The organism is Marivirga sp., assembly GCF_024636815.1.
In the GTDB taxonomy this organism is placed as follows: domain Bacteria; phylum Bacteroidota; class Bacteroidia; order Cytophagales; family Cyclobacteriaceae; genus Marivirga.
In genome coordinates, this window is the sequence record NZ_JAGXGF010000227.1 from 1 (window position 1) to 43220 (window position 43220).

At 34.4% G+C, this 43220-nt stretch carries 42 protein-coding genes and 1 pseudogene; 30 read left to right on the forward strand and 13 right to left on the reverse strand.

Annotated features, from left to right (window positions below; genetic code table 11):
* The 4 genes and pseudogenes from Q0L29_RS15955 to Q0L29_RS15970 form a co-directional block, all read left to right on the forward strand.
* On the forward strand, nucleotides 1-785 hold a 785-nt coding region (locus tag Q0L29_RS15955), incomplete at its 5' end, for a thiamine pyrophosphate-dependent enzyme (protein ID WP_296623256.1).
* Between the two features lie 259 nt (nucleotides 786-1044).
* Nucleotides 1045-1743, forward strand: a complete 699-nt coding sequence (locus Q0L29_RS15960) for a tetratricopeptide repeat protein (RefSeq protein WP_296623258.1) — start codon at nucleotides 1045-1047, stop codon at nucleotides 1741-1743.
* Nucleotides 1744-2193: 450 nt separating this feature from the next.
* Complete coding sequence (gene ribH / locus Q0L29_RS15965) at nucleotides 2194-2682, forward strand: 6,7-dimethyl-8-ribityllumazine synthase (protein WP_296623260.1); 489 nt, start codon at nucleotides 2194-2196, stop codon at nucleotides 2680-2682.
* Nucleotides 2679-3998, forward strand: a pseudogene (locus Q0L29_RS15970) (aspartate kinase). Before ribH ends, Q0L29_RS15970 begins: the two are co-directional and overlap by 4 nt.
* A gap of 37 nt (nucleotides 3999-4035) precedes the next feature.
* Here the strand turns inward: Q0L29_RS15970 and Q0L29_RS15975 are convergent.
* From Q0L29_RS15975 to Q0L29_RS15985, 3 genes are all read right to left on the reverse strand, one after another.
* Entirely contained in the window at nucleotides 4036-4863 is an 828-nt protein-coding gene (locus Q0L29_RS15975) for an ABC transporter permease (protein ID WP_296623262.1), read from the reverse strand.
* Nucleotides 4864-5041: 178 nt separating this feature from the next.
* Entirely contained in the window at nucleotides 5042-5323 is a 282-nt protein-coding gene (locus Q0L29_RS15980) for a DUF427 domain-containing protein (protein WP_296623264.1), read from the reverse strand.
* 115 nt (nucleotides 5324-5438) lie between these two features.
* Complete coding sequence (locus Q0L29_RS15985) at nucleotides 5439-5675, reverse strand: hypothetical protein (protein ID WP_296623266.1); 237 nt, start codon at nucleotides 5673-5675, stop codon at nucleotides 5439-5441.
* Between Q0L29_RS15985 and Q0L29_RS15990 the strand changes: the two genes are divergently transcribed.
* The 8 genes from Q0L29_RS15990 to Q0L29_RS16025 all read left to right on the forward strand — a co-directional run bounded on the left by Q0L29_RS15990 (nucleotide 5674) and on the right by Q0L29_RS16025 (nucleotide 14706).
* Nucleotides 5674-6021, forward strand: coding sequence for a hypothetical protein (locus Q0L29_RS15990; RefSeq protein WP_296623268.1), 348 nt, complete (start codon nucleotides 5674-5676; stop codon nucleotides 6019-6021). The two genes, Q0L29_RS15985 and Q0L29_RS15990, sit on opposite strands and share 2 nt — an antisense overlap.
* A 39-nt stretch (nucleotides 6022-6060) precedes the next feature.
* Nucleotides 6061-7230 carry a DUF4221 family protein gene (locus Q0L29_RS15995; RefSeq protein WP_296623270.1) on the forward strand — a complete coding sequence of 390 codons (1170 nt, stop codon included), beginning with the start codon at nucleotides 6061-6063 and terminating at the stop codon, nucleotides 7228-7230.
* Nucleotides 7227-7628 carry a hypothetical protein gene (locus Q0L29_RS16000; protein WP_296623271.1) on the forward strand — a complete coding sequence of 134 codons (402 nt, stop codon included), beginning with the start codon at nucleotides 7227-7229 and terminating at the stop codon, nucleotides 7626-7628. Before Q0L29_RS15995 ends, Q0L29_RS16000 begins: the two co-directional genes overlap by 4 nt.
* 226 nt (nucleotides 7629-7854) lie before the next feature.
* On the forward strand, nucleotides 7855-9894 hold the full coding sequence (locus tag Q0L29_RS16005; protein WP_296623273.1) for a thioredoxin family protein: 2040 nt from the start codon (nucleotides 7855-7857) through the stop codon (nucleotides 9892-9894).
* Nucleotides 9895-10225: 331 nt separating this feature from the next.
* Nucleotides 10226-12022, forward strand: coding sequence for an ABC transporter transmembrane domain-containing protein (locus Q0L29_RS16010; protein ID WP_296623275.1), 1797 nt, complete (start codon nucleotides 10226-10228; stop codon nucleotides 12020-12022).
* A complete protein-coding gene (locus Q0L29_RS16015; protein WP_296623276.1) occupies nucleotides 12023-12937 on the forward strand; it encodes a lysophospholipid acyltransferase family protein in 915 nt (304 codons plus the stop codon).
* A 77-nt stretch (nucleotides 12938-13014) separates the two neighbouring features.
* Entirely contained in the window at nucleotides 13015-13746 is a 732-nt protein-coding gene (locus Q0L29_RS16020) for a TIGR00730 family Rossman fold protein (RefSeq protein ID WP_296623278.1), read from the forward strand.
* Nucleotides 13747-13770: 24 nt separating this feature from the next.
* Nucleotides 13771-14706 (forward strand): lytic transglycosylase domain-containing protein, encoded by a 936-nt coding sequence (locus Q0L29_RS16025; protein ID WP_296623280.1) that lies wholly within the window; start codon nucleotides 13771-13773, stop codon nucleotides 14704-14706.
* 15 nt (nucleotides 14707-14721) lie between these two features.
* Here the strand turns inward: Q0L29_RS16025 and Q0L29_RS16030 are convergent, their stop codons facing one another.
* Nucleotides 14722-15351 (reverse strand): porin family protein, encoded by a 630-nt coding sequence (locus Q0L29_RS16030; RefSeq protein WP_296623281.1) that lies wholly within the window; start codon nucleotides 15349-15351, stop codon nucleotides 14722-14724.
* A 43-nt stretch (nucleotides 15352-15394) separates the two neighbouring features.
* Here Q0L29_RS16030 and Q0L29_RS16035 point away from each other — a divergent pair, with 43 nt between their 5' ends.
* A complete protein-coding gene (locus Q0L29_RS16035) occupies nucleotides 15395-16408 on the forward strand; it encodes a gliding motility lipoprotein GldB (RefSeq protein ID WP_296623283.1) in 1014 nt (337 codons plus the stop codon).
* 111 nt (nucleotides 16409-16519) lie between these two features.
* Complete coding sequence (locus tag Q0L29_RS16040; RefSeq protein WP_296623286.1) at nucleotides 16520-17773, forward strand: LETM1 domain-containing protein; 1254 nt, start codon at nucleotides 16520-16522, stop codon at nucleotides 17771-17773.
* Between the two features lie 38 nt (nucleotides 17774-17811).
* On the opposite strand, the gene Q0L29_RS16045 is transcribed toward Q0L29_RS16040, so the two are convergent.
* From Q0L29_RS16045 to Q0L29_RS16055, 3 genes are all read right to left on the reverse strand, one after another.
* A complete protein-coding gene (locus Q0L29_RS16045) occupies nucleotides 17812-18777 on the reverse strand; it encodes a TerC/Alx family metal homeostasis membrane protein (protein WP_296623287.1) in 966 nt (321 codons plus the stop codon).
* Between the two features lie 277 nt (nucleotides 18778-19054).
* A complete protein-coding gene (locus tag Q0L29_RS16050; protein ID WP_296623289.1) occupies nucleotides 19055-19609 on the reverse strand; it encodes a collagen-like protein in 555 nt (184 codons plus the stop codon).
* A gap of 474 nt (nucleotides 19610-20083) precedes the next feature.
* A complete protein-coding gene (locus Q0L29_RS16055; protein WP_296623291.1) occupies nucleotides 20084-21832 on the reverse strand; it encodes an ABC transporter ATP-binding protein in 1749 nt (582 codons plus the stop codon).
* A 147-nt stretch (nucleotides 21833-21979) separates the two neighbouring features.
* Here Q0L29_RS16055 and Q0L29_RS16060 point away from each other — a divergent pair, with 147 nt between their 5' ends.
* The 4 genes from Q0L29_RS16060 (at nucleotide 21980) to Q0L29_RS16075 (ending at nucleotide 26004) form a co-directional block, all read left to right on the forward strand.
* Nucleotides 21980-23137 carry a formimidoylglutamase gene (locus Q0L29_RS16060; RefSeq protein ID WP_296623292.1) on the forward strand — a complete coding sequence of 386 codons (1158 nt, stop codon included), beginning with the start codon at nucleotides 21980-21982 and terminating at the stop codon, nucleotides 23135-23137.
* 22 nt (nucleotides 23138-23159) lie between these two features.
* Nucleotides 23160-23894, forward strand: coding sequence for a DUF6503 family protein (locus Q0L29_RS16065; protein ID WP_296623294.1), 735 nt, complete (start codon nucleotides 23160-23162; stop codon nucleotides 23892-23894).
* The gene (locus tag Q0L29_RS16070) at nucleotides 23891-24334 is read left to right on the forward strand and encodes a hypothetical protein (RefSeq protein ID WP_296623295.1); all 444 of its coding nucleotides are present in this window, start codon (nucleotides 23891-23893) and stop codon (nucleotides 24332-24334) included. Before Q0L29_RS16065 ends, Q0L29_RS16070 begins: the two co-directional genes overlap by 4 nt.
* A gap of 167 nt (nucleotides 24335-24501) precedes the next feature.
* Entirely contained in the window at nucleotides 24502-26004 is a 1503-nt protein-coding gene (locus Q0L29_RS16075) for a sodium-dependent transporter (protein ID WP_296623297.1), read from the forward strand.
* Between the two features lie 145 nt (nucleotides 26005-26149).
* Here Q0L29_RS16075 and Q0L29_RS16080 read toward each other — a convergent pair whose 3' ends face one another.
* On the reverse strand, nucleotides 26150-26710 hold the full coding sequence (locus tag Q0L29_RS16080) for a DUF1543 domain-containing protein (protein ID WP_296623298.1): 561 nt from the start codon (nucleotides 26708-26710) through the stop codon (nucleotides 26150-26152).
* 83 nt (nucleotides 26711-26793) lie between these two features.
* Between Q0L29_RS16080 and tpx the strand changes: the two genes are divergently transcribed.
* The gene (tpx, locus tag Q0L29_RS16085; RefSeq protein WP_296623300.1) at nucleotides 26794-27294 is read left to right on the forward strand and encodes a thiol peroxidase; all 501 of its coding nucleotides are present in this window, start codon (nucleotides 26794-26796) and stop codon (nucleotides 27292-27294) included.
* A 63-nt stretch (nucleotides 27295-27357) separates the two neighbouring features.
* Here the strand turns inward: tpx and Q0L29_RS16090 are convergent, their stop codons facing one another.
* Nucleotides 27358-28335 carry a hypothetical protein gene (locus Q0L29_RS16090; protein WP_296623302.1) on the reverse strand — a complete coding sequence of 326 codons (978 nt, stop codon included), beginning with the start codon at nucleotides 28333-28335 and terminating at the stop codon, nucleotides 27358-27360.
* A 412-nt stretch (nucleotides 28336-28747) separates the two neighbouring features.
* Between Q0L29_RS16090 and Q0L29_RS16095 the strand changes: the two genes are divergently transcribed.
* A complete protein-coding gene (locus tag Q0L29_RS16095; protein ID WP_296623303.1) occupies nucleotides 28748-29515 on the forward strand; it encodes a hypothetical protein in 768 nt (255 codons plus the stop codon).
* Nucleotides 29516-29578: 63 nt separating this feature from the next.
* Here the strand turns inward: Q0L29_RS16095 and Q0L29_RS16100 are convergent, their stop codons facing one another.
* On the reverse strand, nucleotides 29579-31018 hold the full coding sequence (locus Q0L29_RS16100; RefSeq protein ID WP_296623305.1) for an aldehyde dehydrogenase: 1440 nt from the start codon (nucleotides 31016-31018) through the stop codon (nucleotides 29579-29581).
* Between the two features lies 1 nt (nucleotide 31019).
* On the reverse strand, nucleotides 31020-31802 hold the full coding sequence (locus Q0L29_RS16105; RefSeq protein WP_296623307.1) for an SDR family oxidoreductase: 783 nt from the start codon (nucleotides 31800-31802) through the stop codon (nucleotides 31020-31022).
* 145 nt (nucleotides 31803-31947) lie between these two features.
* Here Q0L29_RS16105 and Q0L29_RS16110 point away from each other — a divergent pair, with 145 nt between their 5' ends.
* The 7 genes from Q0L29_RS16110 (at nucleotide 31948) to Q0L29_RS16140 (ending at nucleotide 38376) form a co-directional block, all read left to right on the forward strand.
* The gene (locus Q0L29_RS16110; protein ID WP_296623308.1) at nucleotides 31948-32478 is read left to right on the forward strand and encodes a 3-hydroxyanthranilate 3,4-dioxygenase; all 531 of its coding nucleotides are present in this window, start codon (nucleotides 31948-31950) and stop codon (nucleotides 32476-32478) included.
* On the forward strand, nucleotides 32479-33528 hold the full coding sequence (locus Q0L29_RS16115; RefSeq protein ID WP_296623309.1) for an amidohydrolase family protein: 1050 nt from the start codon (nucleotides 32479-32481) through the stop codon (nucleotides 33526-33528).
* A complete protein-coding gene (locus Q0L29_RS16120; RefSeq protein WP_296623311.1) occupies nucleotides 33515-33997 on the forward strand; it encodes a methylated-DNA--[protein]-cysteine S-methyltransferase in 483 nt (160 codons plus the stop codon). The genes Q0L29_RS16115 and Q0L29_RS16120 overlap by 14 nt, the downstream gene beginning before the upstream one ends.
* A gap of 84 nt (nucleotides 33998-34081) precedes the next feature.
* On the forward strand, nucleotides 34082-35392 hold the full coding sequence (gene kynU / locus Q0L29_RS16125; RefSeq protein WP_296623313.1) for a kynureninase: 1311 nt from the start codon (nucleotides 34082-34084) through the stop codon (nucleotides 35390-35392).
* A 7-nt stretch (nucleotides 35393-35399) separates the two neighbouring features.
* Complete coding sequence (locus tag Q0L29_RS16130; protein ID WP_296623314.1) at nucleotides 35400-36731, forward strand: NAD(P)/FAD-dependent oxidoreductase; 1332 nt, start codon at nucleotides 35400-35402, stop codon at nucleotides 36729-36731.
* A gap of 71 nt (nucleotides 36732-36802) precedes the next feature.
* Nucleotides 36803-37468: an FAD-binding oxidoreductase gene (locus Q0L29_RS16135; RefSeq protein ID WP_296623315.1), complete on the forward strand. Its 666-nt coding sequence runs from the start codon at nucleotides 36803-36805 to the stop codon at nucleotides 37466-37468.
* A 239-nt stretch (nucleotides 37469-37707) separates the two neighbouring features.
* Nucleotides 37708-38376: an SDR family NAD(P)-dependent oxidoreductase gene (locus Q0L29_RS16140; protein WP_296623319.1), complete on the forward strand. Its 669-nt coding sequence runs from the start codon at nucleotides 37708-37710 to the stop codon at nucleotides 38374-38376.
* A gap of 53 nt (nucleotides 38377-38429) precedes the next feature.
* Here Q0L29_RS16140 and Q0L29_RS16145 read toward each other — a convergent pair whose 3' ends face one another.
* The gene (locus Q0L29_RS16145) at nucleotides 38430-38648 is read right to left on the reverse strand and encodes a hypothetical protein (RefSeq protein WP_296623321.1); all 219 of its coding nucleotides are present in this window, start codon (nucleotides 38646-38648) and stop codon (nucleotides 38430-38432) included.
* 152 nt (nucleotides 38649-38800) lie between these two features.
* Between Q0L29_RS16145 and Q0L29_RS16150 the strand changes: the two genes are divergently transcribed.
* From Q0L29_RS16150 to Q0L29_RS16160, 3 genes are all read left to right on the forward strand, one after another.
* A complete protein-coding gene (locus Q0L29_RS16150; protein ID WP_296623324.1) occupies nucleotides 38801-39514 on the forward strand; it encodes a Crp/Fnr family transcriptional regulator in 714 nt (237 codons plus the stop codon).
* 78 nt (nucleotides 39515-39592) lie between these two features.
* Nucleotides 39593-40675, forward strand: a complete 1083-nt coding sequence (rlmN, locus tag Q0L29_RS16155; protein WP_296623327.1) for a 23S rRNA (adenine(2503)-C(2))-methyltransferase RlmN — start codon at nucleotides 39593-39595, stop codon at nucleotides 40673-40675.
* A gap of 348 nt (nucleotides 40676-41023) precedes the next feature.
* Nucleotides 41024-42325 (forward strand): ammonium transporter, encoded by a 1302-nt coding sequence (locus Q0L29_RS16160; protein WP_296623329.1) that lies wholly within the window; start codon nucleotides 41024-41026, stop codon nucleotides 42323-42325.
* 43 nt (nucleotides 42326-42368) lie between these two features.
* Here Q0L29_RS16160 and Q0L29_RS16165 read toward each other — a convergent pair whose 3' ends face one another.
* Nucleotides 42369-42893 (reverse strand): hypothetical protein, encoded by a 525-nt coding sequence (locus Q0L29_RS16165; RefSeq protein WP_296623331.1) that lies wholly within the window; start codon nucleotides 42891-42893, stop codon nucleotides 42369-42371.
* Between the last annotated feature and the right edge of the window lie 327 nt (nucleotides 42894-43220).

Below are 43220 nucleotides of genomic sequence, written 5' to 3' on the forward strand. Positions count from 1 at the left end.
ATGCTCACCCAATTGGTTTAGGTACAGACCCGAAAGGGGTAATGGCGGAGTTATTCGGTAAAGAAACGGGTGTTTCCAAAGGAAAAGGAGGCTCTATGCACATGTTCGATAAAGAAAATCATTTCTTTGGAGGTCATGGAATTGTAGGTGGTCAAATTCCATTAGGAGCTGGAATTGCTTTTTCTGAGCAATATAAAGGAACTGATAATATTTGCATTACTTATATGGGAGATGGTGCTGTTCGTCAAGGTGCCTTCCACGAAGCATTAAACATGGCGATGAGCATGAAATTACCTGTGATTTTCGCTATTGAAAATAATGGTTATGCCATGGGTACTTCAGTTCAAAGGACTTCAAATGTAACGGAATTGCATACTTTGGGTGAGGCATATGATATGCCATCCAAAGGCGTGGACGCCATGAATGTGGAGAACGTTCACAATGCAGTGGCAGAAGCAGCAGAAAGAGCAAGAAAAGGTGATGGGCCAACTTTATTAGAGTTTAGAACTTATCGATATAAAGGACACTCTATGTCTGACCCTGCTAAGTACAGAACTAAAGAGGAATTAGAAGAATACAAAGGCAAAGACCCTATTGAGCAGGCTAGAGAAGCTATTTTGAAAAATAAATATGCTACAGAGGATGAGTTGAAAGAAATTGATAATGAAGCAAAAGAGCAAGTGAAAGAATGTGTGAAATTTGCTGAAGAATCAGACTTTCCACATGTTGATGAGGTTTACAGAGATGTTTATGCTCAAGAAGATTATCCTTTTATAGTGGACTAATAATACTTATTACTAATAAACCTGTCAGGTTTCAATTTGAAATACCATCTAAGCTATTACATCTGATGAAATATTTAGAAGGAGAAAACCTGACAGGTTTAACTTTTATAAAAACATAAAGATTGGAAGTAAGCTATATTATTAAAATCTGACACTTTTCGCTTTAATGGATTAAATCACAAAGCTTTAAACTATTAAATGATTGAATTGGGTATTAATAAATAAATTTTTATAGCTTTGCGGTCTTAAAATAGTGGCAATGGCAAAAACAAAATCTAAAGAGAAACAAGGATCTGAGTTTTATGAAAACCCTGAGGTATTAGCTCAGCAACTTTCTAAAACGGAGGAATTCATTGAAAACAATAAAAAAATAGTATTTGGCTTAGGGGGAGTAATCGCCTTAATTATTGTAGCCTTTTTTGGTTACCGATACTATATGAACAATCTTAACCAAGAAGCTCAAAAGGAAATGTTCCAAGCAGTTTATTGGTATGAAAACGGAGAATATGACCTTGCCTTGGATGGTGATGGAAATAACTTCGGATTCTTAGCTATTGTTGAAGACTATGGTGCTACTGAAGCCGGAAACTTAGCAAGCTTCTATTTAGGAAATATTTATCTTCAACAAGGTCAATTCGAAACTGCAATTGATTATTTAGAAGATTTTAGCAGTGATGATTTGTTGGTGCAAGCCAGAGCTTATGCCTTAATCGGAGATGCTTATATGGAATTAGGAAACTATTCCACAGCAGCAGATCAATATGGAAAGGCAGCTGACTATAAAAGCAATAAAGAATTCAGCCCTGTTTATTTGATGAAGCAAGGACTAGCTTATGAGAAAGCAAACGATTTAGAAGCGGCCATCGGAAGCTACGGAAAGGTGGTTGAGGATTTCAGTGATTCCAAACAGAAGACGGAAGCAGAAAAATACCTATCCCGATTAGAAGCTCAAAAATAATTAAATAGAAAAAATTAATTTATAAAAGGGATAGGTTTTAAAAGCCTGTCCCTTTTTTGTTGGATAATATTAAATAAAGTATTCTTACGGCTTTTCCAGTCATAGGCTGGTCAGAATCTAGCTGAGAACTAAACTTTACAGGAGATTACAAGAATACACCCCCCTTCCCCCCTAAAGGGGGGAGACGCACAGATTGAGGAAAAAGTGATTTAGATTGAAATATTCTACAAATTTAAATCTGTGAGGCTGTCCCCTTGAGGACTTTAGGGGTGTTGGGTGGAGATGTGATATCTAGTTATATATAGCAAAAAGGAAAAAAGAAGCTAGAAAATAAAATTTAAAAATAGTGGTTTTACTGTCTGAAGATGTTTGGACAATTTTAAGGGACCGTTAAAAAGAAATATTTACTTGAAACTACATACTTTGTAAGATTTATAATTAATAAAAAATATGGCATCAAATCTTAAAAATCTAAGCGAGCATTCAGGAAAAAACATGAAAGGATTGCAGAAAAAAAAGTTTGCAATCCTAGTTTCAGAATGGAATGAAGAAGTAACTGAGTCATTATACAATGGCGCTTATGAAACATTGCTGGAAAACGGAATCCCAAAAGAAAATATCCAAAAGCATTATGTGCCAGGCAGTTTTGAATTAAGCTTAGGAGCACAATGGATGGCAGAAAGAAAAGAAATTGATGCTGTGATTTGCCTGGGTTGCGTAATTCAAGGAGAAACAAAACATTTTGATTTTATCTGTGATGCAGTGGCTCACGGCATTACCAACGTCAGCCTAAAATATAACAAACCCGTTATTTTTGGTGTTCTGACTCCCAATACACAACAACAAGCTTTAGATAGAGCCGGAGGCAAGCATGGCAACAAAGGAGATGAAGCTGCATTTACCGCATTAAAAATGTTAGGATTAGCAAAAGGATTATGATTGTATTAAAATTTGGCGGGACTTCCGTAGGCACACCTCAAGGAATGAATCAGATTCGTGAAATCATCACGAAAGATAATAATAAGAAATTAGTAGTCCTTTCCGCTCTCAGTGGAGTGACCAATACTTTGGTGGAAATAGGCGAAAGACTGCGTAAAAAGGAGTATGAGCTTGCTCTTAAAGTCATCAAGAAGCTACAAAAGCGATATGATGAGTTTTTAGAAGAACTCTTTGAATCAGAATCTTTCAAAAATAAAGCATCAGCTATTATTTCTGAAAGCATGAACTTCATCAAATCATGTTTGGAAAAACCTTTTACCAATTTGATTGATAAGGAGCTATTGGCTCAAGGGGAATTGATGTCCACCAATATTTTTAATTTGCATTTGCAAGAGCACGAATTAAATAGCGCCTTGATCAATGCCTTGGATTTTGTAAGAACGGATGCTTTTTCAGAGCCAGATGAAGCTTTCATCAATAAAGAATTATCCGATATTTTAGTAAAGCAACCAGCTGAAACTAATTTAATCATCACTCAAGGCTATATTTGCCGCAATGCGGAAGGCAATATTGACAATTTAAAAAGAGGAGGTAGTGATTATACAGCTTCTTTAGTTGGTGCGGCTCTAAATGCAGATGAAATCCAGATTTGGACGGATATTGATGGTATGCACAATAATGATCCAAGAGTGGTCGATAAAACTTTTAGCATTCCGCAGTTGTCATTTGAGGAAGCAGCCGAGTTGGCTTATTTTGGGGCAAAAATATTGCATCCTTCTTGTATCAGACCTGCACAGAAAAAAACCATTCCGGTACGTCTGAAAAACACCATGAAACCAGAAGCACCTGGCACTTTGATTCATACCAAAGAGGGTAGCGGGGAAGGCATCAAAGCCATTGCAGCCAAAGATGGTATAGTTGCTATCAAAATTAAATCTTTGCGAATGCTAATGGCTTATGGTTTCTTGAGATGAGTGTTTGAAATTTTTGAGAAATATAAAACACCAATAGATGTAATTACCACTTCTGAAGTTGCTATTTCTGTGACCATCGATAACATTTATTACTTGGACAGCATTTTAAGTGAATTACGCCCTTTCGGTGAAGTGGAAGTAGATCAGGAGCAAAGTATCATCTGTTTAGTGGGCAATATGGTGGCTGAAAGACCAGGTTTGGTAAGCAAGATTTTTGCTTCACTGCAAGACGTTCCAGTGCGTATGATTTCCTATGGTGGTAGCCGACATAATATCTCTATAGTAGTCGATACTCAGTACAAATCTGAGGCTTTGAAGAAGTTGAATGATGGGGTTTTTTGAGGGGGTAGTAAGTAGTAGGTTTTAAGTTATAAGTTACTCAAACAATATCAGCCATCACTTTTTCTACTCTTTTGAAATATAAAAGACCTGTTATAAAAAGTAGGATCACTATACTAAAAGAAAAGTAGGCAAATATACTAGGAGGATCACCACCTAAGAGGCTCCATCTAAAACCTTCTACTATTCCTGCCATAGGATTGACATAATAAAGAAGAGAAGCCCAATCTGGCAACCTTTGGATAACATCTTTAGCTTGGTACCCAACGGGTGTGGCATAAAGTCCGAACTGCACTAAGAAAGGAACCACATGCTGAAAATCACGATATCGGATGGTCAAAGCACTTAACCAAATTCCAACCGCTAAGGCTGAAATAATAGTCAAAAGGATAAATATCGGTAAGTAAATAATATTCGCGGATGGAATGAATCCATAATAAATCATCAAAATCACCACAAACAACATGGCTATGGCAAAATCCACAAATCCTACCAATGCTTTTGAAAGCGGAATAACCAATCGAGGGAAATAGATTTTTTTGACCATTTCCTGAGCTCCAATAATGGAATTTCCAGATTGGTTCAAAACAAAAGAAAAATACGACCATGATGCCATACCACAAACCGCAAAAAGTGGATAAGGTACTCCACTTGTATCTACTACTGCTACCTTTCCAAAAACCACTGTGAATATCAATAAAGTTGCTAAGGGCTGAATAAATGCCCATAATAATCCGAGGAAAGTTTGAGCATATCTAACTCTCAAATCTCGGTAAGCCAATATGTAAAACAAATCCTTATAAGCCCATAATTCTTTCAAATTGATGTGCCATTTTGGTTTGGATGCGTCTACAACTAATTTTTCCATAATATGGGTATTGAGATCTCAGATAAACTCAACTTTTTTCAATACAAATATAATAGAAAGAGTTGGAAGTGGAATGCCTCAATTGAAAGTGAGCCATTCTCGATAATTTCATAGCTGTAAATTCATCATTATAAGCGAGAATTGCTATTTGATTTTCTATTTGTGAAAAACAAGGGCTCTATTCAGTCACCTCCACACCCTTCCAAAATGCTACATAATTTTCAAACTTTTTAGCCATCTCTTTAGTGTCAGGATAGTACCAGGCAGCATCTTTGTTTTCTTTGCCATTCACTTTTAGGCTGTAATAAGAAGCAGTTCCCTTCCAAGGACAAACAGTATGATAATCCGTCTTTTCAAAATATTCGTCTTTTATTGATTCAGGCGGGAAATAGTGATTGCCTTCTATTACGATGGTGTTATCACTTTCTGCTAGGACTTGATCGTTCCAAATTGCTTTCATAATTAAGAAGTTTATCGTTTATTAACTGCTTTAAACCTGTCAGGTTTTAAAATATTAAAATCAAATATTTAAATATGAATATTGCTGCTTGAATCTGGCGAAACCTGACAGGTTTTTAAGAACCATCACTCAGCAATTTTTCTAACTTCACTTTATAAATAACCCCTTGCTCAAAACAGCAAATTCCAGAATTAAATACTACCAAGGCAAAAGTTCCATAGTAAATCCAATTCCAGCCATCAGGATTTTGCATACGGTAAAAACCCGCATCTATTGTCAGGCTTAAACCTGCACCTATTAAAATTAAACCTAAAATTGAGAAAAATAACCATTTTTGCTTTATCGCCTGCATGAGAAATATATTTTTTAAGGAGTTTAAATTTATTCCGTTTAAAAAAAATAAAAATACTTGGTTTAAAAAAAAAAAAAACAACTACTTTAATATTCATACCAAAAATTTAAACGTTATGAAATTTAAAATCAAAAAAATTACTGTTCAATTTGTGATGTTAATCGCATGTATGTTTAGCTTTTACTACGCATATTCTTCTACCTCTATTTGTGTTGTGAGTTCTAATTCTGATAATAATGTTGGTCATTGTCGGGAGCGGGCAGATGGAACAGGCGATGGTTGTTTCACAAGTGGTAGTGGTCCTGCTTGTGCTTACACTCAAATAATTAAAACAATAGGTGGTTAATTACAGGGTGTTACTTACAGAGTAACACCTTTTATTCTTATGAAATATATTATTATTACTTTGATAATTCTAGCCTCGTGCGATAGCAAAAAATCCGAAATATACTTTCAAGAGGTAAACGGACTGCAGTTTAAAGATAGCATTTTTTTAGAAGAAACAGGACTTATTTCACTTCATTTAGATAAGGAGACTAGCTTTAAACATGAATCAATTAAAAGTGTGGAAATTGACAATACGTCTTATTTATCCTTTATAAATGGATACAATCAACATTTTTATTTATATAACTTAGAGACGCGGGAACTTCATAAAAAATTAAAATTAGAAAGAGAGGGACCCAATGGAATTGGAAATTTTACCTATGGCGACCACTTGTATTTAAATAGCGATAGCCTATTAATATATAATGGCTGGGAAGCAAGTCTGTATATTTTAAACAGTAAAGGAAATTTACTTTCGAAAAGCGAAATAGTAGATTTTTCAAAAAATCATAATTTGGTTTCTCCAGAGCCTTCGACAATGAAACCCATCAGAAAAGTTGGTGATTATGTGTTCATTCCATGTGGTATTGAGAAGTATTTGACAGACTATTCAAATCAAAATTCTGTAATACGATATAACTTAAATACTAAAGAGATGGATTATATCATAAGTTTTCCAGATAACTATAACCAGGGCTATTGGGGAGTGGCATTTAAATATAAAATGGGATTTGACTTCTATGACACAGATATAATTTCAAGTTTTCCTATTGAGAATTATATCTATCGCCATGATTCAGCTGGTAACTACCTTAACAAATATTATGTAGGTTCAAAGTACATTACACAATTTGAACCCTTCAAAGAAGATATAGATTATGGTGTAGAAAAAGACCATTCAGTTCCAAATCCGCAACAAAGAGATCACGGCTTTTCAAATTCAGATTATACTACTATATTTTATGATGAATGGAGAGATTTGTTCTATCGAATTGCTTACATCAGACCAAAGCAAGCTGAACTAGAAACGGAAGGAACGATCCCTGATTTTTCAGTGATTATTCTAAATTCCAATTTCGAAAAAGTGGGGGAGCAACTTTTTGATGGATTAAAATATCACCCCTCTATGATATTAGTTTCAAAGCAAGGCTTGTTGTTGGGAAGAAGTGATTTATATAAAGAAAACGAGGAACTTCTAAGTTTTTCTGTACTTAAAATCACAAAATGAAAATAGTTAAACTGTTATTTATTTTTATTCCAGTACTATTATTCAATTGTACGAATGAATTCAAATCCTTGGAAAATGAATTACTCAGTATTGATGAAGATATTTTAGACAGGGATTTAATCATTATTCCAAAAGAAGGCTGTACTGGATGTATCTTAAATGTTACGTATTACGCAGAACAAAATATTGATAGTATAAATAAAAATGTATTATTTACTGTGATTCAAGATTTAAAATTATTCAGATTAAAAGTGGATTCAGCACTTTTAAATCATAAACAGGTGTATATAGACGAAAAAAACGTAATCAAAAGCAGAAATATTGGAATTTATCCTGTTTTGATTGAAGCAAATAATGGAAAAATCATTTCTGTTAGTGAATTTTCAGTTCCTAATTAACCATAAGTACAATTTATAGTAACCAGTTGAGCTGAATGTAAAAACCTATGTTAATTATACAATTGGTTTTTATACAATAATAATCAAGTTCAAATCAACCCCAGAATTGAGATAATTAACCACTTTTGCTTTATCGCCTGCATGACATATGTAACATTTGTTCCAACAAAATTTAACTATCTTCGTGTTTTAGTTTTGTAAGACGAACAGGCCTTATTAAAAGTTTATGAGATATTTAGTTTACAGCCTACTTTTAGTGGGTTTATTTTTGCAAAACACTTTTGCCCAAGTGATTAAACCCATCAGTTGGGAAAGCTCCATTTTAGAAGAAAACTTAGAAGTAGGTGATACAGCTACGTTATCCTTCCGAGCTGAAATTGATGAAAATTGGTATTTATACTCATCAGATTTTGATCCAGATTTGGGGCCTATGCTTACTGAATTCGAATTTGAAGAGGAGGATTCATACCAATTAGTGGATAGTCTCATTCCCATCAACCCCTCTAAAGGTTATGACGAGATTTGGGAAGGGAATTATACTTACTTTAAGAAGAAAGGGGAGTTCCAACAAAAAGTAATCATTAAAGAGATTCCTTTTAAGATAGAAACCAGCAATAGTTATCAAGTCTGTTCTGATGTAGACGGGAAATGTATTCCTTTCAGTGATGATTTCTCATTTGGAGATAAAACGAAATCTGCTAATAGCGGAGCTGGACAAGATAAAAAAGAAAAAGCATCAGCAGATAAATCAGAAAAAGGAGGCAAAAAAATAATTGACCTTCAGCAGCAGGATTCCAACTCTCCGTATTCACTTTTAGGCTTTATGGTGGTGGCTTTTTTGGCTGGCTTAGCTGCTTTATTGACACCTTGTGTTTTCCCTATGATTCCGATGACGGTTACCTTCTTTACTGGAAAAGCGAAATCGAGGGCTGGCGCCATTCGTCAAGCCGTGATTTACGGAATTTCAATTATTGTGATTTATGTGATAGCGGGAACCATTATAGCCGTTATCAATGGTCCTGAATTTGCCAATTGGCTGAGTACCCACTGGATTCCCAATGTCTTTTTCTTTTTAGTATTCTTTATTTTTGCCTTATCATTTCTGGGGCTGTTTGAAATCAATTTGCCTTCAAGCTTTGTCAATAAAGTAGATGCCAAAGCCGACAAAGGCGGCTTAGGCGGTGTTTTCTTTATGGCTTTCACTTTGGTTTTAGTTTCTTTTAGCTGTACTGGCCCAATCGTAGGAAGTATTTTGGTAGAATCAGCTGGAGGCATGGTGATCAAACCGCTTTTGGGCATGTTTGCTTTTAGTTTAGCTTTTGCTATTCCATTTACGCTCTTTGCCATTTTCCCTGAGTGGTTGAATAATTTGCCAAAATCAGGTGGCTGGTTGAATTCTGTAAAAGTAGTTTTAGGATTCCTAGAATTGGCACTAGGATTGAAATTCTTGAGCATAGCCGACCAGGTTTATCATTGGGGAATATTAGACAGAGACATATATTTAGTGCTTTGGATTGTGATTTTCGCTTTCTTAGGATTATATCTTTTAGGAAAGCTCAGATTACCGGGTGACAGCCCAATAGAGAAATTATCAGTGGGAAGATTGATGCTCAGCATTATTACATTTAGCTTCGTTTTATATATGATTCCAGGCTTATTTGGAGCCCCATTAAAAGCGCTCTCTGGTTACCTTCCGCCAATGAGTTCTCACGATTTTGATTTACCAACTCTTATTCGAGAAAATAGTGGAGGCTCAGGAGCAATAAGTGACGAAGACCAAATTTGCGAAGAGCCTAAATATGGAGATATGCTGCATTTTCCACACGGAATAAGAGGCTATTTCGATTATGAACAAGCCTTAGCCTGTGCAAAAGAACAAGGTAAACCTATTTTCGTGGATTTCACGGGTCATGGTTGTGTAAACTGCCGTGAAATGGAAGCTAGAGTTTGGTCTGATCCCAAAGTGCTAAGTCGTTTAAAAAATGATTATGTGATGCTAGCCTTATATGTAGATGAAAAAACTGAATTGCCCGAAAAGGATTGGTACACTAGCGAATATGATGGAAAGGTAAAAAAATCGATTGGTAAGCAAAATGCTGATTTTCAGATTACTCGATTCAATAATAATGCACAGCCCTATTATGTTCTCCTGGATACAAATGGTGAACTATTGGTAGAACCAATTGCATATGAAAGAAGCATTAGCAAATTTGTTGATTTTCTAGAAGAAGGAAAAGAAAAGTTCGAAGCTAAAAACAAGCCTTAAATTAGGGCTTGCTTAAAAAGTCTCAAGTGCCTCATATACAATCGGGCTAAGTGAAGGAGTATTGGTATACTTCGAGCTTTAGCCCGGGAAGTAGATGAGGTGCTTGAGGCAAGAGTACTAGAAAATCAAAATTTGATTTTCTAGTACAAACAATATTAGTTATTTCCTTAAAAAGACTTACACTAATTGAAAAACTATTATTCAATAATCACTACCAAAATATGTATAAAGTTCATTTTTGTTAAATAATCTGTTTTTAAGCAAGCCCTAATTAAAGAACTATCGTATCTTTGCGGGGTTTTAATCATTTCAATAGACATAGTAATTAAGAATGGCAAAAAGAAGAAAAAGCGAACCGCTTAAAGAGGAAGAGAAAAAGCCACTCAACAAAGAAAATTTTAAAAAGCTTACGGGAGTATTCCAATTCATAAAACCCTATAAAGGCTATTTCATAGCGGGGTTATTTTTCTTGTTAATTTCCAGTACTACCCTTCTGGGGTTTCCTTATGTAATGGGAAAACTGGTGGATGTGGCACAGGGGAAAACATCTGGTATTTTTACAGAACTCAATACAGTAGCATTTATCCTGATTGGAATATTAGCTGTTCAAAGCTTCTTTTCATTTTTCAGAGTTTATCTCTTTGCTCAAGTAAGTGAAAGAGCGATGGCCGATATGCGTGCCAAGCTTTATACTAAACTGATGAGCTTACCCATGACCTTTTACGATAAAAGTAGAGTGGGCGAATTGGTAAGTCGAATCACATCTGATGTTTCGCTATTGCAAGATACTTTTTCAGTAACATTAGCAGAATTTATCAGGCAAGTATCTACTTTGATCATAGGAGCCGCTATAATCTTTTATTTCACTCCCAAGTTGGCATTGTTCATGATTGCTACCTTTCCAATACTGGTTATTGCTGCTATGATTTTCGGAAAGTTTATCCGTAAGCTTTCCAAAAAAACACAATCGGAATTAGCTTCAGCAAACGTCATAGTGGAAGAAACTTTACAATCCATAAATATTGTTAAATCTTTTACAAGTGAGCTAATTGAAGTAATGCGTTATCGTAAATCCCTCGATAAAGTAGTAAAAGTAGCTTTGAAATCAGCCACCTATAGAGGTGCATTTATCTCCTTCATTATTTTCGCTATGTTTGGTGGAATAGTGGCCGTTTTATGGTATGGTGCCAGCTTAGTGCAAGAAGGAAGCATGAGTGTGGGTGATTTATTAAGCTTTGTTCTTTATACTACTTTTATTGGTGGTTCAATTGCAGGTTTGGGTGATTTATATGGTCAAATTCAAAAAGCTATTGGTGCTTCTGAGAGAGTGATGGAAATATTACAGGAAGAGGAAGAGTTTAAGATAGAAGAGAAAGAGAAAATACATTTACAAGGAGCAATACGCTTTGAAGATGTTAACTTCTCTTATCCGACACGGAAGGATGTGCAAGTATTAAAAGGTTTGAATTTAACAGTTGGAGCTGGAGAAAAAGTTGCCTTAGTAGGTCATAGTGGTGCAGGGAAATCAACGATAATTCAGTTGTTAATGCGTTTTTATCCTTTAGCTTCTGGTAAAATTAAAGTGGATGATCAAAATATCGATTCTTTATCAATCACGGGCTACAGACAAAATATTGGAATAGTCCCTCAGGAAATCATACTGTTTGGGGGGTCAATCCGTGAAAATATAGCTTATGGAAAACCTGAAGCAACGGATGAAGAAATAATAGAGGCTGCTGTAAAGGCTAATGCCTGGTTATTTATTAAAGATTTTCCGGAAGGATTGGAAACCTTAGTGGGTGAAAGAGGCGTTAAATTATCTGGAGGTCAAAGGCAAAGAATAGCAATAGCAAGGGCCATACTGAAAGATCCAAAAATTTTAATTTTGGATGAAGCAACCTCCTCTTTGGATGCAGAATCGGAGAACCTGGTGCAACAAGCACTGGATGCGCTTATGAAAGACAGAACAACCATTATTATTGCACATCGTTTGGCAACTATCCGTAAAGTGGACAAGATTTTTGTGCTAAAGGAAGGACGAATTTCTGAGGAGGGCTCACATCAAGAACTTTTAGAATCAGAAAATGGAACATACAGTAACTTGGTAAAATTGCAATTACAAGACTAAATGATGAAGGTTAAATACTATTTTTTAAAGGCTCTTTTTTGGCTTTTGAGTAAAATTCCATTTTGGTTTTATCACGGACTTTCAACGCTGATTGGATTTTTATTTATAAAAACTAAAATCTATCGATATAATGTGGTAATGGACAATTTGAGGAAATCTTTCCCTGATAAATCAGAAAAGGAAATCCAGAAAATTGCAAATCAATTTTATTATCATTTTGTAGATTTATTGATCGAAAGCATCAAGGCTTTTGGCTTTTCAAAAAAGACCATCAAAAAGCGATACAAAATCAATACTAATCCTGAAGTTCAAAAACTATTAGAAGAAAAACGGAATCTTGCTATAATACTTCCACACTATGGCAATTGGGAATGGTCGGCACAAGGCTTTAATTTTATGACGGAACGAAACCAACCTTTTGGTTTGGCAATTTATAGACCTCTAACAAATAAGCTGATGGATAAGCTTATGAAAGAGAATAGGACTCGCTTTGCAGGGAGTAAGATGATTGCAAAAAATGATGCCTTTAAAGAAATCACAAGGCATAAGGATAAACATATTATAGTAGGCTTTGCTGCTGATCAATCTCCTGGTAATGCATATAATTCATATTGGATGGAATTTCTTGGCAGAGAAACAGGAGTGTTTTATGGAGTTGAAAAATTTAGCCAGCAATTTAATTTAGCGCCTGTATATGCTCATGTTAAGAAAGTGGCCCGTTCCCGATATGAAATTGATTTTGAATTGATAACTGAGGAACCGAATGAAACACCCTATGGCTATATCACTGAAAAACACATGCGACTTTTAGAAGCTGATATCTATAAAAAACCGCATCTGTGGCTTTGGACTCATAAAAGATGGAAGCGTAGTAAACCTGCTGACTATGAGCAAAAAAGACCTCTAGCTCAGTAAAAAAAACCTTAATAAAAAAACCGAAACCAGCATTTTCACTAAATAAAATGCTAAATTAACCTTAAACATAAAGTAAAATGAGTGAATCAAACAACGAAGATAAATTAGAATTAAATAAAATCAGAAAAGCTTTTAAAGACAGAGATTGGAACGAAATTAAAAGTTCCGACTCATGGGCAATTTTCAAAATCATGTCAGAATTTGTAGAGGGTTTTGAGAAGCTCTCAAAAATTGGCCCTTGCGTTTCTGTTTTTGGATCTGCTCGAGTGAAGCAAGATCATCCTTATTATAAAATGGCAGAAGAAGTAGCTGCAAAGCTTGTGCGACATGGATATGGCGTTATTACCGGTGGAGGTCCTGGTATTATGGAAGCAGGAAATAAAGGAGCTAAAAGTGAAAACGGTAAGTCTGTGGGGTTGAATATTGTCCTTCCATTTGAACAATTCAATAATATTTATATTGATCCTGATAAATTAATCACTTTTGATTACTTCTTCGTAAGGAAAGTGATGTTTATAAAATATGCACAAGGATTTGTAGTGATGCCTGGTGGTTTTGGTACTATGGACGAACTTTTTGAAGCTTTAACCCTTATTCAAACTCATAAAATTGGCCGTTTCCCAATTGTTTTGGTAGGTAAAAAATTCTGGTCGGGATTAATTGACTGGATTAAAGACACATTAATTGAGGCGGAAAATAATGTAAGTCCTGAAGATTTAGAATTATTCACGGTTGTGGATACACCAACAGAGGCAGTAAAGGTGATTGATAATTTCTATTCTCAATTCATGCTTTCTCCAAACTTCTAAAGTTAATAGTAGTTAACAGTTTATATGACAGACAGTAAATTTGCATTATATATTTCAATAGCATCCTTAGTTACTTTTTTAATAGTAGCATTTTTTGGGAATCAAAACCGTATAGAAAATAATCAGAAGCCGGTAATGAAAACGGAATTGGCTACTGAACCTATAGCTTTTAAAAATGCTAAAACAATCCCCCTTCCTGAAAAAATTGATTTAGCAGGAGAGGAAGTTCCACTTGAAATTGCGGATGTGAGAGAACGGCTGGATAAGGAATTGCATATAAATTCTTACTGGCATAATAATACCATATTTCTTTTTAAACGAGCTAGTCGCTGGTTTCCTATTATTGAACCTATTCTCGAGAAGAATGGAATTCCAGATGATTTTAAATATTTAGCATTAATTGAAAGTGGGCTAGAAAATGTAGATAGCTATGCAGGTGCAGCAGGTTTTTGGCAAATTTTAAAAAGTACTGGCAGAGAATATGGTTTAGAAATTAATAGAGACGTAGATGAAAGATATCATCCAATATTATCCACAGAGGCAGCTTGTAAATATTTTAAAAGGTCCTATGAGAAATTTGGTGATTGGACGTTGGTGGCGGCATCCTACAATAGAGGTATGCGAGGCATGCAAAATGCACTTGATCATCAGAAAGTAGATAATTTTTATGACTTATTGTTGAATGATGAGACTTCCCGTTATGTATTTAGAATTTTGGCTATTAAACAAATCTTTGAAAGCCCGGAAGATTATGGACTGAATATTATTAAAGAGCATTTATACGAACCATATGTCTATCGCTATGATACAATTCGTAATTCCACTGATTGGGTAGATTATGCTAAAGAACAAAAAACTACGTATAAGACCTTAAGAATTTATAACCCCTGGATCCAGGATAAAGATATTTCAATTGGAAGAAATGAATATTATATAGTGAGTTTGCCGGTAGGAAATTAACCCGCATTATTCAAATTAAAAAATCACCCCGATTTCCAAAGCAATGAAATCATTTCTTAAATTAAAATCATCACCATAAATATTTTCTTTAATAACGTTTAATAATCCTCTTTGATAAACCAGGCCGCCAAAAACTTTGGTGTTTATTCCAATTCCATATTCCAATCCTATTCCTAGTAAAGAGTTTAGATCCATGAATCTGAAGCTTTGAACGATGTTTTCTTCTTCGCCTTCATTATTGGTTCTAAAATCTACTGTTCCACCAAATTGAAAATAAATTTTCTTGTCCAATCCTATTTCTTCAGTAAAGAGTTTCAAGGTAAGTGGAATTTGTAAATATTGAGGGCTATAGTCTTCATTATAACTTGGAGGAGTTGCCCCTACTGAATCTGCAGAAAAAGCAGATCTTTTAGAAGTAAATATTAATCCAGTGCTGAAATAATGGTTTTCTTTAAATTCGATGTCAAAAATTGGCCCTAGTTGAAAACGCAGGCCTGCTCCATCTTTATTGAAATTAGTGTTTTCGGCTTCTGCATTTATTCTATTAAATGATATTGTAGGTGCAGTTTTAAAACCAAATCTTACTTGCGCCTCAGCTATGCTAATTGAAAACAGTAATAAGGCAGAAAAGAGCAATTTTTTCATTTATTTTGGGTTTGATATTCAGAACAAATATAATCAACGACTTATGCAAAGTAATAAATATTACATACTTACTTCTTTTATCTTCACGATTGTTTTATCAGCATGTTCTAATAAAGATCAATTTTGTGAAGAAGCACCAAATATTAGCAATATTGAGGTCGAGATTCCATTAAATAATTTAGCAGATGAAATGGTGAATTTAAATACTCAAGACAAAGCACTTGAGTTTATTCAAGATAACCCATTTGTGGCAGATTATTTTTTTGAAAGAGGTAGATATGGTGAAGATTCAATAGTAGCTAATAATATGGTCAATATTTTCTCTAACCCGGCCTATAAAGACACGCTTTATCAGCAGGTAGAAAAAACTTTTGGAGATTTCACTAAATTACAAGCAGATTTTAAGGAGGCTTTTAAATACTATAAATATTATTACCCTGAAGTAACAATTCCAGAATTAGAAATTGTTTTGGCAGGTTTACAGAAAGACCTTTTTGTATCAGACAGCGTAATAAGTATAGCCGCAGATTATTTTTTAGGGCCTGATGCAGCTTATGTGCCTAATGGAGTTCCTGATTATATTCTGATGCGCTATGAAAAAGAATATATTGTTCCAATGACTATGTTATTGCTTACCCAAAAGCAGAACCAAACTGATCAAAGTGATCAAACGCTTTTAGCAGACATGATTTTTTATGGAAAATCCTATTACCTGACTAAAATGACAATTCCCTGTACTCCCGATTCTTTATTAATAGGATATACCACTAAAGAAATGGAGGATATTAATGAAAATGAACATATCATTTGGGCGAATTTTCTAGAAAATGACTTACTCTATGAAACGAGCCATTTTATGAAAAATAAATTTATAGGAGAAAGACCTAAGACGTTTGAGATAAGTCAACAGTGCCCTGGCAGAATAGGTATTTGGGTGGGTTGGCAAATTGTAAAATCTTATATGGAGAATAATCCTGAAGTAAGTGTTCAGAAGCTGATGGAAAACACTGATGTTCAACAGATTTTCAGCCAATCGAGATATAAGCCAAAAGGCTAGATTTTCATCTTACGAAGTAAGCAAATAATCGAAAAATGCAATTTCTTAATTTCTATTGTAGAAATAATTAGCTAATTTATAAGCAATTAAAAAAAGCTAAATATCTTCAATATGAATCCTGCGGAAAAAGGTTGGCTAAGAGAGTATATTAGATATAGGAGTCCCTTTCCTATTGATTTGGATCAATACCATATTAAAGATCAAGATAGTTTATTGTACAAAATAGTTCAGCCTACAGGTTTGATTTATGGGCACCCAATTCATGCTCCCGGAATTAGACATCCAAAAGAGCAAAGATGGAATAGCTTAGGTAAGATGAAGATTGTGTTGTTGGAAAGTTTTTTACACAGTGCAAGTCTGAAAGAGAATAATTTGCCAGTATCTGATAAAGATTGGCAAGACTTTTATCTAGAGACCAGTCAATCAATAGGAGATTTTTATTCTGTTTTGGATCCACAAAAAGATAAAAAGAAATTTTTCTTTTTCAATAGGTCAAAGAAGGATGAATTTCTGCTTGCAGAGCAAATTCTTCATAAACGATTATTTCTTAAATCACGATGGGATCATTTCTGGGCTAGTTTATTTCAGAATAGTCTACTTTTTTTAGATACTTATTATTTTGGAGAGTGGCGAGCTGGGAAGTTTCATAATATGAAATGGCATAAAGATGCTATGAAAATGTTATTATTAAAAGTTATTGCATCTGCAGCTCATGCAAATCAGATTATTGAAAGGGAAGAAAAAAATATGTTCTTTACTTTTTTGAGCTCTTCCAATCTTTCAAAATCGCAAAGTAAATTAGCAAAAGAAGCATTTAGAGATGGAATCACCCTAGATCAGATAGATTTAAGACAAGCAGACACATGGTTGTTAAAAAAATATATACTGGAGCTAGCTATTTTAATGATATGGGCGGACAAGGTTGTTAGTGTAGAAGAAAGAGCTTTTTTAAGTACGCTAGCAAAGCGTTTAGGATTCTCTGAAGAAGAGCTTGATATTAGTCTGATTGCCATCGAGTCATTCGTAATTGAAAATTGGAAAGAAGTATATTTCCTTCAAAGTAAACATTCATATCAGGTCATTAGTCAAACTATTATGCAAAGAATATCTTTTGTGCTTAAAAAACATAAAGACAGTATTGCTCAAGAAATAAAAGAAAGTAAGGAATTGTGGTATTTATTTGAGAAATCTAAGACAGAGGTTTTAAGTGATGAAGAAAAAGAGAAGATGAGGATTCAATTAATTGACATCCTTAAGTCAATCCCTGCTTTTGTTATAATCGCATTGCCTGGATCATTTTTAACCTTACCATTATTACTGAAAGTCCTTCCTAAGAGCTCTTTCCCTTCAGGATTTCAAGACTAAACAAATTTATTATTTCAGTATAGAGCTTAATTAAAGTCTTAAATCAAATCTTTTGAGCTTTTCCGTTGAGGGATTAATAGTGATAGAAGAATAGAAAGAAGTAAAGTGGAAAAGATTACAGTGAATGAAACTAGAGTGTTGATGTGAACATGAACAAACTCTAACAACATTTTGGCGCCAATGAAAATCAAAATAAAAGAAAGCCCTTTTTGTAATAAATAAAACTTATCTATAACACCTGCTAACAAGAAAAACTTTGCTCTCAATCCTAGAATTGCAAATATATTTGAAGTGTACAGGATAAATTCATTTTGAGTAATAGCAAACACAGCTGGTATTGAATCCACTGCAAATATTAAATCTGTAGATTCCACTAAGAGAATTACTAGAAACAGTGGGGTAAAAAGAATCATCTTCCCTCTCCTAATAATAAATTTGCCTTTGAAATCACCCTTAGTAATTTTAAGATGTTTTCTGGCAAACTGAATAATTACATTTTTTTCAGGATCTAAATCATCCTCTTCTTTTTGGAAAAATATTTTTATACCACTATAAACCAAAAAGGCTCCAAAGATATAGAGTATCCAATGAAACTGGTCAACAAGATAAGCACCAAGGAATATGAAAATTGCCCGAAAAACTATAGCTCCTAATACGCCCCAAAATAAAATTTTATGGTAAAGGGTTTCTTCAACTTTGAAATATCTTAAGATTAATAAAATCACAAAAATATTATCAACAGATAATGCATATTCGGCTATGTAAGCTGAAAAATATTCCAGCATTATTACTTTTCCACCATAAAATTCATATATCAAATAACCAAATGCAATAGATATTACTATCCAGAAAATGGATTGGTAGGTGGCGGACTTAAGGGAGACTTTTTTCGCATCTTTATTAAAGAATCCCAAATCAAAAATGAGGAACACAATGATAACTGCCCCGAAAACACTATATAGTACGTGCTCAGTGTTATCAAAAAAATCTAATATATTATTCATATTGTAATTTTCCCCATTATGTCCGAAAGATAATTTATTTGTAACTTTTAATTAAATTTTACAGAGAAAATTAGAAAAAATATATTGAAAACTTCTTTATAATCAGGTAAATGCAGTTGTAGTAAAGTGGTGTGTATGTAGTATTATGGCAAAAAGACAACTGAATAGGATTGATGTTTTAGATGAGGTATAATTGGGAATGGATAAGGTTGGTGTTTTTAAAGACAAAAGACAAGCCAAAGTATGGCTTGTCTTACAGAAATAATTAAAAATTACATTATTTTACGGGTACTATATTCTCTTCAGATAAATTATAATATTCCATTACAGCTTTATAATCTTTATAATCAACAGGATCAGCTGTTCTTCCATTAGTAATTTGACCTGGAACCACCACTACTCTTGCAATCCAATTGTCGGTATATCTTGCCCCTAATAAATTAAGGTCAAAATTGGCATCCATGAAAAGATTGACATCAAATAGAGTAAAGTCAAAATTGTATATTAATGTTCCAAAATCAGTAAATTCGGTTTGAGGCAGCGCTCTCCATAAATCTAGATCTTCATTTTCAAAATAATCATAAAGAAAATACACTAATACCATATCAGATTCCAACATTTGAAAATCAGTGGGAAGCTCCAAAAGTAAGCTGTATTCATTTGATGCAGAAAATGTTAAATCGATATACTCAAAAACATAGGCTTCCTGACCGTCTTGTCCAGCAGGGCCTTGAGGACCTCTAGGACCTGGGGCCCCGTCCTGACCGTTGAAAGTACAGCTACCTAATGATATTACAATTATTGCTAGTAGTAAGTTGAAAAGATTTTTCATGGCTATATTTTTTTGATTAAACAAAAGTAACCAAAAAATATGCCAAAACAGATAATATTACTTTGAGTGGGGTGCTCTTTGTAAAGCTAATTTGAGTTATTAGCTACTTAAAAATGACTTGATTAGCATTCCTATAAATAAAAGAATAAAAATAGCACCCTTAATGATATTGTCATTAAGTCGCGAGTTTTTCAATGATTTGAAAATATTAAAAAGCATGTAACAAATATAATCTGCTGGAGATAAATAAACTAAAGTGCCATTTCAACGAAGCGTAATGTTTTAATTGGTTTCTATTTTTGTTTCAAGATTGTTTGATTTTATATGTAAACAATACAGTTCATTTTTCAAACATTTGAATATTAATATTTTAGAATCCTTAATAATTTACTTTAGGGCTTATTTTTATTAAAAAAATATAATAGAAGAGTGGTTTTTTAATACATAGGTAAAAAAGAAATGTTATTCCTTAAATCAAATTCTTGCTTGATAAGTATATAGATCAAAATACCTTCCTTTTTTATCTATTAGCTCATCATGTTTGCCTCTTTCGGATATTTCGCCTTCTTCAATTACTAAAATTTGATCGGCTTGCCTGATGGTACTTAATCTGTGAGCAATCACAAAGGTAGTTTTTCCTTTCATTAATTCTTTTAAACTTGATTGAATATAATGTTCACTTTCAGTATCCAAGTTTGAAGTCGCTTCATCCAATATTAATATTTTAGGGTCTGCTAAAATGGCTCTTGCAATTGCAATTCTTTGCTGCTGACCACCCGATAATTTAACACCTCTTTCTCCAATTTGCGTATCCAAGCCTTTATCAAACTTATCGGTAAATTGATTCACATAAGCCGAATTAACTGCACTTAATAATTCAGCTTCTGTTGCATTAGGGCGGGGGAATAAAATGTTTTCGCGTATGCTTCCTTCAAAAAGGAAATCTTCTTGTAAAACAACTCCCAATTTGCTTCGGTAACTGTCTAAAGTAATTTTTTGTAAATCATGTCCATCCACTAAAATCTGCCCATCATCAGGATTTAAAAAAGAAGAGACCAGACCCGATATCGTACTTTTACCTGAACCAGAAGTTCCTACAAAAGCAGTTACTGAACCGGGGAATGCCTCAAAGCTGATGTTTTTAACTACATCTTTATTTTCCTCATAAGCAAAAGATACATTTTGAAACTTAATATGACCTTTAACATCTTTCAAGTCAATTGTTCTATTTGGATTGTCTGTTTCAACAGGAGTATTCATAATCTCTTCTGTCCTGTCCAGTCCGGCAAATGCTTCTGTTAATTGGCTTCCAATATTGCTCATTTGAACTATTGGGGCAATCATAAAGCCTAAATAAAGTGTAAAGGCAAGAAAATCACCAAAAGTGAGTTGTTCCTTCATGATCATCCATCCACCTATACCCATTATTCCTGCTGATGCTAGCCCTAATAATAAAGTGGCAGAACTGGTGATTAAGCTAGTAGCTGTTAAGCTTGATTTGATATTTTTAAATAATCGATCTACTCCTTCTGCAAAAACTCGAATTTCTTGAAGTTCTGCATTAAAACCTTTTATAACTCTTATCCCTCCCAAAGTTTCAGTTAATCGACCCGTAACATCTGCGTTAATTTTTCCTCTTTCCCTAAAAATAGGACGGATTTTGCCGAAAGCCTTTAATGATATAAATCCAAAGATGGCTACTGGTACTAATACATATAGCGTCATCATAGGACTAATAGTAATAAGAATTATTAAGCACACCACAGAAGTTAAAATTCCGCCAACCATTTGAGCCAAACCCGTCCCTACTAGATTTCTTACGCCTTCCACATCAGTCATTATTCTGGAAACTAGCTCACCCGTTTTAGCATTGTCAAAATACCTAATGGGGAGCTTTAAAATATGGGATTGAACTTTTGAGCGAAGCTGGGCTATGAGATTTTGAGCTTCCACACTCAAGATCTGAGTTAATGCAAAAGAAGTAACTGCTTGTACTATAATAGCTCCAACTACTGCCAAGATTAACCACTTTAACATCTCTAAATCGCCATTTGGCACTATATCATCGACTAAAATTTTGCTGGATCCTGGCAAAACTAAAGAAGCAGCCCTACTGATGATAATTAAAATTAAGCCAACAAAAATGTATTTTCTTCTTGGCCAAATGATGGTTTTAAATGCAGTAGCTAAGGTTGTTTTAGAAGATTGATTTTGCTTTGTCATAAGTTTTAGGAAAGCTAATGTTTACGTTTAGTCTTTTTAAAAGTTTATTTAATTATTTGATTGTATGAGGTAGAAAGGAAAGTTAAGTTTTATTCCTTTTTTCTCTAAAATTCATGTCCATCAAATTATTGTTATTAAATTCATGCCATGGATTTAAGACTTTTCTTTAGCCCCGTTCCCGAGGAGATTTTTTCCGATATCAAAAAACAGGGAAGCTTTTACAAAAATATACAAGTCTATCAGGAGAAATTTCCTGATTATAAAAGTGCGGATATTGCCTTGATTGGAATTTCTGATAAAGGAAATAAAGATGAAAATGTTGGCACAGCAGGGGGAGCGGATGCCTTAAGAAAAAAACTCTACCGTTTATCAAAAGGCTCAGGTGCTTATAATATTGTGGATTTAGGAAATATTTCTGAAGCTATTGACACTGAGCAGACATTCGGGAGGGTTCAAGAGGTTTGCCATGCTTGTATCGAGAATAATGTATTGCCCATTTTAATTGGAGGGTCCCAAGATATGGGTTTTGCGCAATATTTGGCTTATGAGGAAATGGAAAAGCTTATCAGTGTTTTAAATGTGGATGCATTTTTGGATATGGAGGATAAAGATTCGCCTGCCAACCAACAGCACGTTCAAAAAATGTTGATGCATCAACCCAATTATTTATTTAATTACAGTCACTTGGCTTATCAAACTTATCTGGTAAATCCACAAGCTATAACTACGCTAGAAAAATTATATTTTGAAGCACATAGAATAGGAGCCTTACGCCATGATATAAAGGAAATGGAACCTGTTATCCGTCAAGCGGATATGATGAGCTTCGATTTATCAGCTATAAAATCCTCTGATTTTCCTGCTTCTGCTCAAGCTCAGCCTTTTGGACTTACGGGTGAAGAGGCTTGTCAATTATGCTGGTATGCAGGGATCAATGAAAAATTAAGTGCTGTCGGATTTTATGAATTTGATGTCACTAAGGATGATAAATCCAGTAAATCAGCAGCTGTATTGGCGACTATGATCTGGTATTTTATAGAAGGATTTTATCACAGAAAGGAATCAAGAGACTTCCGCTCCAATGATTATATGAAATACGTAGTTTCTATGCCAATGGAGCCGGAATTGTTAACTTTCTATAAAAGTAATTTCATAGAAAAATGGTGGATGGAAGTACCAAACCCTTCTGGAAATAACCGTTTTAATAGAAATTCCATAGTTCCGTGCAGTTATTCAGATTATCAACAAGCTTTAAAAGGCGAATTACCTGAAAGATGGATCGTGATGCATTCTAAACTATTTTAATGATAAAGCGTACTTTTGTTCTATGAGAAATATTTTTGGAATTTTAATTGTTACAATTTTTACAACTGCCTGCAGTCCTAGCGAGCAGTCAGCAGATAAAATTATTCAAAATGCAATTGAATATCATGGAGGTGACGCATACGAAACCTTAAACCTAAAATTTCAATTCAGGGATAAACTTTATGCGCTTAGGCATGCGGGTGGAAGTTTTCGGTATGAAAGGAATTTTAAAGATTCTACCGGTCGTGAAATCAATGATATTTTAGATAATAATGGTTTTAAAAGATTAATTGATGGCGAAAAAGTGGAGTTATCAGCTAAAGATTCTGCTGCCTATGCTAATTCAGTTAATTCCGTTCATTATTTTGCATTGCTTCCTTATAATTTGAAAGATGAAGCTGTATTGGCACATAATAAAGAGGATGTACTTATAAAAGGAAAGCCCTATAAAACGATAGAAGTGAAATTTAGGCAAGAAGGTGGAGGCACTGATTATGAAGATGTTTTCATGTTTTGGTTTAATGCCAACACTTATGAAATGGATTACTTTTCTTATTCCTATGAGACAGAAGGAGGAGGTGTTCGCTTCAGAGAATCTATAAATAAAGAGAAAGTTGAGGGTGTTATATTTCAGGATTATAACAATTATAAAGCTGAAAAAGGTACTGATTTAGTGAATTTACCGGCAATGTTTGAGAAAGATGAATTGGAATTACTTTCTAAAATTGATTTGGAATTTGATGTTGAGGCTTTATGATTGTATCAAAACCTAGAGTTAATACTGTATTTGCATTAAGCATTTTTCTAGTCCTTGTATTTGGTTCTTTTTTTCTGTTGTTAGACAGCCTTTTAAAAGGTGAGTCCTTCTTTATTGTTAAACTCATATTAACTCCCATCACTTTAGTAATAGCTTTATTGGTATTAGGGAAATTGCTGGCAGCTATTAAAATTGTAAAAGCTGGAAATAATAGATTAAATATATTTTTTCCTATCAGTCGCAGCAGAATAGATTTGCCATTAGATGAAATAAGAGGTTGGAGAGAAGATGTAGTCAAAACCAAACAAGGTGAATTCAAAGAAACTAAAATTCTCTATGGGAAGAAGAAAGTTATTAAACTCTCCAATAAAGAGAATACAGAATATGATCAATTAGTAAAATACCTTAATCAAAAAGCCAAAAAACAAAAGGCTGGTTAAGAATTGATCACACATTCTACCCGTATTAGAATCGCTTAATTTAATCACCAAAGATTTTAAGAATATGGGCTATTTCCCGCATAACTCCCAAATGAATCTGCCTATAAATTTGACAAAGTAATATGTTTAACTAAATTCGGCTTGTTTTAAAACCAAATAAGACATTTATGGCTGAAAAAGTTGAAGAATTTAGTAGTAGGTGGAGTATAATCCTGGCTTCTTTAGGAATGGCAATTGGTGCTGGAAATCTGTGGCGTTTCCCACGAATAGCTGGAGAATATGGAGGCACATTTATTATACTCTGGATGTTATTTCTTTTAGTTTGGTCTATTCCTTTATTAATGGCTGAATTAGCATTAGGTAAACATTATCAAAAAGGGACGTTAGGCTCCTTAGGTAATTTAGCCGGTAAGAAATTTAATTGGATGGGAGTGTTTATCACCATCGTAACTTTAGGAATTGCATTTTACTATTCTGTAGTTACAGGCTGGTCACTCCGATATTTCATCTTGAATACTGAAGTTCTTATCGGGTATCTTTTTGGCGCGGGTGAGTTAAACCAACAAATTGGTGAGACTGATTTCATGAACACCTTTTGGTTTAATCTGTCCAATTCCAGCTGGGTGGCTGTTGTATGTTATATGGTGACCATCCTGGCGGCTATTTGGGTATTAAGCAAAGGAATCAAAAATGGATTAGAAAAAGTTAATAAACTCCTTATCCCAACATTATTTATTTTATTGATGGTGGTTTCTGCTTTTGCTTTAAATATGGAAGGAGGCTATCAAGGTCTAGAATATTTATTCACCATAGATGTGGAGAAATTCTCAAATCCCACCATTTGGATTGAAGCCATTACCGATTCAGCCTGGAGTACTGGTGCAGGTTGGGGATTGATGATTACCATTGGTTCTTTCTCTAATAAAAGAGAAGATGTTACTTTAAACACATTTTTAGGAGCTTTTGGTAATAATACTGCTGCATTATTAGCCGCGATGGCTATTTTACCCGCAGTATTTGCCATGTCAGCAACTCCTGAAGGTGCTATGGACTATCTGCATTCTGGTAGTCAGGCGCTAACTTTCACCGTTATTCCACAACTTTTTGCGCAAATGCCAGGGGGACCAATATTGTCTTTCATATTTTTCGGTGCATTTTTAATGGCAGCCTTTAGTTCTTTATTGCCTATGATGCAATTATTGATCAAAAACTTAACAGATTATACCTTAACAAGAAAACAAGCTGCATTTGTAGCAGGTGCTTGTTGTTTTATTATTGGTTTCCCATCAGCTTATTCATTGGATGTTTTCAAAAACCAAGACTGGGTTTGGGGCTTAGGTTTGTTAGTAAGTGGGATCTTCATCGCTTTCTTGGTTATCAGATATGGTCCTGTTAAATATAAAAGGGATTTTATAGATGAAAGCTCCGATTTCACAGTAGCCAATTGGTACTTCAAACTCATGGTCTATGCTATTTTCTTCTTCGGATTATTTTTAGTGTACTGGTGGATGAGTCAAGGTTATAGTGAATATCCTTGGTTCGATGCTGAAGGCAACTGGAATGTTATGGATGTTTACAGTAATGCCAGCATAGTGACACAGTGGGGAATTGCATTAGTTATTGCAATAGTATTTAATGGATGGTTTTACAAAAAATTTGTTAGAAAATGATGAGTACTGAAGCAATAATCGGAATGGTGGTTTGTTTAACTATCACCTTGGGAGGATTTATCGGATTAGTGATAAAAGCACTTTCAATGGATAAGAAAAAGGAAGAAGAATAAATAGAATTGATATTCAAATATAAAAAGGGGGGTCAGTCGGTTCCCCTTTTGTTTTTTTGGTCTATAAATTCTTTCACTACTTTTTTGGGTAAAACGTGATAGCCATTAATAGGCTTTAAATTTTCAGCTTTTTCTGTAGGCTTAAGATGAACATGATATCCTTCTATTTCTTCTATAGCTATCATATCATCCACTTCATATAAATCATCTTTATGGATTTCATCATAGCCATTTAATAATTTCTCCTTTGCCCTTTTTTTAATTTCTGTGGCTAATCTGCCTACTAAAAAAGTATTGGCATGATGCTCCATGAAATCTCCCTTTTTGTAAGCGCCTAAGTTGATAAAGAATAATTTCTTATCCTTTTCTTTACTCTTTTCTTTGGTTACGATAATTTCAAAACCATCTATCACGTTCAATTCCATATAGGAATCAATGTGCATTTTTTCTGGAAGTCCAAACCATTTATCTAACAACTGGAAATAACAATCTTCAATTTTTTTGCCTACTGCAAAAACGACATCATGCAATTCAGTATTGGACTTTTCTGCAGCACCGCCCAAGACAACAGCATATAATTTTAATGGATTCATTTTTTTCAATTCTTTATGGAAAATTAATAACTATTCAAAGCAATTCAAGTTTAGCAAATGTAAACTAAATTAAAAATATAATTATGGCAGAAGTAACATTAGGCGGAAACCCGTCAAACACAATAGCAGATTTACCATCAAAAGGACAAAAGGCACCTGATTTCAAATTGATTAAAACCGATATGTCAGAAGTCTCTCTTTCAGATTATAAAGGAAAGAATGTGGTTTTAAATATTTTTCCTAGCGTTGATACAAAAGTTTGTGCCATGTCTGTAAGGGAATTTAATGAAAAGGCTGCTTCATTAGATAATACAGTGGTTTTATGTATTTCAAAAGATTTGCCTTTTGCACAAGCAAGATTTTGTGGTGCAGAAGGAATTGAAAATGCTATTCCAGTTTCTAATTTCAGAAATGATAGTTTTGGTAAAGATTACGGAGTAGAGTTGGTCGATGGTGGATTTAAAGGTCTAAATGCTAGAGCAGTGGTAGTTGTAAGCCCAAATGGAGAAGTTATTTATAATCAATTAGTGCCAGAGATTGGCAATGAACCTGATTACGAAAAAGCTTTGGAGGTTGTTAAATAATTTTTTTAAAAAAAAGCCTCAGAATAATGAAAGTCTGAGGCTTTTTAAACTAGTGAAAGAAATTTATTCTTCCATTACAATTGAAAATTCAATTTGACCATTTTCTCCGTCACCAGGAGTGATAGATTCTACTAATAACAATCCTTTCTTAGCTCCGCCATTCTTAGAACCGTCAGTTTCAAAAGCTAAAACATCACCTATTGCAAGATTTGTAATTCTACCATCAGAGTTTCCTGATGTTCCATTTTCAAATGCTTCTGAAATGAAGCTTAAGTTTGCCTCATTGAATTGAGATTGAGTTACGGTAGTTGCCTTTATTAAAGTGTTATTTCTAACTCCCCATGCACTTTGCCCATAATCAAATGGATAATTAGCCGGGGAAGCTATAGTAGCTTCAGTTTGTGCAGTACCTGACCCATAAAAATATCCAAAATCAATGTTAGCCGATAGTGGCTCAGTACTTCCGTTGATCTGCGCCATTGAATATGTTTGACCTGTATTGGTACTGAAAAATGTTTGTGAGCTTTTACTTGATGTTGTTCCATCAGCATCCTGCAATGGGGCAGCTAACAATATTGCACTGAAATTAATTAGTGGAGATTCGCTTATTGCTAAATCTAAAGTGCCTTCTCCAAATCTTCCATCTTCATCTTCCATCACAACTGTAAATGTTAAGGTCTCATTAGCAAATTCCACTGGAATAGTAAACCCATCAATGCTAAAACTTCCTTCTGTCTCTCCTGCTACTCCAAAAGCATTTAAATCAATAACATTGTCAGAGATTCCATTTGCATTTAAGGTAACTGTAGCAGTTTCTGTTTCTGCATCTATGGTTGCGCCAACTACAGCTGCGTCAGCTGTAAAATCAACAACTAGGTTAATAACATCTCCTGCCATATATGTATCTTGTGCGGTTTCAACTGATAAACTAACATTTGGTGCGCTTTCTACAGGTGTTTCATCTCCTGTAGAATCACAGGCAGTAAAAACAAATAAACTGGCTACTGCAAACAATAGTCCATTTTTCAAAAATTTCTTCATAATTCAGTTCTTTAAATAATATAAAAATAAAATAGTATATTTATGCCGGAATTTATTTGACCGGGTAGTTTAAAGACCCATTTTGATGGCATAAGGTTGTCTTAAAACTGAAAAATATTTAGTTTGCCTAGTTTTTTCTTGATTCTGGTAATTTTTTCTTAAATTTAATCTACTAGATCTTTTACGTAAGTTCCTAAAAGTTAATATATTAGCAGTCGATAGTTTGAGTGAAAGCTTAACTATATGTAATAAAAAAAATATTTTTTAGGTATTTCAATTAATTTATATAACTTTATTGATAGAATTTTAAGGAATTAATTTTAACTTGCTTAAAGTTTTATTGTACTTTTATAAAGTATTATTAATATTTCGCATTAGAAAACTAAATTTACCATCACTAAAAAACTGAATTATGGCAGAGAATAACCAAAGCATCTTTGACATGATAAACCAATACGGACCTTACGTTGGTATGGTCATCATTGGGGTAGCCGTCTTACTTGTTTTACTTTATTATTTAAGGTTAGGAACCTTAAGTGAATTTAAGCAAAAGTATGATTACATTAACAAAAACGAAATTGATGTTTTATGGCGATCTGCTGTAATTATATTAATTGGCGCTGTTATTTGGGTTAATTCCCTCTTTGGTGAAACTGAATTTTTATGGTTAGCTGTAAAAGTTTTTGTTTCTGGTATGTTGGCTCTTATCATTGGTGTAATCGTTCAAAATGTATTAAGATTTTATTTTCCTTTCTACATTGAAAAACGCCTTAAAAAATTACGTTATACACCAAGGGTTTCACCAAAAACAGGTAAACCAATGAAATTATTAAGTGAGGAAGAAGAAGATGTATACCTGGATGAAGGTATGCAGGCTGAAGAAGATATTTTCTCTGTAGATTATGATGTATGGGTGGATGAAGAGACTGGCTATACTAAAATTGAGAAATATTCAGGTCACTTACATGCATTACAGTGCTCTGAATGTAATTATCAAACTTTAAAAGTAGTAAAAGAGGAAATAATTAAATCTCCTACTATAGATGAAGATGGGGAATTGATGAAATACTTCAAATGTTCTTACTGTGGGCATAAGGCCAGAAAAACTTTCCATATTGCAAAGTTGAGAGAGCCAAACCCTGAAACATCAACTTCAGATAGTTCTTCAGCCTCGGCATAAGAATATTGTACTTAAATTTAAAAAAGCCAATCAGGTTATTTGATTGGCTTTTTTTATGCCTGTTTAATATTGTATGCAAATATTCTTGGGCTCAGTAAAAAATCTTAGAGCCTCCAGTCCCCCTTCTCTACCTAATCCACTATTTTTCATTCCTCCAAATGGAGTTCTCAAATCCCGATTCATCCAGCAATTAACCCAAACTATGCCAGTTTCAATTTGATTCCCTATTCGGTGTGCTCTTGATAAGTCGCTTGTCCAGATGCTGGATGCTAAACCATATTCATTTTGATTTGCTAATGAAAGAGCCTCTTGTTCATTTTTAAAAACATTTAAACTCACAACTGGACCAAAAATTTCTTCTTGATTTGTTCTGCAATGATTAGATAAATTTTCAAAAACATGTGGTCTTAAAAAATATCCGTTTTTAGTATGTTCGTTTAACTCTATAGTCTCATCTCCGCATAACAAACTTCCTCCTTCTTCTTTAGCTAATGCTATATAGCTTTTCACTTTTTCCAAATGCTGTGCAGATACCAGAGCTCCCATATTGTTGGAGTTATCTGAAGGGCTGCCTACTTTTAAAGCTTTTACTTTTTGAATGAATTTTGCTTTAAAGTCTTCATAAATAGAGTCTTCAATATAAATACGAGATGCGCACAGACAGATTTCTCCCTGATTAGTAAAGGATGCTCGAACTAAACCTTCAACTGTTTTATCCAGGTCGCAATCACCAAATACTAAAGCAGGGTTTTTACCGCCTAATTCCAGCGAAACTTTACGAAACATTGGCGCTGAAATCTCAGCTATCTTTCGTCCTGTTGCAGTTCCACCCGTAAAGGATACCGCTTTAATTCTTTTGTTTTGCACTATGGCATTTCCAATATCTGGGCCAGTGCCATGAAGGATATTCAAAACTCCTTTTGGTAAACCAGCTTCTATGCATATTTTACTAAATAAATAAGCCGTGTAGGGTGTGATTTCAGATGGCTTTGCGATAACACAGTTTCCGCTTGCAAGTGCAGGAGCTATTTTCCAGGTGAAAAGATAAAGCGGTAAATTCCAGGGTGAAATACAAGCTACTACTCCGAGGGGTTTTCTTAATGTATAATTAATAGAATCCTTTCCGGCATGTGATTCACTGCTAAATTGGGTGATAGCATGTGCGAAAAACTCCATGTTTGAACTTGCTCTGGGAATATCTACAGTCCTGGCTAATTGAACTGGTTTACCAGTATCTTTGCTCTCTGCTTCCGCTAGGTCTTCAAGATTTTCTTTGATGAGGTCGGAAATTTTGATCAAATAGTCTGCTCTATCTTTTGCCGATAATTCGCTCCATTCAGGGTATGCTTTTTCTGCTGAAGCTAATGCATATTTTAAATCTTCTTCATCAGAAAGAGGGATTTGGTCAAATGCTTCAGCTGTAGCTGGATTAATATCATCTATATATTTAGCTGAATGTGGAGGAATTAACTCTCCGTTGATGTAATTGGCTATTATTTCCATATCAGATACAATCTAATCGCCCTCCATCAATGGGTAAATTTACCCCGTTGATATAGGATGCTTTTTCTGAAGCTAAAAATAATACTGCATTTGCTACTTCATGTGGTTCAGCAAATCTCCCCGCAGGAATTTTAGATTGCATTTCTTTACTCACTTCATCTAGGCTTTTTCCACTTGATTTGCTTTTACTTTGTATCAATCCTTCCAATCTACCTGTCATGGTAGCCCCTGGTAAAATATTATTCACTGTAATGCCAAACGGCCCTAATTCATTTGAAATGGTCTTGGACCAACTTGCGACTGCACCTCTAATGGTATTAGATATTCCTAAATTAGGAATAGGCTGACGAACGGAAGTAGAGATGATATTGATAATTCTTCCGTATTCTTCGCTTTTCATTTTAGGAATTACAGCCTGTGCCAAATATTGATTGCAAATCAAATGTTGTTGAAATGCAATCATATAATCTTTTCCTAATGCCTCATGAGCTTGTCCTGGACTGGGCCCTCCAGTATTATTGATTAAGATATCTACTTGATGTTTCGCGCAATACTCTAAAGCTATATCCCTTAATGACTCAGGGTGACAATAATCGGCCACTAAAATATGATGATCTTGTTTTTTATTTGGTAATTCATTCTGAGTTGATTCCAATTTTGCTTGATCTCTTGCAATAAGCGTAATATTTGCTCCTTCTTGTGCAAAAGCTTGGGCAATAGCCTTACCTATTCCTGCCGTACTTCCGCCAACCATTACTCTTTTTCCTGATAAATTTAAATCCATTTCAATTATTTTTTTAGATGATTATCATCAATTGTAAATATTATATTTCTGATTTTAAACTCCGTCTTAATTTCACTAAATTTAGAAGATTAACAAAATCAATTTACATATAAGACTGTTATAAGCTTTATTAAACTGACTAAAGATGGCTATAAAGAGACCTTTTAATTTAACAAAATGGGTGGAGGAAAACAGGGATTTGTTAAAACCACCGGTCGGAAATAAAAATTTATATAAAGAGGCTGATGATTATATTGTTATGATAGTGGGTGGCCCGAATGCCCGCAAAGATTATCATTATAATGAGGCAGAGGAACTTTTTTATCAATTGGAAGGAGAGATTTCCGTTAAAATTCAGGAAGATGGTAAAGCAGTTACCATGGATTTAGGTCCTGGCGATATGTTTTTGTGTCCTGCTAATACTCCCCATAGCCCAATCCGGAAAGAAGGTTCTATTGGTTTGGTAGTGGAAAGAGTAAGAAAAGGAACTGATATGAAAGACGGGTTATTATGGTTTTGCGACAACTGTAATCACAAATTGCATGAAACTTATTTCCCTTTGGTTGATATTGAAAAGGATTTTATACCACGGTTTAAAGAGTTTTACGCTTCAGAGAAATTGCGCACATGCGATAATTGTGGGCATGTTATGGAAACAGATCCAAGATTTGTATAAATGGAAAAAGTAGCAGAAATAGCGACAAAAAGACCTTTAAAAGTCGATATACATACGCATATTTTGCCTAAAAACTGGCCTGATTTGCATGAGCGATATGGTTATGGTGGCTTTATTCGCCTGGAGCATCACAAACCCTGTTGTGCCCGCATGATGATGGATGACAAGTTTTTTAGAGAAGTTGAAGATAATTGCTGGGACCCTAAAACTCGTATGCATGAATGCGAACAGCACAATGTGGATGTCCAGGTTTTATCTACTGTTCCGGTAATGTTCAGTTATTGGGCAAAGCCTCAAGATGCGCTTGATTTATCCATGATGCTCAATGATCATATTGCAGGGATAGTTGATAAATATCCTGATAGATTTATTGGTTTAGGAACTTTACCCATGCAAGCTCCCGATTTGGCAATTAAAGAATTAGAGCGATGTGTTAAGGATTTAGGTTTGGCTGGTGTTCAAATTGGAACTCACATAAATGATTGGAATTTAGAAGCTCCAGAAGTGTTTGCAGTATTTGAAGCAGCCCAAGATTTAGGAGCATCTATATTTGTGCATCCTTGGGATATGATGGGTAAAGAACAAATGCCAAAGTACTGGCTTCCATGGTTAGTAGGCATGCCTGCAGAAACATCAAGAGCGATTTGCTCTATGATTTTCGGAGGGGTATTCGAAAAGCTTCCTGATTTAAAAGTAGCTTTTGCGCATGGAGGAGGTTCTTTTCCTGCAACAATCGGTCGCATTGGTCATGGTTTTGATGTCCGTCCTGATTTATGTGCAATTGATAATCCACACCACCCTAGTAAATATTTAAAGAAATTTTATGTGGATTCTTTAGTTCATGATCCTTCTACTTTAGAATATTTAATTAAAACCATGGGGGAAGATTTTATTGCTTTAGGAACAGATTACCCTTTTCCTTTGGGAGAATTGGAGCCTGGGAAAATTATTGAGGAAAGTGATTTCTCCAATGAACTAAAAGCAAAACTACTCGGAAAAAATGCTTTAAAATGGTTGGGTTTACATCAGGAAGAATATGCAGGGCATTGAGCAAGAATTTTTCATTGATACTAAGATTGGGAAACTCTTAATTGGGGTTTCTCAAAATAAAATTGCCAAAATCTCATTTAATCAGCCTAATAATAGTCTTAAAGGTGTTAAGCCAAAAGTAGTGACTAATTTGGAAAACCAATTATTAGAATATTTTAATGGTCATAGGAAAACATTCCAGATAGAATATTCTTTAAAAGGAACAGAATTTCAGAAAGAAGTGTGGCAAAAATTGCTAGATATTCCCTTCGGAAGAACCATGAGCTACGGTAAATTAGCAGCTCAATTGGGAGATGTTAAAAAAATTAGAGCTGTAGCCAATGCAGTTGGTAAAAACCCAATTCCAATTGTAATTCCTTGCCATAGAGTGGTGGGGATGCACGGTAATTTAACTGGTTATATTGGTGGTTTGTCAAACAAAAAATTTCTTATCGAATTAGAATCTAATAAACAATTGGGATTATTTTAAATAGGATATTAAATCAGAGAACTTGGTAGTCGGCACCAAATTTAATTTTAGAATTCATAAAACTACTTTACATTAATATATAGAATGACAGAGAATTATCAGAATACATTAGAATACGCACAAAAAATGGATCAACAAGATCCTTTGAATAAATATAGAAATGAATTTCACATTCCGGTCATTGATGGTCAGCAAGTAATTTACTATACCGGAAATTCTTTAGGCCTCCAACCTAAAAGAACTCGCTCTTTTATTGAAAAAGAAATGAAAGACTGGGAGCTTTTCGGGGTAGAAGGTCATTTTAATAAGAAAAAAGAAAATATTTGGTATAAATATCATGAATACGGAAAAGAAGCAATAGCAGAAATAGTTGGGGCTAAGCCAATAGAGGTAGTTCCCATGAATAATCTGACAGTTAATCTTCATCTTCTTCTGGTCTCTTTTTACAGACCTACAGCCGAAAAATTTAAAATTATAGTTGAAAAAGGTGCTTTTCCATCTGATCAATATGTTTTTGAATCCCAATTGAATTTCCATGCTTATCATGGAGGCCAAAAATTATTTGATCCTGAGGAGGCGTTAATAGAAATTGCCCCTAGAGCAGGAGAAGATACTTTGAGAACTGAAGATATTATAGCTACTATAGAAGAGCACCAAAATGAACTTTGTTTGGTGATGATGGGCGGCTTGCAATACTATACGGGTCAATTTTTCGACTTAGAAAGAATTACAAGAGCAGCACATAAGGTAGGGGCTTATGCTGGTTTTGATCTAGCGCATGCTGCTGGAAATATAGAATTGAAGCTGCATGATTGGGATGTTGATTTTGCTTCCTGGTGCACCTATAAATATTTAAATTCAGGACCGGGGAATGTTTCTGGTGTCTATGTTCATGAGCGTTTTGCAAAGGATAAAAGTTTGCCTCGATTTGCAGGTTGGTGGGGACATGATGAAGCTGAGCGCTTTAAAATGCAAAAAGGATTTATCCCAATGGAAGGTGCAGACGGATGGCAATTGAGTAATACCAATGTGCTAGGACATGCAGCTCATTATGCTTCTTTAGAAATATTTAAGGAGGTTGGAATGAAGGCACTAAGGAAGAAGAGTGTTTTGTTGACGGGTTATCTTGAATTTTTAATCAATGAATTTAATAAGGAAGAAAAGATATTCGAAATTCTTACACCAAAAGAGCCTGAAAACAGAGGAAGTCAATTATCCTTATATTTATTGAAATATGGAAAACCTTTGTTCGATGAGTTAATGAAAAGAGGAGTGCTGGGAGATTGGAGAGAACCAGATGTGATTCGTTTAGCCCCAGTTCCTTTATACAACACATTTGAAGAGCAATACTTATTTATTGAAAAGCTAAGAGAAGCAGTAGAAGCCGTAAAATAAACTGATTTTGAAGAAAGAAATTAAACATATCGGAGTTTTAGGTGCAGGTTTAGTGGGAGCACTTTTAAGTATCTATTTAAGAAAAAGAGGGTATAAAGTAAGTCTTTATGAAAAACGGGACGATATGCGGAAATCTTCTTCTGATTCAGGTCGATCCATCAATTTGGCTTTAAGCCGAAGAGGAATAAAAGCCTTGGAAGATATAGGGGTGATTGAGGAAGTCAAAAAGATTATGTTGCCTATGGAAGGTCGAATGATGCATAGTCAAGATGGTGAGCTTACTTTTCAGCCCTATGGAAAAGAAGGGCAATATATTAATTCTGTTTCCAGAGGGAATTTGAATAAGATATTGCTGAACAAAGCAGAAGCGACAGGAGTTGAAATCAAATTTGAGTATACTTGTCAAAAGGTAGATTTGGATGGTACTAGCGTGACTTTTAAAACTCCGGATGCCGAAAAAACCATGCAATTTGACTTGCTTTTCGGGTCGGATGGAGCGTACTCTCAGATGCGACAGGCAATGTTGAAAAAGGATAGATTCAATTATGAGCAATATTACATTCCTCATGGTTATAAAGAATTAAGCATTCCACCCACTGAGGATGGTGATTTTGCGATAGCTCCTAATGCATTACATATTTGGCCAAGGGGGCAATTCATGTTGATAGCATTGCCGAATTTAGATAAAAGTTTTACTTGCACATTATTTTTTCCTTTTGAAGGACAGCCCTCTTTTGAAAGTTTACAGACGCCTCAACAGGTATTGCAATTTTTCAAAAATACATTTCCAGATAGTTTAGCTCATTTAAAAAATATCCAAGATGAGTATTTTCAAAACCCAACTTCTTCTCTGGTGACTGTAAAATGTGAACCTTGGGTAAAAAATAATTGCGTTTTAATTGGTGATGCCGCCCATGCAATTGTACCCTTTTACGGACAAGGAATGAATGCTGGCTTTGAAGATTGCTGGGAACTCAATGTATTATTGGATAAGCATTCAGATGATTGGGAAAAGACTTTGGAGGAATATCAGTTATTGCGCAAAAAAGATGGAGATGCCATTGCGGATTTAGCTTTGCACAACTTTATTGAAATGCGAGATCTGGTGGCGGATGAAAAATTTCTGGTTCAAAAGAAAATTGAGGCCAAATTACATCATGAATTTCCTGAGAAATGGATGCCGTTATATTCTATGGTTACTTTTAGTGACTTACGATATTCCGAAGCTTTTGAAATTGGGAAAAAACAACAGGCTATTATGGATGAAATAATGCAAAAACCTGATATTTTAGAAAACTGGGAAAGTGTTGATTTAAAGGAGATTGTGGACAGATTATAAGATTTGAGCTCTTTTATTTTAAACATAATTTATTTAATTCGTTTCTATTATAGAACAAAATTGTAATAGAAATGGCATATACCGTAAAAATTACCAATGTGCTTTCCTTAACGCACAATGTGAAACAGATTACAACCGAAAAACCTAAAGATTACCAATTTACACCAGGGCAAGCCACAGAAGTAGCTATCAATAAAAAAGATTGGAAGGAAGAAAAAAGGCCATTCACTTTTACCTCCTTACCTGAAGATGAGCATTTAGAATTTGTTATTAAAACTTATCATGATCATGAAGGAGTAACCCATGAAATAGATAGTCTTGTAGAAGGAGATGAATTGATTATTGATGATGCCTGGGGGGCAATTGAGTATAAAGGCACTGGAACCTTTATTGCCGGTGGGGCAGGTATTACTCCTTTTATAGCAATTTTTAGATATCTGGATAAGAATAATAAGATTGGAGAAAATAAATTAATTTTTTCCAACAAAACAGGAGATGACGTTATTCTGGAATCCTATTTTAATGATATTTTAGGTGATAATTTTATTTCTACCCTCACCCATCAGAATATTGAGGGGCATGATAATGAAATGGTTGATATGGAATTCTTGAATAAACATTTAGAAAATTTTACTCAACATTTTTATGTATGCGGACCTGATGCGATGGTTAAAGATGTGAGTAAGCAATTAGAGATGTTGGGAGCTAGCCCTGATGGAATAACTTTCGAAAATTAAAACGGTTTATGACCGACTTATTATTTGAAGGCCCCTTTAATTCCCCCAAAAGGGGGAAAACATTGCTATTAAGTTAAGACATATTTCCTTCTCCCGCAGGAGAAGGATTGAAGGATGAGGCTTTAAAAAAAGCTTAACTTAATAGCATTGAGGAGGTAAGGGAGGATGTCCGAAGGGTCGGGACAGATTAAATTTTTATCAAACAAAATTATTCTACCAAAATTTTAATTGATGATATCATGAACATATTAGTAAGCGGAGCAGACGGAAATTTAGGAAGTGCAGTGGTCAATAAATTAAAATCAGAGAGTCATAAAATTTTTGGCCTTTTCGGAGATAAAGAGAAGGCTAAGAATTCAGAAGATGATTTTCAAAAGATGGCTATTGATTTGACTAATGCCAAAGCTGCTTTAGGAGCAATAGAGGAAGCTAACAAAGCTTTTGGAGAAATAAATGGTGCCGTATTGACCGTTGGCGGCTATGCAGGTGGAGGTATTAAAGATGTGATTATCGATGACATCCATGATCAAATCAGACTAAATTTTGATACCGCTTTTAATTTGGTGAAGCCACTCTTAGAGAAAATGCCCAAGGGCAGTCAAATATTTTTGATTGGAGCAAAGCCAGTTTTATCAGCTAATGATTTGAAGAATGTGGTATCTTATGGGTTAGCTAAACAATTGATTTTCAGTTTAGCGGATATTATTAACGCTGATTTTTCTGAACATCAGATTAGTGCTCATGTCATAGTGCCAAGTATAATTGATACACCACCTAATAGGGATGCCATGCCTGATATGAATTTTGATGATTGGGTGAAGCCTGAGCAAATTGCAGATACTATTTTACATTATTTAAACCATCCAGAATTAAGAGAAGGAGTGATTAAAGCTTATGGAAATATGTAGAAATGATTGTCTCAAAAGTTATTATTAAATCAGCTTTTGAGACAACCTTTATATTAAGATTTTAATAAATTACGCAATCCCAATAGGGCAATTATACTTCCTGCAATCAATGAAGTATAATACCATGCTTCGCTCATACGATATGAATTTTCCTCCAATAAATCTGTTACTCTCTCACCTATAGGTGCATTTGGGCTGTGGTCTATAGCCCAGTAAATAATGAATGAGCCTATTGCAATTAAAATAATTCCGATTAAAAGTCCTTTTTTCATAGTTTAAAAAATTTGGTTTACGCAATTTACTGAAATTTAACAGAATCTTAAGATGCGTAATTATGGATGTTTTTTATAAGATTTAAATTTATCCTATCTTTATGTAAATAGACTGGAACTAATTTCTTGAGCTTACGATTAGTCTAACAGATATGTCAAAAAAAGTTAAAAATATTCCTTGTGATTTGTGTCTAAGCAGGCGTAAATCAATGTTTAACGAACTTCCTAGTGACGCATTATGTGCATTAAGTGAACATAAAAGTACTTTATCTCATAATAAAGGGCAAGTTCTTTTCTTAGAAGGTACGCAACCTATGGGCTTATTTTGTATTAGCGAAGGAAAGGTTAAAATTTATAAAACAGATGATTCTGGTAGAGAGCAAATTGTACGTTTAGCTCAGGCAGGCGACTTTTTAGGTTACAGAGCTTTACTTTCTGGAGAAAATTATAATTCTTCTGCTACTATATTAGAAAATGCGAAGGTTTGTTTTATTCCCAAAAGCAGTTTTACAGACCTCATTTCCAAAGACCAAGGTTTTCAAAATAAATTGATGCAAGCCGTTTGCCATGATTTAGGAGTTATGGAACAAAAAATGGCAGATATGGCAAATAAAACGGTAAGACAGCGTTTGGCTACCACTTTATTAATGTTGAAAAGCTCATATGGTATTGATGGTGACCAAAAAACAGAAATTGATATTGCATTAACCCGTGAAGATTTATCCAAGATTGTAGGGACTGCCACTGAAACACTTATTCGTTTATTATCCGATTTTAAAAAAGATGGATTAATTGATTTAAACGGTAAAAAGATAAGCATAGTGAATGAGCGAGGACTAGCAAAAGAGATCGACCTGTTCGCATAATTTCATATTTTTCTGTTGATTACTGAACTATTGCCACATCATAAGGCTTATGTCTGCTGATTAATGTAATTTTGTGCTATGCAAGAGAAAGCAGTCCATATCGAAAAAGAAGTAATTGAAGTAAATCTTAGCAAAAAGGATATTCGAAAAATGTCCATTGAGGCTATAGCAGAAGAGTTAACTGCTTCTGGTGAAAAAGCTTTTAGAGCTAAGCAGATTTATGAGTGGCTTTGGGTGAAATCCGCCTCTTCTTTTGAAGAGATGACCAATTTATCCAAAAACTTAAGAGATTGGCTAAACGATAATTATTGTATCAATAGAATTACCATAGCGTCAAAGCAATTGAGTTCTGACAGAACGATAAAGGTAGCTTTCCGATTGCATGATGGAAATGAAGTAGAAGGAGTGTTAATTCCTACTGAGAATAGAATGACAGCTTGCGTATCTTCTCAAGTGGGTTGTTCTTTAAGTTGTAAATTCTGTGCTACAGGTTATTTGAAAAGAATGCGGAACCTCGAAGCAGCTGAAATTTACGATCAAGTAGTGATGATAAAAGAGTTGGCTGAAACCCATTATGACATGCCACTTTCCAATATTGTATATATGGGCATGGGCGAACCGCTCTTGAACTATAAAAACATGATGGAATCCATTGAACACATCACCTCCGAAAAGGGATTGTTCATGTCTCCTAAAAGAATTACGGTTTCCACTGCAGGCATTTCTAAAATGATTAAAAAGTTAGCGGATGATGATGCTAAATTTAATCTTGCTTTGTCATTGCATGCTGCAAATGATGAGAAGAGAAGCCAAATCATGTCCATTAATGACAGTAATAACTTGCCGGTACTACGAGAAGCGTTGGAATATTATCACTCCAAAACCAAAAATAGAGTAACTTTTGAATATTGTGTATTCAATAATTTCAATGATAGCCTTGAAGATGCAAAAGAACTATGGCAATTTACCAAGTACGTTCCAGCTAAGGTTAATTTGATTGAATATAATCCCATAGAACAAGCTGATTTCACGAATACAGATGAAGATAAACTCGATATATTTGCTGCTTTTCTTGAAGACAGAGGAGTAATTGTAAATGTAAGAAGAAGCCGTGGTAAAGATATTGATGCTGCCTGTGGACAATTAGCTAATAAGCATTAGAAATTTAAATCAAATTTATTTTTTCTAGTTAAAAGGTGAAATCTAAATCCATTAGAGCGTAAATTTCATTAATATTTCCTTCATCAATCAGGTTGATTTATTATGTGACCTAATTTACATATTTCTAAAAATGAAATATGAATGAATATTGCATAATTCTCCATTCTTTGGATTGAAATTAGATCAGAAAAATTCATTCTAACATTTTTTTGGATTGTTTCAGTTTAAAAAGTAACCTAAAAACAATATTTTAATGTATTTAATTGAAAATTGGGTAAAAAAAACACCTAGAATTATTTTTGTATTTGTATAATTTCATAATTTAGGGTTTCGGAAAAACCAAAATTTATGGATTTATCAATTTTCTCATCAATTCAGGGTTTGTTTTCACCCTTGTTAGCATCAAACCTTGAGAATACAGCTACGGCAGCTTCTGAAATTAATTTAGAAATTTTAACTGTAAATAATTTATGGATGATGCTCTGCATTGCATTAGTATTCATTATGCATTTAGGATTTGCATGTGTTGAGGCTGGATTTACACAATCAAAAAATACAGTCAATATTCTTTTTAAGAATACCTTAACCCCTGCCATTGGACTAGTTTCTTATACTATTATTGGCTTTAATTTGATGTATCCAGAATTTGCAGACGGACCAGGATGGTTTGATTTTAACGGATTTTTTCTGGACGATTTTGCAGGATTGGATTATAATCAAAATTATACATACTGGACAGACTTCTTGTTTCAGGCTATGTTTGCAGCCACTGCCGCAACAATTGTTTCAGGTGCAGTAGCAGAAAGAATCAAGATTTCTGCTTATTTCATTTTTACTATCATTTTTGTGGGCTTTGTCTATCCTGCTATTGGAAGTTGGCAATGGGGTGGTGGTGCATTAGCTGCCATGGGTTTTTACGATTTTGCAGGCTCCACAATGGTTCATTCTGTTGGTGGATGGGGAGCTTTAGCCGGTATTATTGTATTGGGGCCAAGAATTGGAAAATACCTAAATGGAAAAGTTATTGACAAAGAAGGCTCAAGTGTACCTCTTGCAACTATAGGGGTTTTTCTATTATGGTTTGGTTGGTTTGGTTTTAATGGCGGCTCCGTGCTTTCAGCAGAGCCACAGGCAACTTCTTTAGTGATTATGAATACTTCCCTGGCCGCAGCAGCGGGAGCCTTAGGGGGCTTTGTAATGGGTTATTTTACCTTTAAAAGATTAGACCTTGGGATGGTGCTCAACGGAATTTTAGCAGGATTAGTAGGAATTACTGCTGGTGCAGATTTAATGACTCCTGGTCTGTCGCTTTTAATAGGATTTATAGCTGGTAATTTAGTGGTACTTTCTGCTATTGGTTTGGATAAATTGAAATTTGATGATGCTGTTGGTGCAGTTTCTGTTCATCTTACTTGCGGAATATTTGGAACCTTGGCAGTTGGAATATTTGGAGAAAAAGCGGGTTGGGAGCAATTCGTCAATCAAGCTATTGGAGTAGCAGTATGTGCAGCAGCAGCTTTTGGCTCCGCTTTAATTTTATTCGTAATCCTGAAAAAGACAATTGGATTAAGAGTATCTAAGGAACATGAAGAACAAGGATTAGATAGCCATGAACATGGTATTAGAGGTTATACTATCACGTATGAGTAAAAATGAATTAACTTTTCCAAAGTTCTAAACTTTGGAAAAGTTACTATTCAGCCCCCAACAACTGCACGCACAATTGATTAGGGCCAGGATAAAACTCAATAAACATAGAATCAACGGCTATATTTTGATCAATAGCAAACATTTTTAATTCTTGGAGCATATCATCAGGAGTGGGCATTGCTAAAACATTTGCCTCTATGCATCCTTTCACAGAAGTTGATCTTTTAAAAGTTTTGATTTCCCAACCTTTAGGCATTTCATAAATCATTTCATCTCCGATTGCAACTCCAATAAAATTATAAACAGCACCTGTTTTAGCATCCGCTTCACCATAATAGGCTATTGCGATTGCATTAGCTGTAGCTTCAGATTCTACCAAATCCTTTGCCTGCATAAAAAGCATTTGTAAACTATCAGATCCAATTTTACCTTGATATTCAGTGCCCGCAATGGATACCAAAGCATCCTCTTCAATAGATTTTTCAACTTCTTTAAATCCTCCTAAAATGGCATAGGCAATAATTGAAACTATTATTAGGGCAGTAATGATAAGTAATGCTTTTTTCATGTGTATATTATTTGATTTTAACTGTCACATGGAATTCGCGATAAATATTCATCTGGCGGTTGGTATAAATTCGCCCTCGAATATTTATGCTCATTTCATAGCTAGTTTTTATGATTTGCAGATTGAATTTAAAGAATTTTATAGATGCGACTTCAATTTTGGAACGAATAACTAATAACCTGAGATTCTAATTTGTAAATTCAGATTTTCATATAATTCAATAGACAAGGCGTCTTTGAGAAGATATAGCGGGCTATATCGAGGGAAGATAACGCAGTATATTGGATTATATGGAAAAGCTTTTCCTATCCCACCTCTAAACAGCGA

Bases quoted from the DNA above. Each gene is read 5' to 3' on its own strand.
- tpx (WP_296623300.1), top strand. From the start codon at position 26,794: ATGGCAGAAGTAACATTAGGCGGAAACCCGTCAAACACAATAGCAGAT.
- Q0L29_RS16140 (WP_296623319.1), top strand. From the start codon at position 37,708: ATGAACATATTAGTAAGCGGAGCAGACGGAAATTTAGGAAGTGCAGTG.
- Q0L29_RS16035 (WP_296623283.1), top strand. From the start codon at position 15,395: ATGCAAAGTAATAAATATTACATACTTACTTCTTTTATCTTCACGATT.
- Q0L29_RS15980 (WP_296623264.1), bottom strand. From the start codon at position 5,323: ATGAAAGCAATTTGGAACGATCAAGTCCTAGCAGAAAGTGATAACACC.
- Q0L29_RS16160 (WP_296623329.1), top strand. From the start codon at position 41,024: ATGGATTTATCAATTTTCTCATCAATTCAGGGTTTGTTTTCACCCTTG.
- Q0L29_RS15975 (WP_296623262.1), bottom strand. From the start codon at position 4,863: ATGGAAAAATTAGTTGTAGACGCATCCAAACCAAAATGGCACATCAAT.
- Q0L29_RS16020 (WP_296623278.1), top strand. From the start codon at position 13,015: ATGAGTGAATCAAACAACGAAGATAAATTAGAATTAAATAAAATCAGA.
- Q0L29_RS15960 (WP_296623258.1), top strand. From the start codon at position 1,045: ATGGCAAAAACAAAATCTAAAGAGAAACAAGGATCTGAGTTTTATGAA.
- Q0L29_RS16120 (WP_296623311.1), top strand. From the start codon at position 33,515: ATGCAGGGCATTGAGCAAGAATTTTTCATTGATACTAAGATTGGGAAA.
- Q0L29_RS15990 (WP_296623268.1), top strand. From the start codon at position 5,674: ATGAGAAATATATTTTTTAAGGAGTTTAAATTTATTCCGTTTAAAAAA.
- kynU (WP_296623313.1), top strand. From the start codon at position 34,082: ATGACAGAGAATTATCAGAATACATTAGAATACGCACAAAAAATGGAT.
- Q0L29_RS15985 (WP_296623266.1), bottom strand. From the start codon at position 5,675: ATGCAGGCGATAAAGCAAAAATGGTTATTTTTCTCAATTTTAGGTTTA.
- Q0L29_RS16065 (WP_296623294.1), top strand. From the start codon at position 23,160: ATGAGAAATATTTTTGGAATTTTAATTGTTACAATTTTTACAACTGCC.
- Q0L29_RS16075 (WP_296623297.1), top strand. From the start codon at position 24,502: ATGGCTGAAAAAGTTGAAGAATTTAGTAGTAGGTGGAGTATAATCCTG.
- Q0L29_RS16135 (WP_296623315.1), top strand. From the start codon at position 36,803: ATGGCATATACCGTAAAAATTACCAATGTGCTTTCCTTAACGCACAAT.
- Q0L29_RS16145 (WP_296623321.1), bottom strand. From the start codon at position 38,648: ATGAAAAAAGGACTTTTAATCGGAATTATTTTAATTGCAATAGGCTCA.
- Q0L29_RS16025 (WP_296623280.1), top strand. From the start codon at position 13,771: ATGACAGACAGTAAATTTGCATTATATATTTCAATAGCATCCTTAGTT.
- Q0L29_RS16060 (WP_296623292.1), top strand. From the start codon at position 21,980: ATGGATTTAAGACTTTTCTTTAGCCCCGTTCCCGAGGAGATTTTTTCC.
- Q0L29_RS16005 (WP_296623273.1), top strand. From the start codon at position 7,855: ATGAGATATTTAGTTTACAGCCTACTTTTAGTGGGTTTATTTTTGCAA.
- ribH (WP_296623260.1), top strand. From the start codon at position 2,194: ATGGCATCAAATCTTAAAAATCTAAGCGAGCATTCAGGAAAAAACATG.
- Q0L29_RS16040 (WP_296623286.1), top strand. From the start codon at position 16,520: ATGAATCCTGCGGAAAAAGGTTGGCTAAGAGAGTATATTAGATATAGG.
- Q0L29_RS16000 (WP_296623271.1), top strand. From the start codon at position 7,227: ATGAAAATAGTTAAACTGTTATTTATTTTTATTCCAGTACTATTATTC.
- Q0L29_RS16015 (WP_296623276.1), top strand. From the start codon at position 12,023: ATGATGAAGGTTAAATACTATTTTTTAAAGGCTCTTTTTTGGCTTTTG.
- Q0L29_RS15995 (WP_296623270.1), top strand. From the start codon at position 6,061: ATGAAATATATTATTATTACTTTGATAATTCTAGCCTCGTGCGATAGC.
- rlmN (WP_296623327.1), top strand. From the start codon at position 39,593: ATGCAAGAGAAAGCAGTCCATATCGAAAAAGAAGTAATTGAAGTAAAT.
- Q0L29_RS16100 (WP_296623305.1), bottom strand. From the start codon at position 31,018: ATGGAAATAATAGCCAATTACATCAACGGAGAGTTAATTCCTCCACAT.
- Q0L29_RS16090 (WP_296623302.1), bottom strand. From the start codon at position 28,335: ATGAAGAAATTTTTGAAAAATGGACTATTGTTTGCAGTAGCCAGTTTA.
- Q0L29_RS16080 (WP_296623298.1), bottom strand. From the start codon at position 26,710: ATGAATCCATTAAAATTATATGCTGTTGTCTTGGGCGGTGCTGCAGAA.
- Q0L29_RS16165 (WP_296623331.1), bottom strand. From the start codon at position 42,893: ATGAAAAAAGCATTACTTATCATTACTGCCCTAATAATAGTTTCAATT.
- Q0L29_RS16045 (WP_296623287.1), bottom strand. From the start codon at position 18,777: ATGAATAATATATTAGATTTTTTTGATAACACTGAGCACGTACTATAT.
- Q0L29_RS16030 (WP_296623281.1), bottom strand. From the start codon at position 15,351: ATGAAAAAATTGCTCTTTTCTGCCTTATTACTGTTTTCAATTAGCATA.
- Q0L29_RS16070 (WP_296623295.1), top strand. From the start codon at position 23,891: ATGATTGTATCAAAACCTAGAGTTAATACTGTATTTGCATTAAGCATT.
- Q0L29_RS16010 (WP_296623275.1), top strand. From the start codon at position 10,226: ATGGCAAAAAGAAGAAAAAGCGAACCGCTTAAAGAGGAAGAGAAAAAG.
- Q0L29_RS16095 (WP_296623303.1), top strand. From the start codon at position 28,748: ATGGCAGAGAATAACCAAAGCATCTTTGACATGATAAACCAATACGGA.
- Q0L29_RS16050 (WP_296623289.1), bottom strand. From the start codon at position 19,609: ATGAAAAATCTTTTCAACTTACTACTAGCAATAATTGTAATATCATTA.
- Q0L29_RS16150 (WP_296623324.1), top strand. From the start codon at position 38,801: ATGTCAAAAAAAGTTAAAAATATTCCTTGTGATTTGTGTCTAAGCAGG.
- Q0L29_RS16055 (WP_296623291.1), bottom strand. From the start codon at position 21,832: ATGACAAAGCAAAATCAATCTTCTAAAACAACCTTAGCTACTGCATTT.
- Q0L29_RS16110 (WP_296623308.1), top strand. From the start codon at position 31,948: ATGGCTATAAAGAGACCTTTTAATTTAACAAAATGGGTGGAGGAAAAC.
- Q0L29_RS16115 (WP_296623309.1), top strand. From the start codon at position 32,479: ATGGAAAAAGTAGCAGAAATAGCGACAAAAAGACCTTTAAAAGTCGAT.
- Q0L29_RS16105 (WP_296623307.1), bottom strand. From the start codon at position 31,802: ATGGATTTAAATTTATCAGGAAAAAGAGTAATGGTTGGCGGAAGTACG.